52 protein-coding genes (2 of these 52 cut by a window edge) are annotated in these 57,671 nt (G+C 43.6%); 30 read left to right on the top strand and 22 right to left on the bottom strand.

Annotated elements, in window-relative coordinates; all coding sequences use genetic code 11:
* A protein-coding gene (locus tag OCV56_RS19700; RefSeq protein ID WP_086712555.1) for a class I SAM-dependent methyltransferase crosses the window boundary here: on the top strand, window positions 1-308 show its 3' end. Its footprint begins 313 nt before the window's first position; the window shows 308 of its 621 coding nt (coding positions 314-621); its start codon lies off the left edge, out of view; its stop codon occupies window positions 306-308.
* An 80-nt stretch (window positions 309-388) separates the two neighbouring features.
* Here the strand turns inward: OCV56_RS19700 and OCV56_RS19695 are convergent, their stop codons facing one another.
* Window positions 389-1,537, bottom strand: coding sequence for a DUF3541 domain-containing protein (locus tag OCV56_RS19695; RefSeq protein WP_086712556.1), 1,149 nt, complete (start codon window positions 1,535-1,537; stop codon window positions 389-391).
* A gap of 283 nt (window positions 1,538-1,820) precedes the next feature.
* Between OCV56_RS19695 and OCV56_RS19690 the strand changes: the two genes are divergently transcribed.
* Both OCV56_RS19690 and OCV56_RS19685 read left to right on the top strand, forming a co-directional pair.
* Window positions 1,821-3,176: a diguanylate cyclase domain-containing protein gene (locus OCV56_RS19690; protein ID WP_086712557.1), complete on the top strand. Its 1,356-nt coding sequence runs from the start codon at window positions 1,821-1,823 to the stop codon at window positions 3,174-3,176.
* 163 nt (window positions 3,177-3,339) lie between these two features.
* A complete protein-coding gene (locus OCV56_RS19685; RefSeq protein WP_086712558.1) occupies window positions 3,340-4,989 on the top strand; it encodes a DEAD/DEAH box helicase in 1,650 nt (549 codons plus the stop codon).
* 631 nt (window positions 4,990-5,620) lie between these two features.
* On the opposite strand, the gene OCV56_RS19680 is transcribed toward OCV56_RS19685, so the two are convergent.
* Window positions 5,621-7,054: a DUF3612 domain-containing protein gene (locus OCV56_RS19680; RefSeq protein ID WP_228761196.1), complete on the bottom strand. Its 1,434-nt coding sequence runs from the start codon at window positions 7,052-7,054 to the stop codon at window positions 5,621-5,623.
* Between the two features lie 268 nt (window positions 7,055-7,322).
* Here OCV56_RS19680 and OCV56_RS19675 point away from each other — a divergent pair, with 268 nt between their 5' ends.
* Entirely contained in the window at window positions 7,323-7,919 is a 597-nt protein-coding gene (locus tag OCV56_RS19675) for an aldolase/citrate lyase/malate synthase family protein (RefSeq protein WP_086712560.1), read from the top strand.
* Between the two features lie 136 nt (window positions 7,920-8,055).
* Here the strand turns inward: OCV56_RS19675 and OCV56_RS19670 are convergent, their stop codons facing one another.
* The 6 genes from OCV56_RS19670 to OCV56_RS19645 form a co-directional block, all read right to left on the bottom strand.
* The gene (locus OCV56_RS19670; RefSeq protein ID WP_086712561.1) at window positions 8,056-9,072 is read right to left on the bottom strand and encodes a GGDEF domain-containing protein; all 1,017 of its coding nucleotides are present in this window, start codon (window positions 9,070-9,072) and stop codon (window positions 8,056-8,058) included.
* A gap of 423 nt (window positions 9,073-9,495) precedes the next feature.
* The gene (gene cspE / locus OCV56_RS19665) at window positions 9,496-9,708 is read right to left on the bottom strand and encodes a transcription antiterminator/RNA stability regulator CspE (RefSeq protein ID WP_004740083.1); all 213 of its coding nucleotides are present in this window, start codon (window positions 9,706-9,708) and stop codon (window positions 9,496-9,498) included.
* Between the two features lie 358 nt (window positions 9,709-10,066).
* The gene (locus tag OCV56_RS19660; protein WP_086712562.1) at window positions 10,067-11,344 is read right to left on the bottom strand and encodes a cytosine deaminase; all 1,278 of its coding nucleotides are present in this window, start codon (window positions 11,342-11,344) and stop codon (window positions 10,067-10,069) included.
* Window positions 11,345-11,353: 9 nt separating this feature from the next.
* Entirely contained in the window at window positions 11,354-12,592 is a 1,239-nt protein-coding gene (gene codB / locus OCV56_RS19655; RefSeq protein WP_086712563.1) for a cytosine permease, read from the bottom strand.
* Window positions 12,593-13,338: 746 nt separating this feature from the next.
* Entirely contained in the window at window positions 13,339-14,562 is a 1,224-nt protein-coding gene (locus OCV56_RS19650; RefSeq protein WP_086712564.1) for an HlyD family secretion protein, read from the bottom strand.
* Complete coding sequence (locus OCV56_RS19645) at window positions 14,556-14,906, bottom strand: MFS transporter (protein WP_086712565.1); 351 nt, start codon at window positions 14,904-14,906, stop codon at window positions 14,556-14,558. The genes OCV56_RS19650 and OCV56_RS19645 overlap by 7 nt, the downstream gene beginning before the upstream one ends.
* Before the next feature lie 133 nt (window positions 14,907-15,039).
* Here OCV56_RS19645 and OCV56_RS19640 point away from each other — a divergent pair, with 133 nt between their 5' ends.
* The gene (locus OCV56_RS19640) at window positions 15,040-16,047 is read left to right on the top strand and encodes an AraC family transcriptional regulator (RefSeq protein WP_086712566.1); all 1,008 of its coding nucleotides are present in this window, start codon (window positions 15,040-15,042) and stop codon (window positions 16,045-16,047) included.
* A gap of 10 nt (window positions 16,048-16,057) precedes the next feature.
* Here the strand turns inward: OCV56_RS19640 and OCV56_RS19635 are convergent, their stop codons facing one another.
* Window positions 16,058-16,960: an urea transporter gene (locus OCV56_RS19635; RefSeq protein WP_086712567.1), complete on the bottom strand. Its 903-nt coding sequence runs from the start codon at window positions 16,958-16,960 to the stop codon at window positions 16,058-16,060.
* 70 nt (window positions 16,961-17,030) lie between these two features.
* Window positions 17,031-17,690 carry a pyridoxamine 5'-phosphate oxidase family protein gene (locus tag OCV56_RS19630; protein ID WP_086712568.1) on the bottom strand — a complete coding sequence of 220 codons (660 nt, stop codon included), beginning with the start codon at window positions 17,688-17,690 and terminating at the stop codon, window positions 17,031-17,033.
* 90 nt (window positions 17,691-17,780) lie between these two features.
* Between OCV56_RS19630 and pdxR the strand changes: the two genes are divergently transcribed.
* A complete protein-coding gene (gene pdxR, locus OCV56_RS19625; protein WP_086712569.1) occupies window positions 17,781-19,238 on the top strand; it encodes a MocR-like pyridoxine biosynthesis transcription factor PdxR in 1,458 nt (485 codons plus the stop codon).
* Window positions 19,239-19,254: 16 nt separating this feature from the next.
* Here the strand turns inward: pdxR and yjeH are convergent, their stop codons facing one another.
* Window positions 19,255-20,520, bottom strand: coding sequence for an L-methionine/branched-chain amino acid transporter (yjeH, locus tag OCV56_RS19620; RefSeq protein ID WP_086712570.1), 1,266 nt, complete (start codon window positions 20,518-20,520; stop codon window positions 19,255-19,257).
* Between the two features lie 255 nt (window positions 20,521-20,775).
* Here yjeH and OCV56_RS19615 point away from each other — a divergent pair, with 255 nt between their 5' ends.
* The 3 genes from OCV56_RS19615 to OCV56_RS19605 all read left to right on the top strand — a co-directional run bounded on the left by OCV56_RS19615 (window position 20,776) and on the right by OCV56_RS19605 (window position 22,879).
* Complete coding sequence (locus OCV56_RS19615) at window positions 20,776-21,237, top strand: Lrp/AsnC family transcriptional regulator (protein ID WP_086712571.1); 462 nt, start codon at window positions 20,776-20,778, stop codon at window positions 21,235-21,237.
* Entirely contained in the window at window positions 21,231-22,151 is a 921-nt protein-coding gene (locus tag OCV56_RS19610; RefSeq protein ID WP_086712572.1) for a LysR family transcriptional regulator, read from the top strand. Before OCV56_RS19615 ends, OCV56_RS19610 begins: the two co-directional genes overlap by 7 nt.
* 113 nt (window positions 22,152-22,264) lie before the next feature.
* Window positions 22,265-22,879, top strand: a complete 615-nt coding sequence (locus tag OCV56_RS19605; protein ID WP_086712573.1) for a LysE family translocator — start codon at window positions 22,265-22,267, stop codon at window positions 22,877-22,879.
* Between the two features lie 111 nt (window positions 22,880-22,990).
* Here the strand turns inward: OCV56_RS19605 and OCV56_RS19600 are convergent, their stop codons facing one another.
* Together OCV56_RS19600 and OCV56_RS19595 are read right to left on the bottom strand one after the other, a co-directional pair.
* Window positions 22,991-24,154 carry an alpha/beta hydrolase gene (locus tag OCV56_RS19600; RefSeq protein ID WP_086712574.1) on the bottom strand — a complete coding sequence of 388 codons (1,164 nt, stop codon included), beginning with the start codon at window positions 24,152-24,154 and terminating at the stop codon, window positions 22,991-22,993.
* Between the two features lie 53 nt (window positions 24,155-24,207).
* Window positions 24,208-24,438 carry a hypothetical protein gene (locus OCV56_RS19595; protein WP_086712575.1) on the bottom strand — a complete coding sequence of 77 codons (231 nt, stop codon included), beginning with the start codon at window positions 24,436-24,438 and terminating at the stop codon, window positions 24,208-24,210.
* Between the two features lie 272 nt (window positions 24,439-24,710).
* Between OCV56_RS19595 and hcp the strand changes: the two genes are divergently transcribed.
* On the top strand, window positions 24,711-26,372 hold the full coding sequence (hcp, locus tag OCV56_RS19590; protein WP_086712576.1) for a hydroxylamine reductase: 1,662 nt from the start codon (window positions 24,711-24,713) through the stop codon (window positions 26,370-26,372).
* Window positions 26,373-26,473: 101 nt separating this feature from the next.
* Window positions 26,474-27,547 (top strand): hybrid-cluster NAD(P)-dependent oxidoreductase, encoded by a 1,074-nt coding sequence (locus OCV56_RS19585; protein ID WP_086712577.1) that lies wholly within the window; start codon window positions 26,474-26,476, stop codon window positions 27,545-27,547.
* 246 nt (window positions 27,548-27,793) lie between these two features.
* Here the strand turns inward: OCV56_RS19585 and OCV56_RS19580 are convergent, their stop codons facing one another.
* Window positions 27,794-29,230 carry a glyceraldehyde-3-phosphate dehydrogenase gene (locus tag OCV56_RS19580; RefSeq protein ID WP_086712578.1) on the bottom strand — a complete coding sequence of 479 codons (1,437 nt, stop codon included), beginning with the start codon at window positions 29,228-29,230 and terminating at the stop codon, window positions 27,794-27,796.
* 840 nt (window positions 29,231-30,070) lie between these two features.
* On the opposite strand from OCV56_RS19580, the gene OCV56_RS19575 reads away from it, so the two are divergent.
* Window positions 30,071-32,635, top strand: coding sequence for a hybrid sensor histidine kinase/response regulator (locus tag OCV56_RS19575; protein ID WP_086712761.1), 2,565 nt, complete (start codon window positions 30,071-30,073; stop codon window positions 32,633-32,635).
* Between the two features lie 36 nt (window positions 32,636-32,671).
* On the opposite strand, the gene OCV56_RS19570 is transcribed toward OCV56_RS19575, so the two are convergent.
* The 3 genes from OCV56_RS19570 to OCV56_RS19560 form a co-directional block, all read right to left on the bottom strand.
* Window positions 32,672-32,908: an SMP domain-containing protein gene (locus OCV56_RS19570; RefSeq protein WP_086712579.1), complete on the bottom strand. Its 237-nt coding sequence runs from the start codon at window positions 32,906-32,908 to the stop codon at window positions 32,672-32,674.
* 163 nt (window positions 32,909-33,071) lie between these two features.
* Window positions 33,072-33,698 (bottom strand): D-Ala-D-Ala carboxypeptidase family metallohydrolase, encoded by a 627-nt coding sequence (locus OCV56_RS19565; protein WP_086712580.1) that lies wholly within the window; start codon window positions 33,696-33,698, stop codon window positions 33,072-33,074.
* Between the two features lie 152 nt (window positions 33,699-33,850).
* Window positions 33,851-34,165, bottom strand: a complete 315-nt coding sequence (locus OCV56_RS19560) for a DUF496 family protein (RefSeq protein ID WP_086712581.1) — start codon at window positions 34,163-34,165, stop codon at window positions 33,851-33,853.
* 195 nt (window positions 34,166-34,360) lie between these two features.
* Here OCV56_RS19560 and OCV56_RS19555 point away from each other — a divergent pair, with 195 nt between their 5' ends.
* The 5 genes from OCV56_RS19555 to luxQ all read left to right on the top strand — a co-directional run bounded on the left by OCV56_RS19555 (window position 34,361) and on the right by luxQ (window position 39,565).
* Entirely contained in the window at window positions 34,361-34,561 is a 201-nt protein-coding gene (locus tag OCV56_RS19555) for a hypothetical protein (RefSeq protein WP_086712582.1), read from the top strand.
* A gap of 56 nt (window positions 34,562-34,617) precedes the next feature.
* Complete coding sequence (locus OCV56_RS19550) at window positions 34,618-35,274, top strand: YceH family protein (protein WP_086712583.1); 657 nt, start codon at window positions 34,618-34,620, stop codon at window positions 35,272-35,274.
* Entirely contained in the window at window positions 35,275-35,589 is a 315-nt protein-coding gene (locus OCV56_RS19545; protein ID WP_086712584.1) for a GIY-YIG nuclease family protein, read from the top strand.
* A 308-nt stretch (window positions 35,590-35,897) separates the two neighbouring features.
* Window positions 35,898-36,992 (top strand): autoinducer 2-binding periplasmic protein LuxP, encoded by a 1,095-nt coding sequence (locus OCV56_RS19540; protein WP_086712585.1) that lies wholly within the window; start codon window positions 35,898-35,900, stop codon window positions 36,990-36,992.
* On the top strand, window positions 36,992-39,565 hold the full coding sequence (gene luxQ / locus OCV56_RS19535) for a quorum-sensing autoinducer 2 sensor kinase/phosphatase LuxQ (RefSeq protein ID WP_086712586.1): 2,574 nt from the start codon (window positions 36,992-36,994) through the stop codon (window positions 39,563-39,565). Before OCV56_RS19540 ends, luxQ begins: the two co-directional genes overlap by 1 nt.
* A gap of 85 nt (window positions 39,566-39,650) precedes the next feature.
* Here luxQ and OCV56_RS19530 read toward each other — a convergent pair whose 3' ends face one another.
* On the bottom strand, window positions 39,651-40,310 hold the full coding sequence (locus OCV56_RS19530) for a PilZ domain-containing protein (protein WP_086712587.1): 660 nt from the start codon (window positions 40,308-40,310) through the stop codon (window positions 39,651-39,653).
* Between the two features lie 194 nt (window positions 40,311-40,504).
* Here OCV56_RS19530 and OCV56_RS19525 point away from each other — a divergent pair, with 194 nt between their 5' ends.
* Complete coding sequence (locus OCV56_RS19525) at window positions 40,505-40,855, top strand: HopJ type III effector protein (protein ID WP_086712588.1); 351 nt, start codon at window positions 40,505-40,507, stop codon at window positions 40,853-40,855.
* Between the two features lie 116 nt (window positions 40,856-40,971).
* On the opposite strand, the gene OCV56_RS19520 is transcribed toward OCV56_RS19525, so the two are convergent.
* Window positions 40,972-41,280, bottom strand: a complete 309-nt coding sequence (locus tag OCV56_RS19520; RefSeq protein WP_086712589.1) for a DUF1289 domain-containing protein — start codon at window positions 41,278-41,280, stop codon at window positions 40,972-40,974.
* Window positions 41,281-41,439: 159 nt separating this feature from the next.
* Here OCV56_RS19520 and yegD point away from each other — a divergent pair, with 159 nt between their 5' ends.
* From yegD to OCV56_RS19500, 4 genes are all read left to right on the top strand, one after another.
* Window positions 41,440-42,792: a molecular chaperone gene (gene yegD, locus OCV56_RS19515; protein WP_086712590.1), complete on the top strand. Its 1,353-nt coding sequence runs from the start codon at window positions 41,440-41,442 to the stop codon at window positions 42,790-42,792.
* Between the two features lie 490 nt (window positions 42,793-43,282).
* Complete coding sequence (locus OCV56_RS19510; RefSeq protein WP_086712591.1) at window positions 43,283-44,341, top strand: porin; 1,059 nt, start codon at window positions 43,283-43,285, stop codon at window positions 44,339-44,341.
* A 343-nt stretch (window positions 44,342-44,684) separates the two neighbouring features.
* On the top strand, window positions 44,685-45,317 hold the full coding sequence (locus tag OCV56_RS19505) for a fumarylacetoacetate hydrolase family protein (protein ID WP_086712592.1): 633 nt from the start codon (window positions 44,685-44,687) through the stop codon (window positions 45,315-45,317).
* Window positions 45,318-45,467: 150 nt separating this feature from the next.
* Entirely contained in the window at window positions 45,468-46,100 is a 633-nt protein-coding gene (locus tag OCV56_RS19500; protein ID WP_086712762.1) for a LysE family translocator, read from the top strand.
* Window positions 46,101-46,203: 103 nt separating this feature from the next.
* On the opposite strand, the gene OCV56_RS19495 is transcribed toward OCV56_RS19500, so the two are convergent.
* The gene (locus OCV56_RS19495) at window positions 46,204-47,910 is read right to left on the bottom strand and encodes a phospho-sugar mutase (protein ID WP_086712593.1); all 1,707 of its coding nucleotides are present in this window, start codon (window positions 47,908-47,910) and stop codon (window positions 46,204-46,206) included.
* 486 nt (window positions 47,911-48,396) lie between these two features.
* Here OCV56_RS19495 and coxB point away from each other — a divergent pair, with 486 nt between their 5' ends.
* The 4 genes from coxB (at window position 48,397) to OCV56_RS19475 (ending at window position 53,105) form a co-directional block, all read left to right on the top strand.
* Entirely contained in the window at window positions 48,397-49,617 is a 1,221-nt protein-coding gene (gene coxB / locus OCV56_RS19490) for a cytochrome c oxidase subunit II (RefSeq protein ID WP_086712594.1), read from the top strand.
* A complete protein-coding gene (gene ctaD, locus OCV56_RS19485) occupies window positions 49,614-51,275 on the top strand; it encodes a cytochrome c oxidase subunit I (protein WP_086712595.1) in 1,662 nt (553 codons plus the stop codon). The genes coxB and ctaD overlap by 4 nt, the downstream gene beginning before the upstream one ends.
* An 11-nt stretch (window positions 51,276-51,286) precedes the next feature.
* Complete coding sequence (locus tag OCV56_RS19480) at window positions 51,287-51,916, top strand: cytochrome c oxidase assembly protein (protein WP_086712596.1); 630 nt, start codon at window positions 51,287-51,289, stop codon at window positions 51,914-51,916.
* 304 nt (window positions 51,917-52,220) lie between these two features.
* Window positions 52,221-53,105 (top strand): cytochrome c oxidase subunit 3, encoded by an 885-nt coding sequence (locus tag OCV56_RS19475; protein ID WP_086712597.1) that lies wholly within the window; start codon window positions 52,221-52,223, stop codon window positions 53,103-53,105.
* A 19-nt stretch (window positions 53,106-53,124) separates the two neighbouring features.
* Here OCV56_RS19475 and OCV56_RS19470 read toward each other — a convergent pair whose 3' ends face one another.
* Window positions 53,125-53,355, bottom strand: coding sequence for a DUF2909 family protein (locus tag OCV56_RS19470; RefSeq protein ID WP_029203703.1), 231 nt, complete (start codon window positions 53,353-53,355; stop codon window positions 53,125-53,127).
* On the opposite strand from OCV56_RS19470, the gene OCV56_RS19465 reads away from it, so the two are divergent.
* The 4 genes from OCV56_RS19465 to cyoE all read left to right on the top strand — a co-directional run bounded on the left by OCV56_RS19465 (window position 53,267) and on the right by cyoE (window position 56,939).
* Entirely contained in the window at window positions 53,267-54,184 is a 918-nt protein-coding gene (locus OCV56_RS19465) for an SURF1 family protein (RefSeq protein ID WP_086712763.1), read from the top strand. The two genes, OCV56_RS19470 and OCV56_RS19465, sit on opposite strands and share 89 nt — an antisense overlap.
* Window positions 54,185-54,238: 54 nt before the next feature.
* The gene (locus OCV56_RS19460) at window positions 54,239-54,847 is read left to right on the top strand and encodes a hypothetical protein (RefSeq protein ID WP_086712598.1); all 609 of its coding nucleotides are present in this window, start codon (window positions 54,239-54,241) and stop codon (window positions 54,845-54,847) included.
* A 72-nt stretch (window positions 54,848-54,919) separates the two neighbouring features.
* Entirely contained in the window at window positions 54,920-55,975 is a 1,056-nt protein-coding gene (locus tag OCV56_RS19455) for a COX15/CtaA family protein (RefSeq protein ID WP_086712599.1), read from the top strand.
* The gene (gene cyoE / locus OCV56_RS19450; protein WP_086712600.1) at window positions 55,965-56,939 is read left to right on the top strand and encodes a heme o synthase; all 975 of its coding nucleotides are present in this window, start codon (window positions 55,965-55,967) and stop codon (window positions 56,937-56,939) included. The genes OCV56_RS19455 and cyoE overlap by 11 nt, the downstream gene beginning before the upstream one ends.
* A 111-nt stretch (window positions 56,940-57,050) precedes the next feature.
* Here the strand turns inward: cyoE and gbpA are convergent, their stop codons facing one another.
* Window positions 57,051-57,671, bottom strand: the 3' portion of a protein-coding gene (gene gbpA / locus OCV56_RS19445; RefSeq protein ID WP_086712601.1) for an N-acetylglucosamine-binding protein GbpA. The gene runs 846 nt beyond the window's last position; the window shows 621 of its 1,467 coding nt (coding positions 847-1,467); its start codon lies off the right edge, out of view — the gene reads right to left on this strand; its stop codon occupies window positions 57,051-57,053.

Below are 57,671 nucleotides of genomic sequence, written 5' to 3'. Positions count from 1 at the left end.
ATATGAGTAAGATGAATCTCCGAGCACACGATGTGGTTATAGCAAGTGGCTCACTGAATTATATCTCTCGTGATTCAGACTACCTGATCAACATGATCACTCGTATGTTTGAATTGGCGAATCAAACGGTGATTTTTAATCTTCTCAATTCAAGCCAATATCCTTCGCGTAACACCTTAATGAGTTATCACCCTCAGGGCGTGTATCGCTTCTGTAAAACGTTGTGTGACGATGTCTCTCTGATAGAAGGCTACGCTGAAGGGGATTTCACGATAGTGATGAACAAAGTCCCCCCAGAACCTGTGTGATGGTTTGGTAAGAATTTAAAAAGCCGCAGGCCTCGGAAGGCATGCGGCTTTTGGGGTTCTAAACAACCTAGATATTGCTGCTAGTTCTTCAGCGGTTGGTTTTTTATGAGCCCGTAAGGGGTATTAGTAAATACCTTAGGGTTACCTTCGTAAGTCGGTGCTTCATTCACTTGTTGCCAATCGAGTAGCATGATTGCTAGCACATTGCGGTGTTCACCGTACTCAAGGTCAAAATCGCCAGTAATTGAAGGGATCATGCCTTGTTTCTCATCGATTGAAGCTTGAATCGCGAGTCGAGTTTTCTCGACAACGGGATCATCTTCTAAACCTGCCAATAAGAAGGTTAATCCAACCTCAGCGATCACATCTTCTTTCGCACGAAGTAGAATCGTATCGATGTTTTCTCTGAAGTAATCGTAGATCCATTGATGATCTTGTTCGCTTACTTGATGCTGGTAGTACTCGGAGTCGCCAAAGATGACGTGCGTCATGCCATAGATTTTATTGCCAAATTGCTGGCTTGAGAGTTTCTTATCTTTATCGTCTGGGTATGCCTTTTTGAAGGTATCGACGAACTCATCAACGACATCTTGTTCACCCAGTTGGCGCAGCCAGTATACCTGATTAGCTAATTGAGCCGCCCACGTTTTCACCATGTCTTGATTGGTTACATATCGTGAGAAGTCATAGCGACGAATGATTTCGCGCAGCTTGGCGTCGTTCTTGTGCTCTAAACCGTATTCATTAGCACGAGCCATTGAACCAAGAAGGTCGACGCCAAGGTAGAGGTATTCTGGCATGTGCTTGGTGATGTTGTAGCGTCGAACACTGCGCTCATCGTTATCCCCAATATAAGATGCAACACGCTTCTCTGAGTAGAGTACGATTTGTTCCATGGTTTGAACATCATTTGACAGGGTGCTGAGCTTGCTTGCCACTCTTGCCATGTCACTCCACACTGCAGCGGAATATTTGTCGTCTAATGTCTGACGATACATTCGCAGCCCGTAGTGACCCTCTTTGAATGCAGGTAGAGTGTACAGCTGGCTTTCGTAGGTGGTGCGAATAAGGTCAGCAGACTGCTTGAAAGACTGTTCTTGAGAGTTGAGCGAATCTGCTTGGAATTGAACGCTCGCTACGGTTGGCGCTTGAGCGTTTTCTTGTGCGTGAACAGCAACGGCAACAGAGGCTGATAGCAATGTACACAGTGTGATAGTTTTTAACTTCATGTCGTGAGGTACCAAGCTGATTGATAGTTTATGTAAAATAACATTGATGAATCCTTTAATGTAAGCTTTGAGTCAATACAATGTTAGCTTTATAAGGTTCACTAACCCTTTTTGATTAAATCATTCGTTTAGTTAAGAAGTCTGAAGTGATGAATGACTCAATATTTGATAGATAGTCGACGTTAGTATAGATTTTTAATGACTTAGCGGCATACTAGAGTAATAAGCCAGAAATGAGCCGTTATAAGGCAGTATATAGAACAAAAGTGTTAGAGGTTCGTCAATGCCAAGTGGTTCTAGCAAGCAGTGGTCTGCCAAAGTAGTATCTTTTCTTTTCTTCCTTGCGATAGTAAGCGCAATAGAGTTCTTTCACGCCAAGCAATTAACTTTTCTTAAAAACGAATCGTATTCAGAGGCAAAAAAGCAACTATCCATTATTCGTTCTCGGATTGAAGCCGCGATCGTGTCAGATATGTATATCCTCAATAATTTCTCGACTTTAGTGACCATCAACCCCGATGGTGAAGTGAAAAATTGGGACAAGATTGCTGAGAATATCATTCAAGATGGCTTCCATATTCGACTTATCGGGCTCGCCAAAGACGACATTCTAAATTTTGTTTACCCTCTGGAAGGCAATGAGCAGATTCTCGGTATCAATTATCGTGACCATCCAAATCAATGGGAGTCTGTTGAGATAGCTCGTAATCTTGGCAACACTTTTATCGCTGGTCCCTTTGAACTGTTTCAAGGAGGGCAAGCCCTCATTACACGCACTCCGATCTTTAGAGATCCGCCATTCAATCAAGATTACTGGGGTGTCTCTAGTGCTGTAATCGGTTTAGATGAGCTGTTTGAAGATATAGGGATCGGGAACATCGAAAATAAGTATCAACTCGCGATTCGCGGTGTAAACAGTTCAGGTAAAGATGGCGCTGTCTTTTATGGCTCTCAGGATGTGTTTGATAATGCGTTTACCACCGAACAGGTGAGCTTTCCATATGGTGGTTGGTACCTTGCTCTCTCCGGCAACGAGCATGTATTAATGGATGAGCCTTGGTATAGAATTCAAGCGGTAAGACTGGTGGGTTACTCCACAATGTTAGTGCTGGCGTTTGCCTTCTTTACTATATATCGCCTGTACCGCATTGCAGATAGCCGCTCTATGCATGATGCGCTAACGATGTTACCGAATCGCAGATATTTCATGTATAGCCTCAACCAGGCCTTTAACACCACTCTCAAACAGAGAGCAAGAACCTTTGCCGTTGTAAATATAGACCTCGATGGGTTTAAAGCAATCAACGACACTTATGGTCATGCGGCTGGCGATCAGGTATTGATCGAGTGCGCGAACCGCATTAGGAGTGAGTTGCGTGTTTCAGATATCGTCGCAAGGATAGGAGGGGATGAATTTTTACTTTTATTGCCACGCATCATCGATGATCAACACGTATCTTCGATAGTGACTAAACTACGAAAGGCGATATGTTCGGCCCCCGTTGTTTACGAGGCGCATTCTATTTACCTTCGAATTAGCGTCGGTTGGGTTATTCATAGTAACAACTACAATGATGTCGATGCACTCTTGAAAGCCGCTGATGAAAAAATGTACGAACAGAAGCGACAAGTCATCTAAGTTGAATTTAAGCTGCGATTAGAATTTAGTTGCTGAATGTGGTGAAAAGCCTCAGAATACCGCGCTTTGCTCCGTATCAATGTATTTGATGAGTAAAAGCTGAAGCAACGCACTTTTGAACGTGTTGCTCATACTAAATGTTATTCAACTGAGAAAATAATCTATGAGTTTTACCTCCCTTGGCCTTTCTGAACCGATCCTTAAAGCTATTGAAGCACAAGGTTACGATAAGCCATCACCAATACAAGAGAAAGCCGTGCCAGCTGTCCTAACGGGCAAAGATGTGATGGCCGCTGCTCAAACAGGTACAGGTAAAACTGCAGGCTTCACGCTACCTATTCTTGAAATGTTATCGAAAGGCCCTCGCGTACGTCAGAATCAAGTTCGTGCGCTAGTGCTAACGCCAACTCGTGAGCTTGCTGCACAAGTGAATGGAAGCGTAGTGAAGTACGGTATTAACTTACCGCTTACTTCTACGGTAGTGTTTGGTGGCGTGAAGATTAACCCTCAGATGCAAAAACTGCGTAAAGGTAGTGACGTGCTGGTGGCAACACCAGGTCGTCTGCTTGACCTATACAACCAAAATGCAGTGCGTTTTGACCAACTAGAAATCCTAGTGCTAGATGAAGCGGACCGCATGCTAGACATGGGTTTCATCCGCGATATCCGTAAGATCTTGGCTTTCTTGCCTAAGAAGCGTCAGAACCTACTGTTCTCAGCGACGTTCTCTGATGATATCCGCAGCTTAGCGAAAGGCTTGGTGAACAATCCTGTTGAGATTTCAGTCAGTCCTGCAAACTCTACGGCAAAAACGGTTGAGCAAAGCATCTATCCAGTAGATAAAAAGAAAAAGAGTGCAATGCTAGCGAAGCTAATCAAAGATAACGATTGGCGACAAGTTTTGGTGTTCAGCAAAACAAAACACGGTGCAAATAAGCTTGCGCGTTTTCTTGAAGAGCAAGACATCACTGCAGCACCTATTCATGGTAACAAGAGCCAAGGTGCACGTACTAAAGCCTTAGAGAACTTTAAAACAGGTAAGGTACGAGTACTTGTTGCGACTGATATCGCCGCTCGTGGTATTGATATCCCGCAACTGCCTCAAGTGGTTAACTTCGATCTTCCACATGTATCAGAAGACTATGTACACCGTATAGGTCGTACTGGCCGTGCTGGTGAAGTTGGTAAAGCGATTTCATTGGTTTGTGCTGATGAGGTAGGTGAGTTGTTCGGTATTGAACGCCTTATTCAACAAGTGTTAGAGCGCCGTGAACTTGAAGGTTTCTCTCCTGTAAACAAGTTACCTGAATCTCGTTTGGATTCCCGTCCAATTAAGCCTAAGAAGCCGAAGAAAGCAAAACAACCACGTGAGCATGCTGATGGGCAACGCTCTGGAGATAACGCTCGTGGGCATAAGCCAGCAGGCAAGAACAAGCGTCATGTAGCCGGTAATGGATCTGCGCCAAAGCGTAAGCCAACGGCTGGAAAGAAGCCGACTGAAAACAATTCAGCCGCGACAGGTGAAGATAAATCAGTGAGAAACAACGGCAGCAACTTTAAGCGCGGTAATGCAGGCAATAAACCTGCCGCAAATAACACAAGTTCTCAGAACACTTTGAGCAAACCAAGCGGTGCAGGTAAATCTAACGGTACAGGTAAGCCAAACAACGCGGGTAAACCTGCAGGCAAACCTAAGAAGTCGGGTTACGGTGGCAGTTATGGCCCAAGCAAATCATCGAACAAGCCAGCAGGAAGCAAGCCTTCGACAAACAAACCGTCTAGAAGCCGCTCTAAGCCAGCTCCTCAAAAGTAATCTTTGCTGAGATATTGAGAGTAACGAACCGGAGTCGCGTGATAAAAAGGCGTCTCATTGGCTAAGTACTTTCTGTCATAGAAATTGATTAAGCGCGAATATTGAATATCAATGTTCGCGTTTTTTATGCCTGTTATTTTGTCGTTTGAGAAAGTAGTAGGAGAGGATAAAACGGTTGAATCTATTGATAAATTAGACTTTAGGGGAAGGGTAACGAATCGTTAATGATTTTTTAATAACAACATAATCACTAGCGTTTTTGTGGTTTTTTGCAATTTGCAATTTCAGTTTGCAAAACAAACAAGACTTTACGGCGAATACGTGTCCAGATGCGTAGTAAATACGTATTTTAAAAGTTGGCACGTATGCTGCATTAGTAATGGTGACCCTTCTTAAGCCGAGGGTCACCTAGCCAACTGACGTTGTTAGTGAGCCTTTATTGTTCACACAAAATATATGACCAATCACCCTTTTGTGATTGGTTTTTTTTTGCCTGAATTTTAGGCTCTATTTGTTTTATTGCTTTTTACTAATAGTCGTTGCTCCATAAAGCCAAGTAGGCAAAACAAAGCTATCCAGACAAAAGAAGTAGAACACGATAACTGCTTATCATGTCCGTACCTCAATTGCTTTAACACTCACCACACTTTGAGTAACAGCTTGGTTGGCGCGGGCACTCTCCACCTCTGGAGCAGATAAGCCTAGCCTCTGTTTCTATCCCACGTTCAATCCAATTTATATTTAGAATCTTGGCTATTGTCGTGAGATCTTTTTTGATGTTACGCGGTATTGCTACAGAGCCGCCATTGTTGACGCACGAAGCTTTTAGCTGCTCTGCTATTTCTCTCGAATTACCACCTTGAGCATCAATCGCTGGATTGAGGTCTATACCTGCACACAATACGCGATTGTTACCCGCTGGGTCCGTCATATTGATGGATTCACAGCAGTAGATTCTTGGCTCATCACCTACATTCAAAATGGAGATCTGAGCAGAGCTACCCGCTCGAGGTTCAGATAATCGACGGAACACAGCCCAATGTTGACATGGGTCAGCGACCGTTCTCATATTGCCCCAAGGCAGTGGAATCCCGTTCCCGCGGTACACCGCCTTGAGTTTCCCCGGTCCATAAGCATCAAAGTAGTGCCAGTGAGGGTAGGGCGATACTACCGTCATTCGACGCATCGCAACAGAGGGGGAAACCCCTGCTCTTTTGTGAACGTCGATTTCGTAACCAGTACGATCGAGAAGCTGTCTGAACGGGACTTTGGGGCATAGCAGCGCGCCAGCAAAGAAGCTGGATTCAAAATCACGCCATGCTTGAAGAATGTCTTGAGAGTTGAGTTGGGAAGAGCCTGATACTTGGTTGTCGTCCCATGTGTTGTTATTACCGACTGATAACACACTCTTTAGGCCTTCTTTGCTGTGCAGAATGCAATGGCCGATATAAACCGATAGGTCGTATTTCAGACGTGTTGGATACTCTTTAAGAATCTCGTTTAAGAAGATAGTTCCGGGAGGCTCAAAGAAGGAGGTCACTAACTGCTTAGCGTTAATTCCGAGCTCATCGACTACGTCCTGCGGCGTCCGAGTAACCCAACGGATGTTGATTCCTAGGCTTCTAGCGATGTCTATGAGGTCTTCTACGCTGAGGTTGAGGCGTTTCAGGCCAACCTCCTCTGCAGCACGCTCAAGGTCAGGGAAGTGGTTCTGGTTGCTCTCTTGATGCGCTCGAATCAATAGGTGTGCAAACTGTCGACCAGAGATCCCTGTTTGCGATAGCATTTCAGGAATCGCAATTTGTAGGATGTCGTTAGAGAAAAGGAAGCTCGGCTCGAGTGCCATGCCACTTATTCCGCCGCGATTCCCTTTATCTGGAGCTATGGCTTGCTGTTCTGATTCGTCGTCGAGGAACCATGTTGGATTTTTCTGAAAGACCTGTGCAATCACTTCCAGCATATCGATGCTTGGCACCCGCTTTCCACGTTCAATCATTGAAAGGTAAGAAACAGAAGGGGCATATTCTGGGTTGATTCTGATACAACGCGCAGACAGATCTTCCATTGTTAAATGGTTACGTTTTCTTAGGTTACGTATTTTCGTACCTAGGAAATGTGACTGACGAACTAAACTTTTTGACAAGGCCATATTTGTAAAATTCACATTGTAAAATTTTTGTTGTGAAATTGTATGTAAAAAAGCGCTAATCTACAAACTAAGCAATTCACAAAATGACAAATAAATTAAACGTTAGTTTGGAATAATTGCTCTAGGACACATTTTTGCTTTAGAAATCGGTGGTTATCACCGGACTGGTCAAGAGGGAAAGACTATGAATATGCTTACATTCGATAAAACAGAAATCCAAAAACAATCAAAACCATTTATCGCTGAAGCTGTCTTTGCCGTGGAGACGATCAGTGCAAACCAGCAAACTGAAAAGCAAGTTAAAGCAAAGCAGCTACTTGATCGACTATTCCCATTTGAGAATGGCTCACATCAAGACGTAACCAGTTATGTCGTTGATTACCGCCACATCATGGCTTACTTTAAAGATGGTCAGCACAGTGGTCTAAAGTACCCTAAACAGTTTGTAGCGTACATGGGTGAGAAGAATGATCCAGACTCTATCTTGTTCCGAGATGGCAGTGGAAGCCACCTAGAGGTGATGTTTGGCTGCCATAAAGGGACAGGCTGTATTGAACTAGTAGAAATCGATGATATTCAGTTGGAATCATGTACTACGTTTGGCCAATCACCAATGGAAGCAACCACCACAATGCGAGAAGAGACCATTGCAGCAATGCGCCATTGGATCAGTTTGATTCAAGGTGATGCAAAGGGTAAACCAAAGGCATGCAGTGAAGATAAAGAGTTCAGAGCAAAAAGTGGTGAAGATTACTGTCTTAATTACTGCTTTCAGCTCTAGTGGTGAACCCTAGGTAACGAAATCAATTTGTACAGTTAAAGAAAAAGCCCCAGAGATAATGTCTTTGGGGCTTTCTAATTTCAATAAAGGCGAACCACGTGTAATTGGCTTAAATAGCCCGGACTAATGATGGTCCTTATAGAGGCATAACGCGATTACGGCCAAGTGTTTTAGCTTCGTAAAGCAACTTATCTGCGCGTTCAATCAACGAGTGTGGTGACTCTCCAGGCTCGAGTTCAGCAACGCCAAAAGAGGCGGTAATATTCCCGACCTGCTCACCACTGCGGCGATCTTTAATCGACAGCTTTTCGAGAGAGCGACGGTTTGTGTCAGCAAGCTGACGAGCAATTCGCAAAGATTTATTTGGCACAATGAGAGCGAATTCTTCGCCACCGAAGCGATAAGCTGAAATACCTTCACGACAACTTAGCTTGAGTTTGCGAGCAATTCCTTTTAGGACCATATCGCCAAATAGGTGTCCATAGGTGTCGTTGAAATTTTTAAAGTGGTCTATATCGAGAAGAATCAGACAAAGAGATTGTTGCGCTTCACATAAGGTTTCTATATCGCGATCGAAAGAACGACGGTTATAAAGTGTTGTTGTGCTATCAAAAAGCGCATCTTTCTGTACTTCTACTAACTGGTTTTTCAGCTTGGTGATTTCTGATGTTGCAGAGTTCAACTGAGAGTTTAGAAACTGAGTAGAGTGACGAATATGACGAGATTCAGAAACGAGCTGTCGAACCAAAGACATGACTTCATCAATAGATAAGCTTTCATTATCAACACGAGCCAAGTCCTCGAAGCTTTTGTCGATCATGTCAGAAAAAGCAGAGGTGTCAGTCAGGGTGTCATTCATTGAATTGGAAACTTCAGAAACTAACAGTTCTAAATTAGCGCGAAGGTCATTGATATTGGTTTCGGATGTGCTAGCAACATAATTGTTGTATAGCTGTTCACCAACGGCAGGAGGACAAATACCGTAGTGCTCTAAAACACCATCCATGTCTTGAGTCAGCTGGGGAATAGCGTTATCGACATAGGTGTACCAAAGTGCGTAATTTGCAGGTGTCGTTGACACCCTGTTCTTCATCATAAGAGGCACCGCTTTTTTTAGATTTGCGGTGGATTTCTGAAATTCGTCTTTGTTCATTATTTTTACTGCAGATACCAAACCAACTAAGCCACTTGTTGACAAGGTTAGCGGATTTCGAAGGTCTTTGCTTTAAAAATTATATAATTAATGGATGAGGGTTGGATTAATCACTCATTTTTATTATGAATATCGATTGTGAACTTATAACGGTTATCTAATGGGTTGTTCTTTAACCATATTTTGCGTTGTTTACTTTGCAACAGCGATGTCGACATGAGCACTAAAGCAAGGTAATGATTTCAGAAAGTCACGCTATATGTGGACAAGCCAAAGTGAGGTTGTTTGTAGTAGGGGAGCGAGTGATTTAAGAGTGGGTAGAAAAAATGATTAGCAGTAAGGAAGCATAGGGTACTTTTCATTAGATACAAAAAAGCGCCGATAAAAATCAGCGCTTTAAAATTCTTTTTAGCTAAATGCTAATTATTGAGCAACAACGTTTGCTGCTTGTAGGCCTTTTTGACCGTTTTCAACTTCGAAAGAAACCTTTTGGCCTTCTTTCAGAGTTTTGAAGCCTTCAGAAACGATTGCACGGAAGTGTACGAATACGTCAGCGCCGCCGTTGTCTTGAGAAATGAAACCGAAACCTTTCTCTTCGTTAAACCATTTTACAGTGCCAGTATTTGTGTTAGACATAATTTGTCCCTTATTCATAAGTTTTCTAAATTGTTGATTGCATTCGATGCAATGCGCTGATAATTGGATTATTTAAAATTGCTAAGAAATAAGGAAAAACTACTTACAAAAACGGGTAACGATTTTACATGTCAATTTTTTACTATTCATCTAACTTAAATAACTCCGGCTAACAGAGCGAGAGCATGGTAACACAGTCTTTTGAGATGTACACGTATTGCTTAAGAATTTTGTGCTTTTTTTGTCATACCGTGCGAATGTACAAAATTTACACTGATTTAGTGATAGTTTTGTCGCTTCGTCCAATACAACAAAAGGAAGCATCTCAGCTTCCTTTTGATCATTAGTATAGACGATATTAACGCTTAAAGTTGATATCTTCAGTTTGAGCTAAATTTATTTTGGTTTTAGCTGGTTGAGTCTCTGCAATCACCTTACCGTGGCGTATTGAGTACTGCACTGGTACTTGGCGGCGCACGGCATCAAAGCCATTGTCAGCAGGAAGAATCAGTAAGCTGCCTGGCTTACCTTCTTCAATACCGAAGTTGTCTTGGATATTCAATGTGCGAGCCGAATTCTTGCTGATCAAATCAAGTGAAGTGTTGATTTGATCGTAGCCCATAACTTGTGTCACATGCAGCCCCATGTGCAGAACCTGAAGCATGTTCGCTGTGCCCAGTGGGTACCATGGATCAAACACATCATCGTGACCAAAACAAACGTTGATGTTTGCTGCTAGCATCTCTTTCACACGAGTTACGCCACGGCGTTTCGGGTAATCATCAAAACGGCCCTGCAAGTGAATATTCACTAACGGGTTTGCCACGAAGTTGATACCAGACATCTTCAATAGGCGGAACAAGCGAGATGCGTAAGCACCGTTGTAAGAGCCCATCGCAGTCGTGTGGCTTGCTGTTACCTTTTCACCCATTTCAAACTTATGAGCAAGGGCTGCTAGTGTTTCAACAAAACGAGATTGTTCGTCGTCAATCTCGTCACAGTGAACATCGATCAGACAGTCGTATTTACGTGCAAGCTCGAAAACGTAATGCAGAGATTCAACACCGTATTCACGAGTGAATTCGAAGTGAGGGATAGCACCGATAACGTCAGCGCCGATCTTCACTGCTTCTTCAAGCAACTCTTTGCCGTTAGGGTATGAAAGAATGCCTTCTTGAGGGAATGCAACGATCTGGATGTCGACCCATTCTTTCATCTCTTCACGAACTTCAACCATCGCTCTTAACGCAACTAACGTTGGGTCAGATACGTCAACATGAGTACGGACGTGTTGAACACCGTTAGCTATTTGCCATTTCAGTGTTTGCTTGGCACGAGACTTTACGTCTTCGATTGATAACAGTTCTTTGCGCTCAGCCCAACGCTCAATACCTTCAAACAAAGTGCCAGAGATGTTCCAGTTTGGCTCACCAGCAGTTTGAGTGGTATCTAGGTGGATGTGCGGTTCACAGAAAGGAGTAACTGCAATGCCACCTTCAGCATCAAGGATGTCACCTTGATGATTGATTTGTGCGTCATTATCGAGAATGCGAGAAAATTGACCATTTTCAATCAGAATCTGTTTCAAGCCCTCTTGGTCTTGAAGTTTCGCGTTCTTGATTAATAAGGTTGTCATAGTGTGTCCTTAAGCGGCCTGAGATTTCAGAGCTTTTTTGTTCAATAGAGGATTAAGCACGAGGTAACTGATTGCACCGCCTAACACTGCGTTCAAAGGAACAACGCCAGGTAGGAAGTGACCAGCGGCTACGCCTGTTGCTACCGCGATAATGCCAGCCCAGTTAACGGTTTGGAACTCTGCATTTGCAAAATCTTTGTAACGTTTACGGTTCGCGAAGAAGTCGGCGATGATTACGCCACCAATTGGTGGAATCGCTAGCGAAAGGAAGGTTAACCAACCAACGAAGTTATTGTATAACCAAAGCGCGAAAATCGTACCGATAATGCCGTTAATGATAGACATTGTAGTACTTGAGCGGCCAGTGATGTTAGATAAACCAAGCCCCGATGCGTAAAGTGCATTTTCATTGGTTGTCCAGATATTCAAGCCAAGTACGATGATAGCTGGAAGCAGTAGACCTTGCGCGATCATTACATCTGAAATGTCGGCCTGACCGGTTGCTGCTGCGCCTGCTGCGCCGAAGATAAACATCAGTGAGTTACCGATGAAGAACGCAACCATGGTAATTAACACTGCGCTTGCAGGTTTTTTACCAAAACGAACGAAATCGGCAGTCAGAGTACCTGCACTTACAAACGAACCTACAACCATTGCTAGTGCCATTGAGAAGTCCATCGGAGTTTCTGGCTTAATCAGTTGAAGCTGTTCTAGCCCGCCAACACTGTCTACGGCTGTCAGTACTGAGTAACCCCCTAAGATAGCTATCGCAGGTACCGCTATCGCTGAAAGTACCATTAGCGCTTTAATACCGAAGTACACTGTACCTGTCATTAATAAGCCCGATACGATGATTAATGTGTTGGTATCGATGCCTGTCGCTTTTTGTACTGGAATAGCAAACATTGCCACACCCACACCAAACCAACCGACTTGTGTGCCGCCAAGTAGGGCTGAAGGAAGCCATGAGCCTTTGGTACCGAAAGAGAAACGAGCTAGGAGGTGAGTAGAGAGGCCAGTAGATGCGCCGATGTAGCCAAGAAAAGAAGTGTAAATACCGAGGATTAGGTTACCGATGAGAACGGCGAGGAAGAAATCGTTGAATGAAAGACCTGTCCCGAGTGAACCACCGGTCCACATACTTGCAGAGAAGAAAGTGAGTCCAAGCATTACCATGGTGAGTGAAGCAACTCCTTTCCTAGCCGATGTAGGAACCGGCCCTAGACTGTAGTTATTATCAGCAGCCATTTTTTACCTCCGCAAATGATCAAAATTAAAATTAACGGTCGCCGTATTGCAGGCAAACGTGCGCATTATGGTGATATAAATCACATAGTCAATGCTAATTTTGTCAATAAAGGCATTTTAAAATCAGTTATTGTATTAATTTTCTTGTAAAACATGGGGTTATTATCTTTGTTTGTTTCAAAAAAATAAATAGAAAACGTTTTCTATAACGCATTGGCTATCTACTGTTCTTGGTTGGCTATGAATGTTTATTATTATTCGTTTGAATGGGTGTCTGTATCGGGAGGAGGACGCTAGGCCAAACTGCAGGCAAAAAAATAGCCAATCGCAATAATCGCAATTGGCTTATATATTTTGTGAACAAGAATAGGTTCACTAACAACGTCAGTTGGCTAGGTGACCCTCGGCTTAAGAAGGGTCAATATATACTTTGCAGTTAGTGTGCCAACTTTTAAAACCTCGAATATAGGCTGTTTAATAGCAATTTGGTGCGTATTTGGGCGTTTTATTTGCGTTTTTGAATTCCCTTGTTGCATTATGCAATTGCGATTTGCAATTGAATGCTAGTGCAGGGTGATCTAGCTGGTGATGATCTAGTGTCGCGATGAGATGAGCACGTTCCTGAGTTCTTTACCTTCTATGGACTCTTTCTACGCCTAAAAATATGGAATTTTAAGTAAGCAACCAAAAAAGCCCGTGCGACTTGAGATCGCACGGGCTTTGTCTTGTTTTATCTATCAGCCGTGTTAGATAGAGTAGAAGAAGTACAGCTGAGACTTCATTCTAATGATGATCCCGCGTATTACGTCTAGAAACGCCATAAAGCTGATAGGCTTCTCACCACTTACCCATGCTAAACCGACAGAACCAACAGGAATGTCGTAGCCTTCTGCTTCATCGATCTTTAAACGCACAAAGTGGTGCTTGTTCTGAAGGTTTCGACCTGTGGTGACACGCACCTGTTCATCGATACCGAGCAAGCTAGCCTGTGCTTCACCCGTTGCCTCAACAATGCCTTCTACGGTTGCAGAGAATATTTTCCCTGGATATACAGCTGTCGCAAATTCCGCTGGCTGACCAACCTTAATATTACGGATTGCTTGGTGATTGACTCGCATCAACACGTACTTCTCTTCGGTATACATCTGGATACGAGGCATCATAGAAACGCGCTGACCCTCACGTAGAATAAAATTCGTTACAAAGCCGTCAGTTGGTGCAGTGACCTTGGTGCTATTAAGATCCCATTGTGCTTGTGCCAATGTTGCTTTCGCTGAGTCCACCTCTGTCTGTTTTTTGCTTACGTTGGTTTCGGCTTTGTGAATGTCGAGTTTCGCGTTCTCTGCATCGACTTCTTTTTTACTCAGCTGAGATTCCAGCGTAGTGACATTATGAGTAGCTAAGTCAACCTTTGCTGTTTGTTGATCGATGTCGGTTTCAGTAATCGTATGTTCTACGACGCTGTTTTGCCTCTGGTAACGATCAAGCGTTTTAGATTGTAAAACTAAATCTGTTTTTGCTGACTCTATCTGTGCAACTGAAGCCTTAATGTCTTCTAGCGCCGAACGATAGCTCACTTTTGCAATGCTTACTTCTTGGCGAGCCGTATCTAAAGCAACCTCTGCTGACTCGAGCTGAACGCTGGCTTTATCTCTTGCGATGACATATTTGGTGTCATCAATCTCATAAATTAGCTGTCCTTCAGTTACATCTTGATTAGGGTGGATATGGACTTTAGTCGTCTTACCCGACACATTCGTTGAGTCTGGGCGCAACTGAATGTGTGGAGATTGCACAACTGAGCCTCCGGATAAATCCATTGGAGTAAAGTTGAGTAGGCCAACCCATACAAACAACAACCAAGATGTGCCACCGAGGTACGCAAACGCCTTGGTACCTTTATTCCAAGGCATACCGATTAGCCTAAGTAAGTAAATGAACAGTGCCCAAATAGCCAAGCCTTCTAACATGTTTGGCTCTCCTCATCTTGTTTGTCGGAAGTCGTTTGTTCCTTAGATGTTGCCGGTGATTTCCAAGTGTCTCTTAGATTGATGATGGCTTTTTCCATATCGACGAAGGCCAAGATCACAGCTAGTACCCATACCCAGTGCCATACAAAACCAATCCATGTTAATGCGGTGATTAAGCCAAGTTGTTGATGCTCTTTACTATGAGCCTTGTTGATTGGCAATTCATGGACGCGCCAGAACCCGTAACATGCAGCTGCAATGGTTGCGACCAATACCACACCAGCAACTACGTGTAATACGGTATCTGCGCCGGTTCCTACAAATGGGACACTAACTAAACTCATTGATAAACCCTAGGTTAAATTGAGCACCGAGTGTGATTGATATCAGATTTATAGCTTGAAATTTTACCAATTACTTTAATAATGGGTCTTATATGATTGGATCTGTAATTTTGTTGTCGAGGAATTGTGGCGGATGAATAATTGTAACTTCTTAAGAGCATTAGGAATTTTAGGAATATATCAATATGCGGCGGTGAATCGTGAGCTAGATATGGACTCTCTAGGCATTCCGCATTCGGTATTTGCTAACGCCATGAACTTAATTCCGGTTAATGAAGTAGACAAATGGTATGGCTTGCTTGAACAGCAAACTAATGATCCTGATATAATTTTAAAGCTCGCAGATAGGGTAGATATTGAGAAGTTAGGACCACTTGCTAATTGGTTTTTCTCGGGGCACGACCTCGCTTCAACCATTCGGCGTGTCAATATTGGATTGCACTGTTTGCAATCGGGTGCTTTCTTATACGGGGCACAAGTAGGTAGTCTTATTAAGTGGTGTTATGACAACCCTGAATATTCTGACACTGGTAAGGTTCATGACTCAGTCCGTATCGCGATTTTCATGATGAAAATTATCAGGAGATATCTAGGGCCTGATTTCAAACCAGCGTCAGTATCTATTGCTGGGTATCGTGAGAATGTCGACCTTTATCACGAGTACTTTGGCTGCAATATTCAATGGGGCCAGCCACGCACAGAGGTTTGGATTCCTAGTAAGTCGAGGTTATCGATTAATCAATCACCAAGCGTCGGTAAAATGGGTTTGGCGATGAATTTTCATGATCTAGATAATTACCTCAATATGCCCGATGCCGGTGATGAACATAAAGTGACTTACGAGATGATCAACTATAGCCGCCATTTCGGCTTGCCGACACTGCATAAAGTGTCCAGTCTACTGGGACTATCTGAGCAGCAGTTTCAGCGAAGATTGCACAAACTGGGTGTTAACTTTTCCACCATTATGGGGTACGCGTTAAGTAATGTTGCAGTGGAATTATTGAGTTATAAATTGTCTATCGACGAGGTTGCGAAACGCTTAGGCTATACCAATACTGCCAGTTTTAATCGAATGTTTAAGAAACATCGAGGCTTAACACCTAAGCAATATGTTGAGCGCTTAAAAACCGGCCTATAAACGTGCAGAGTTAACTTATGGTTCGCTTTTGGATTAGTCTGGACAAATAAACCATGCTCCACGTACTAAGGATGAAAGGGGCGGTGAGTGGCAGCAATGACAACTCATGAAAGCCAAGTGTAACAAGACAAGTTGCAACAATGCCTAACACAATCAATGGCCAAGTAATCCCTTGGTAGAGAACCAATGCTAGGGTAACAAGCACAGCATTATAGCCATAGAGACCTTGCTCTAGCAGTGCGTCAGAGACGCCAATCGAATAGCTAAATAGGGTGCTAATTAACACTGCAGAGACAACCCAAATCGCATGTCTCATATTGTTAAGTGCGATGGCGACCAAGATGATTAATCCTGATAGTGCATTATCGATAAAGCTGACTTGGCTGATCCCTTTTAATAACGGAATCAGCACCGCTGGTACGTTAGCCCATGAGTCTAATTCAATACTGATTATTGGCATCAGTGTTGAGTCAGGTGCAGAAAATGCCGTAAGCTCAAAGGCTGATTGGATAGCATAAATCAACCAAGAAGTGAGGATAAAGGCGCTGGTGTAGCCGCGATATTTCTTAAATCTGAATACGATGCTGGCTATCGGTACTGTCAGCGACGAGCCTAACATTGTCACTAAAACTAAAAATGGGGTGACGCCAAAGAAGTTACCGATAAACAGAGCAATCAGCGCACCATTTAATGCATACATACCACTACTAATATCGTCGGCTGATTTATTCGTATATTTAGCCAACACAAAGCTACAACTGGCACCAAATAAAGCAAGCATCGCCAGTGAAAGTGACTCTATAGAGATGGCAACCAGTAACAGAAATGACGCCATAACAGACGGTGTGAAATAGACTTGCCCAACACCGCTGAGCAAGCCTTGAAGTGGTCGAATATCCTTATTCTTCTGCATTTTCTGGTTATGTTAAATTTTTGATAACTCAGATTGTATACAATTTTCTCTAGTTGACCATTATAGAATGTTAATTCTGATACCAACGTTCACCATAAGCTGCTTGATAATCAGGTGTTTCAATAATGCCTTCTTGCTCTGGAACGGTCTCCAATGGCCCTACAACCGTTCGATAAGGTAATACGCCAGCCCAGACTGGTATATCCATATCAGCTTTATCATCATTCACGCCATGTTTACCAATTTTGACAGATGCTTCTGTTAAAGGTATCGCCAATAACTCGGTCGCGGTGAGCTCTTTCTCATTACTGAGCCTGACTTCATCGGTTCTTCCCGGGGCGATTTGCTCAATAAAGATATTCAACAAGCGATCCTTTTCTTGATTGTCATCTACGACTGAAAATGAACCCAGTACCACAGCAGAACGATAATGCGCACTGTGATGAAATGCAGAACGAGCTAAAACCCAACCATCAAACAAAGTGAACGTTAAGCAGGTCGGTACTCCCTTTTTGAGACCTTTTAGTAAGCGACTGTTTTTAGCGCCATGAATATAGACCATATCATCCACTCGCCATGCGAGCATGGGGATAATCATTGGGCCTTGTTCGCCCTCTAATGCAATGTGTGCGATTAAGCTCTCATCTATGATTTGATGCAGCTTTTCTTGTTCAAATACGGCCTTATGAGCCCCTTTTTTAATCGTGGTTCTTTTCGTGTTAGATAACATAATCGCTCCTTAATCATTGCCTTTTGATTAATGTAGCGATTAACTGGTCTATTAAATAGAGCCACTTTCAAACACTATTTGGATCCAGTTATGCAGCCTATCGATGTCGGTGATCTACAGTTAGACGAGCAACACGACACTCGCCAAACCGCTTTGTTTCATGCGATCAGAGAGAAGATCGTTCAAGATTTATGGAGCAAAGGGAGCAAGTTACCTTCAACACGTAAGTTAGCCGTCGAGTTATCGGTGAGTCGAAATACGGTGATCTACGCGTACGAACAATTGGTCACCGAAGGCTATATAGAGAGCAAGCGAGGTTCGGGTTTTTTTGTTTCGGTTGAACAGCCAGAGCGCTTTCTAAGCTTGTCTCAGCCAAAAAGTGTTCAGGATGCACGGAGTAAACACGTAACAACTAAACCGAGTGCAAATATAGCCACACCTAACGATATTAACTGCAGCTTCGCTCCTGGAGTTCCAGACTTAAACGCCTTCCCTTTTGCTAAATGGCAGAGGCTGCTGCAACGCCACTCTACACGTCAGAACATTGCGGGCAATCAAGAGGTTCAGGGAAGCTTGGCCTTGAGAGAAGCGCTGAGCGGGTATCTTGCAAGCAGTCGCTCGGTTCACTGTAGTGCAGGCCGAATCATTATCACAGCAGGTGCACAGCAAGCCATCTCCATCGGATTGATGGCGACGTTAGCGGTGGGCGACAAAATTCTTGTGGAAGAACCCGGTTATCGGCAAGTGCATAAAATTATCGATCTGTTGAGACTAGACCTAGACGGCGTGAGTGTCCGTGAAAAAGAGGGGCTCGATATTGAAAAAGTGTTGTCCAGTAATGCTAAGGCTCTGTATGTCACCCCGAGTAACCAGTACCCAATGGGCACAACCTTAAATACTGAGCAACGTCTTAAGCTGATAGATTGGGCTAACAAACATCAATCATGGATTATTGAAGACGACTACGACAGCGAGTTTCAGTTTGCTCATCGCCCTTATACCAGCATGCAAGGGCTGGCCGGAAAGTTAGGATTCGATGATCGCATCATCTATGTCGGCTCCCTGAGTAAGGTGATGTTCAATGGACTTCGATTAGGATACTTAGTGGTGCCAGAAAGTCTGGTGGCAAAGTGCCTTGAGATTAAAGATGCGCTCACTGGAGACACGGCGTCCCATACACAAGAAGCTTTGGCTGATTTTGTTCGTGAAGGCGATTTATTACGTCATATTAGAAAGATGCGTCGTTCATACAAACTCAAGCACGAAGCGATGATTGAGGCCATTCAAAGTGAGTTTGACGGTGATGTTGAAGTGATTAGCCAAGCGGCGGGCCTACATGTGACTGTTAAATGGTGCAACGGAATATCTGAGACGGAATGGAGTCGACGGGCCGAGCTTCAAAACATCATCATTCGTCCTTTTGATTTTTATGAATACGGTTCGAGTTATGCTCGTGATTGGAGTGGGGCGGTGCTGGGTTTTGGAAATATCCGTTTGGCAGAGATAAAGCCGAAGATCAAACAGATCGCTCGGCTTTTTTATCAGTGATATTGGTAGGATTCGTTTACAATTTGTCGATAGAAACCGTGGTTTTACCCAGCCACTTTCGCCAAGGGAGTGACAATGTCACAAAAATAGTCACGGCATAGAGCATCGACCAGCTTAAACAGATAAATACTAGAGTACAGATGACGAGTGAAACCATCGCAGTATATCTTGATGTGCCAGTCAGCAATCGGCAAGCCGCTAACATAGCGAGCAAGTAAACTAGAACAAAAATGCCGTTGGCGAGCTTGAGAAAGAACTCAAGGTCCAAATTAGATAGCTCACCAATTACACATGAGATCAGAGCGACGAAGCCAATCACTAAGGTCGGGTAAAGTGGTACCCCACGGCTATTGAGTTGAGCCATTCTACTTTCAGGACTGTGTTGGCGAGCTTGTGCCCAGATCATGCGAGACAAGCTTTGTGTGTAAAGGTTTAGGCTCGCAAAACAGGCAAAGAAACCAAGTACACTGATGACAGCTTTAAACCCATTACCAAACAGTTGTTCTGTTACCCATGGGATGGATGCGGCATCGAATTCAGGTGAACCGTAAGCCCCCAGTTTAATAATGACCACTGAACAAGCCCAGTACACTAACCCCGCAACAAAACAACCTGCAATGATGGCGATAGGGAAGTCACGTTGTGGATTTTTGAACTCCTCTCCCATGTGAGCAAAAGCTTCTATTCCGACAAAGCACCAAAACATGACGGCCAAAGCCGCACCGATAGACCACATTGAATCGGATGAGATGGCTGGAAGAGCAATATCGGTTAACGTTATGTTAGCTTTCCAGACAAAAGCACTAACCAAGGCGAAAATCGACAATGCAATTACGGTTTGTAGGCGACCAGAGGACTTGCTGCCCATCAAGTTGACGGCAATAAGCAGGGCTACGGTAAAGGACTGAGCACCAAGCGGTGTGTCGAAAGGTGCGGGTAACAATTGTTGAGCGAAGCCACCTGCCAAGGCAATGGCCGCTGGAATACCGACAGGGATAACACTAACAAACAGCCAAGCAACGCTTGTTTCCAATCGTTCACTGAACGCTTGACGTACAAAGTAGGCCGTGCCACCTGCATTTGGGTAGCGTTTTCCCAACGCAGCAAAGGTTAGAGCGATCGGACAAATAGCGATAAACAGGATTAACCAAGCCAGTAGCGACAGCTGTCCAGCAATGCCTGCCGCGATAGCAGGAATCATAAAGAGCCCAGTACCCAATAAGGTCGTAGAGAGCTGCCCGATTCCGGACACTAGCGTGATTTCTTGTTTAAGTTGTGTCATTCGCTCTCCTAGCTATTGGCTTATGTGTTGACCTTCAGGTGTCTGTCTTCTGATGTTTGGGTGATGTTATGAATGAGAGCATACATTGTCGCCATCAATAATACAGCTAGCGAAACGTCGTAAGACACCGTCATTTTAACGGTATTAATCAGATTAAGCGTGAAAGTGTCGGCTGTCATAATGGCTGTTATAAGTAGGAAAGTTGTGTCAAATTAGGCGTTATAAATAGTACAATAAGTGGAAAGAATCAGAAGCATGGATAAATTTGATCGCCAGATTTTGGATATTCTCAAAATCAATGCACGATGCTCAGTGAGCGATATCGCCCGAGATGTCAGCCTCTCGCGCTCGGCTGTGAACGCTAGAATCAAAAAGCTCGAAAGTGATAAAGTGATTACGGGTTATTGCGCTCAAGTGGCAGAGCCTAACCAAACGAAGAATGTGTGCGCTTATATTTTATTGAAGTTCGACATGTCAAGTAGTGACCATAGTTGTGAGTCGTACGCGAAACGAATCCAAAGTATTGATGAGGTGCAATGGTGCCACTCTATTAGCGGTGAGACCGATATGATGCTGTACGTAGAAGTGGAGAGCATGGAGAGCTTAAACCGAGTTCGCGATCAACTGCAAAGCTATCCAGATCTGCGCCATCTAATGACTCATACTGTGCTGACCGAGTTTTTTAACAAGCTGAATCCGACGGTACATTCATGTTAGGCAATATCAATTTAAACCTATTGCGTTCTCTGCATGTGCTTCTTGAAGAGTGTCATGTAAGCCGTGCCGCTCAACGTCTACATATCACGCAGTCGGCGGTGAGTCGTCAGCTTAGCCAGTTAAGAGATTTGTGTGGTGACCCTTTGTTGGTTCGTGATGGCAACAAACTGGTGCCGACCAACCGTGCATTGTTGCTTAAAGGCAAGCTCGATGATCTGCTTGGCGAGTTTGATCACCTGTTAGATGATAAACCCTTCGAGCCGCAAGACTGGCAAGGTGAATTAGTATTGTCTTCGAGTGATTATGTGGCTCAGTATATTCTTCCAGTGATTGTTGCAGAGGTGTCCGCTGAAGCACCGAATATCAATTTGGCTTATCGCCTGTGGCAGCCAAACTACCTTGAAGCACTGAACGAGTCAGGTATTCACTTAGCTTCCAGTATGTTTCCCACAAAGCCAAAACATGTATCAAGCATCAAGCTTGGTGAAGATAAGTCAGTGTGTTTGATGCGAAAATCGCATCCATTGGCTCACCAAGTGGCTTTGAGTGCAAAAGATATCGTCCACTACTCTCACATCAAAGTGACGGGTGGGGGAGACAAAGACAGCTACGCAGATATTGCTTTAAAGAAACAAGGCCTTAAGCGTAGAGTCGCACTGCAGGTTCCGTTCTTTTCATCTGCTGGAACAGTGTTGATGCAAGACGATTATCTGATGATAGTGCCGGAACATATCGCTTATAACCTAGGTCGACACCTCGATACCACCTACTTTTCGTTGCCGTTTGAAACGGAAATGCACACCTATTGGTTAATGTGGCACCCTAAATATGATAACGACTCTGCTCATAAATGGGCGCGAGAAAAGGCATTCCAAGCCATGCAAAAGTCGAGTTACAATATTAGTATGACTTGAAATCATAGGTATGATGATATTCTTTGATTTCAAATAATACCCTCGTACAAGTTAAGGTAAGTATCAAGTGTAGAGCGTTCAGTCGAGCGCATTGTTTTACTAGGAATGGAATGATGACAGTAACAATTTGGTTTTCCTTATTAGCGATTTGCTTGTTGGGTGCAATGTCTCCGGGCCCAAGCTTGGCGATGATAGCTAAACATAGCTTGGCTGGTGGCCGTATGAACGGGCTTATTGCGGCTTGGTCACACGCCGCAGGCATTGGTATTTATGCGTTCGCAACCATTGTTGGTTTAGCTGTTGTGCTTGAGCAATCACCAATGTTGTTCAAAGGTATCAGTTTAGCGGGTTCTGCTTATCTGCTTTATTTAGGCGTAAATGCGTTGCGTTCAAAAGGTGGTGTTGCCGCGAAATTAGAAGCGGGTGAAAAGATGAGTTACATGCAGTCTGCTCGCGAGGCTTTCTTGATCTCTATTTTGAGCCCTAAGATTGCCCTATTCTTTATTGCTCTATTTAGTCAATTTGTTGCGTTGGGAAATGAGTTGACCGATCAAGTGATTATTGTCTCAACGCCGTTGATTGTCGATGGCCTTTGGTACACATTCATCACTCTAGTACTATCGAGCCCTCTGATCGTTGAGCGAATCCGCTCAAAAGCGCAACTGATTGATCGATTATCAGGTGCTGTTTTGATTCTGCTTGCTGCTCGTGTGGTGTGGACGATCTAGCGGTAGCCCATACCTCGACAAGATAGATACCTAATAAAAAGGCTCACTAGACGTTATATCTAGTGAGCCTTTTTTGATTTCTATGGATTGACTTCGACAGGTTTGAGTTTGTTAGCCTTCAGAATTCAGCACGGCATCTAACTTCGCCATAGAATCTGAGAAGTAGGGGTTGTAAGTCAAACGCGCATGATTCTTCCCTTCTTCACGATAGCCCCACGCAGAGTACCAAACTTCATTGGTTGCATTACATTGTTCTTCAAAGCCTTCTGCTTGACCATTGGAGCAAATCTTCTCGCTGCCGTTGATTCCGTAGTAAGGGTTGTTTGGTGAGAACAATAAGCCCATGTGAGAACCGTTCGAGATGCGTTGTTCAGGTAGCTTCATGCTGTACTGAACAGCGCGAGGATCCTCGAGTTTCGTTTCTCCTTGCCAAACTAACACATTGTTTGGATTCGGCATTGATTCAGTAAACGCTTGCTGAACGTAGTTGGTGTCAATCACGCTGTCGCCTTCACTCATCATAATGAACACTGGCTTATCGAAGTGCTTATCTTCCAAGTCATCACGAACGACTTCTGATGTTTCGTAGTAAACCGATGCACCGTTCATTGGTAATGAGTTATAACGTAAAATATTATCTTCAGGATCTTGATCAGCCCATGTGACAAAGTAACTTGCTAGCTCTGCGTATTGAACGGCTGACGAGCTCGGTTGAAATGCAGGAGAGAACAGCAGTAACCCAGAGATCTTTGGGTCATGCATCGCTTGTGAAGTCACGAGATTCGCGCCAGTGGAATAGCCGCCTAGCCAAACAGAATCGTACTCTTGCTCAAGTAATTTTGTATGATGAGCTACCACACCTTGCCAGTCTTCTAGGCTTGGCTGCATTAAGTCACCCACGCGACTACCGTGACCCGGAAGCAATACGGTTCTCACTAAGTAACCCTGCTCAGCTAAATGGGTTGCAATGTCTTTAAACGAATAGGGTGAGTCGCCTAATCCATGAACCAGTAACACCGCCTTGCCATTTGGTGAGGTTGGTTGATACTCGGTTGGTGAATTAAGTTGGATCTCTAGTTGCTTGTCTTCCGTCATGAACACACGGTTTTTCAATAACCAATCTTGGGTGTCATTGACGTAGGCATCAAAGCTGTCTTGCTTATAGCTAGGCAACTCTGGAGAAGTTTCGTAAGCGGGTATAGATGTCTCGTTGGAACAACCAACGAGACTTAAAGTCGTTATGGTCAGCAGTGCTAGGAGGGGCTTTCTTTGCATTATGTAATGTTGTCTCTGTTGTACTTTTACTATGTCTGAAACTAAAGTTTAGGTTATTTTTTACTTGAAAGGTCTTCGTACTCACCTTCAATAACACCTGCGTCATTGGTTGATGAGTGATGAGTATTCATATGAGCGGTGAAACCTTGTTTTTTCATTTGATTCTGAATGCGCTTGCCAGTAATTAAAGCTGCAATAGCCAAAGGAATAGCAAGGATCAAGCTTGTGAATAACGCCAAAAGGCCAGTAAACAACGCAACAATCGTAACTAATATATTTTTCATATTCATTCCTCTTTTTCTATGTTGTTACTTTATCGCTTCTATTCTGAACGAAACATGAACGTCGTTAATTAATCTTCGAGAGTCACTATGACACGCATGTGTGCCCTTAAGGAGTTTATATGTAGTCATAATCACGCACTAAAAATATGGAATAAAGTTAAATTCAATAAAATCAGTTAGTTAAAAGTTGGCACGGTTGATGCTCTATAGGGTTTGGAATAAGTCACTGTAAGCAAAGTACTTACAGTTAATAAAATTATTGGAGCCCTTATATGTTCTGTATTCAATGTGAACAAACAATTCAAACCCCAACCGTAAAAGGCTGTTCTTTCGCACAAGGTATGTGTGGTAAAACTTCGGAAGTATCCGACCTACAAGACGTGTTGGTGCATTCTCTTCAAGGTGTTTCTTTTTGGGCCAATTTGGGCCGTGCTTGTGATGTTATTGATACTGAAATTGATGAGTGGGCGCCAAAAGCATTTTTTGCAACATTAACCAACGTTAACTTCGACCCTGCTCGTATCATCGAATTTGCACAGCAATCTCACGAGTTTAAGCAACGTTTAGAGCTGCAGGTTCGAGCGGCAGCAACGCTGATCGGTTTTGAGATCCCTGCGCTTTCTGCTGCTGCGCAGTTCGATCTTCCAACAGATTCTTCAGAGCTATTAGCACTTGCACCTCAAGCTGCGGTGAACCGTGGTCATGACTCTCAACACGAAGACGTGATTGGTCTTCGCCTTCTTTGTCTATATGGGCTAAAAGGTGCGGCAGCTTATATGGAGCACGCTCGTGTTCTTGGTCAAACGGACAATGCCATTTTTGCTGAATACCATGAAATCATGGCGTTCTTAGGCACTGATCCAACAGACCTAAAACAGTTACTTGATACATCAATGCAGATTGGCTTGATGAACTACAAAGTAATGGAAATGTTGGATAAAGGCGAGACCGATACATTTGGTCACCCTCAACCAACAACCGTGAATGTGAAGACTAAGGCAGGCCACTGTATTCTTGTTTCTGGCCATGACCTGCATGATCTCGAGAAGATCCTTCAACAAACGGAAGGCAAGGGCATCAACGTTTACACCAACGGTGAGATGCTACCTGCGCACGGTTACCCAGAATTGAACAAGTACCCACACCTTGCGGGTAACTACGGCAGTGCTTGGCAGAATCAGCAAAAAGAATTTGCAAACTTCCCAGGTGCGATCGTAATGACGTCTAACTGTCTGCTTAACCCAGATGTTGGCGCGTATGCTGACCGTCTATTTACGCGTAGCATCGTAGGCTGGCCGGGTGTTGCTCATCTTGAAGGTGATGATTTTAGCGCAGTTATCGATTGTGCTCTTGCGCAAGAAGGTTTCAAGCACGACGAGATCGAGCAAATGATCACGGTCGGATTTGGTCGTAATGCCCTGATGGAAGCAGCACCAGCGGTAGTTGAACAAGTGAAAGAAGGCAACATCAAGCACTTCTTCCTAGTCGGTGGCTGTGACGGTGATAAATCTGAGCGTAGTTACTACACAGACTTCACAGCTCAAGCGCCAGAAGATTCAGTAATCCTAACGCTGGCATGTGGTAAATTCCGTTTCAATAAGAACCAATTCGGCGACATTAACGGTATTCCACGTCTGCTCGATGTTGGTCAATGTAACGATGCGTACTCTGCGATTCAGCTTGCTATTGCTCTGTCTCAAGAGTTTGATTGTGGCATCAACGAACTACCGCTAACACTTGTTCTTTCTTGGTTTGAGCAAAAAGCGATTGTTATCCTACTGACTCTGTTCGCTCTTGGCGTGAAAGGCATCTACACAGGCCCAACAGCACCAGCTTTCCTAACAGAGAACCTACTAAAGATAATTCAAGACGAGTTCGACATGCGTTCTATCTCAACGCCAGAACAAGATCTTAAAACAATCTTAGCGGCTTAATCTAAGCCAACTCCCAAGCCCCGTTGTTGCTGTTCTCTTCGAACGTGCAGCGGCGGGGCTTTTTAGATTTCATTCTTTAGTATCAGTAAGGTGCGTGAACTATGTATGCATGGTCGGATAGCGATTCAATTAATTTAGTGTGTTTAAAGAAATGGCACGAAACCCCAGATACGGTCAGTTTCGAACTCGGCAATATTCCACAAGATTTACATTTCAATTTTAAGCCTGGGCAGTTTATTACTCTGGGTTTGGATATGCCGACGAAAACGGACTACCGTGCGTATTCTGTGGCTTCTTGCCCGGAAGATAATCGCCTGAAGCTGACGGTAAAGCGCGTGGAAGGTGGTTTGGTGTCGAACTTTATTGTTGATGAGCTTGATGAAGGCGATGAGGTTTCTGTATTGAAGCCAGCCGGTGCGTTTAACTGTATTGATTGCATGCCAACGGCAACTAAAAAAGTAACGCTAGTGAGTGCGGGTTGTGGCATCACTCCTGTGATGGCGATGGCAAAGTATTGGCTCGCCCAAGGCAGCGATATTGAGATAGATTTCGTCCACATGGCACGTAACAAACTTGAGACAATCTACTTTCAAGAGCTTCATCAGCTCGATGAAACACATGCTAATTTCAACTTAAAACTGCTTCTGAAAGACAACGAAGGAACAACCAGCCCTCAAGGACGTTTAGATAAAAACTGGTTGGTGAAATTGAGCCCAGATATCTTAGACAGAACGGTTTATCTTTGCGGCCCGGTGGGTTTCATGCAAGACATAGAAAGTTACTTGAAAGAACTAGAGTTCAACATGGACAATTTCTATCAGGAAAGCTTTACGCCTGCTACTCAGAGCAATAATTCATTAGCCAATAGCACCTCAGAAGAATCACAGCCAGAAGCGTCTGCGGATTCAAATGGCGCGGTTAAGGTTTTTGTTCCTGCATTTGGTGCAGAAGTTGAAGCAGAAGCGGGCACACCGCTAGCTGATTCATTAGAAAAAGCAGGTGTTCCAATCATTATTGCGTGTCGTAGCGGAATCTGCGGTTCATGTAAGTGTAAAGTGACCAAAGGTTCAGTGGAATCAAGCAGCCAAGACACATTGACGCCAGAACAGATTGAGCAGGGTTATGTACTCGCATGTTCGAGCTCGATTCAGTCAGATGTGGAGGTTGAGTTATAACAGGCGTGAAGAGAAGTTTTATAAGAGTGATTAAGACAAGGCTCTTGTCATCGAGATAAAAGTTAGAGTACTAGATGTAAAAAGGCCACCTAGATCAGTTAGAGAGAGCAGATCTAAGTGGCAACCCTTTTGTTTATACGGGGGAGTAAAACAAAAGGTGTTGCGAAGCCCATAACAGACTTCGCAGATATAGTTATTATGTTGTGGAGCTTTTTGCGTTGGACGTATCTACAAGAGCGAAGTTGATTAAACTTCAGGGTATGTCTTGTAGCGTACACCCATCATCTGTTCCATACAGTGAACAACTTGGCAGCTGTAGCCAAACTCGTTATCGTACCAAATGTACAACACGGCGCGGTTGTCTTGTGCGATAGTCGCAACACCGTCAACCACACCAGGGTGACGAGAACCAACCAAGTCAGTCGATACAATCTCAGTCGAGTCTGTGTAATCGATTTGCGCAGACAAAGCAGAAGACAGCGCCATTTCACGTAGGTACTCGTTCAACTCTTCTTTGTTTGTGCCTTTTTCAAGGTTTAGGTTGGCCACTGCCATTGAAACGTTTGGTGTTGGTACACGAATCGCATTACCTGTTAGCTTACCTTCCATTTCTGGCATCGCTTTTGATACCGCTTTTGCAGCACCAGTTGATGTTAGTACCATGTTCAATGAAGCCGCACGACCACGGCGGTCACCTGAGTGGAAGTTATCGATTAGGTTTTGATCATTCGTAAATGAGTGAACCGTTTCGATGTGACCAGACAGTACGCCAAATTTGTCGTGAACCGCTTTCAACACTGGTGTGATTGCGTTGGTGGTACAGCTTGCTGCTGAGATGATTGTGTCTTCTGGTTGAATAACATTTTCATTCACACCAAATACCACGTTCTTGATGTCGCCCTTACCTGGCGCAGTCAGTAGAACTTTCTTCGCACCGTTACACGCGACGTGTTGGCTTAGGCCTTCCGCGTCACGCCATACGCCTGTGTTATCAACCACAAGTGCGTTTTCAATACCGTAAGCTGTGTAATCCACTTCTTCAGGTTTGTTGGCGTAGATAACTTGAATAAAGTTGCCGTTTACGATGATTGCTTTACGTTCTTGATCAACGACGATGCTGCCGTTGAACTGGCCGTGTACAGAGTCACGACGAAGTAGGCTAGCACGTTTTTCTAAGTCGCCATCTTTACCACCACGTACAACGATTGCACGTAAACGAAGTGGGTAGCCTGGGCCGCTTTTCTCGATCAACAGACGAGTTAGCAGACGGCCGATACGGCCAAAGCCGTACAATACAACGTCACGAGGTTCTGTCATCGCATCGCCTTCAAGCGATTCGATAAGTGCAGTTTTTAGGAAATCATCCAACCCGTGTGTGTCTTCGCGATCTTGCCAGAATGAATGAGCAAGGCGGCCAACATCGATACGACATGGAGACAAGTCCATAGAAAGAAGGTGTTGAATGATGGGTTGAGTCTGTTCTGCTGTAAGAGGAGAACCAGTGTAACGTTTTGCGATGCGGTGAGCTTTGATGATGTCGATAGTTGTCGCGTTAACTAAGGTCTTACCGAAGAGGATAACTTCTACGCCTTTTTGACGGTATAACTGACCTAAAGTTGGAGCGATGGATTCAGCAATGGTTTGACTAGTTTGCCAATCTAGGAGGTGCTTTTCGGGACTCATCTTTACTCGGGACCTTTCACGTTAAGTTTCTGCATTCATGGCGGTTGTAGGGAAGCCAATCAGCATAGGGGATTTGAGGCATCAGGCTGTGGTCTTTATTGCCACTTAAATTTGCTTGATATGCCTTGTGTGTAACTTGTAATTTTTATGTGGCAGGATTGTAAGGTACGACTGGTTATTCTGCTAGGAAAAATAAATGTAGATAAATTATCTGCAAGTTGGCGTGATAATAGCCATAAATCAAGATTTCAGTATCGAGAAAGACTATTGACTTTAACAATCTGTAGCACTTAATTTTCGCCAAAAAATACTCAAATCAAAATATGATATGTAATGAAAGTCATACCGATCGTTCAAGGTGTGATCGTTAACTCAAGTTACACGGAATCGGTAAACAATAGATGAGCTGTTCAATGGGTTTTGCTGTTCGACTTTCGAATAGGCCTAGGTTGAGTGGAAAAACAGCAAGACGCAAACGATTGGATCTCACAAATTTAACCTTAATTTGTGAATTTGTTAGTACCTATCGCTGTAACTCGCTGCCTTTCTGTACTGGCAGATTACTCTCTTTACTTGTTATACGAGCGATAATAACTCGTGCTTCAACATGAAACTCTTCATTTACTTTCTATCTTGTTACTTTATACGTTGCACATTATTTGCCTTTCTGGACTCAGAGTATCGTTTGTTCATATCCAATTTGATCAATAACCTCTGTTAATGTCCTATTCTTTAGTTGGACTAGGTTAAATTACTTTCGGGAAGGGAGTAGTTATAAAAATGATAAACATGTCAATTAGATGGCGTCTAATTTTTCTTACCACAGTGTCTGTAATCATCATGTTTGGGTTTACAGTCAACCAAGTGTTCAAGAATCATACGAAGATAAAGAATCTTGAAACCACACGAATTAAGGTTGAGGCTCTTCAATCTTTTAATACGGTTTCAAGCTATGCGCATCGATGGTTAGTTCTGTCTAATGACTCTTCTGAGAAAGGTCAGTTGCTTTTAACGCTGCAATCAGAGTTGGATAGGCTTACTCAGTATGGGGCTCGATTGAAACAGTCTGACGCAAATCTGAATATTGAGCCTCTATTAGCCGAATTTAAAAGCGTGTTAATGAGCCTGACTAGTTTGACGCAAGGCTCGGGCAATCAGGAGTTGATAGAGAGGGGGCTTGGATTATTAAAAGGCGTATTACTTCAGTTATCTGAGTATCGTGTGACTTTATTGGACGAGGATATCAGTCGAGCTGACTCGATGTTCGTCCACCTTACTAATTACGTGTTTTGGAGCCAGAGAGAAGCGTGGTTGAGTTACAGTTTATATCGTTCGCCTGAGCGTAAAAATCAATATCTACTTAGCTATATTAGTGCCTTAGATAGACAGCAGCAGTTACTAGAGACTTTTTTCCAATCGGATACGAGCTCTCCGAGTATTAGACAACTGCTGAATACTGTCTCCCAAGACGAGTTTCAAGATAAGTTTGCATCGCGAATCCTCGAGGGAGAGCTCTCGTCACCTGAAATATATGAACACTTAAAAAGTCTAGAGGTTAAAAAGCGGGCTATTTCCCAAGCAATCAGTGCTTACACCAAGCAATTGCAGTTTGATTTAACAAACAATATTGCGTTGCAAAAAAGGCAAACCTTGGTGATCTCGTTCTTGATTCTTGCTGTTTCTGGTGTGTTATTGTGGTTGGGATCCATGATCTCTATACGCTTGAATAGAAATTTATCACTGATCTTGAAAGGGGTCTCTGAGTGCGCTGATAACGATGGCAAGCCCAATACCATAAAAATTTCGGGTAATGATGAGGTGGTTGAGTTTACTGAAACCTTAAATAGGGTAATGGAGCGTAACTACCAACGTAATCAAGAACTTATTGAAGCGAAAGAAGATGCGGTATCAGCTAATAAGGCGAAAAGCGCATTCTTAGCCAATATGTCACATGAAATACGCACCCCGCTCAATGGGATTATCGGTATGGCGGAGATCTTGTCTCAAAGCCAACTGAGTCCAAATCAGCAAGAAATACTTGGAGATATCGAATCGTCTTCTCATTCGTTATTGGTTCTACTGAATGACATTCTTGACTTGTCTAAAATAGAGTCGGGTAACTTAATGCTGTCGCCTCACAATGCCGATCTACGAGAAGCGGTTTATGACTCAGTGAGTGTGATTTTATCGAAAGCGATAAGTAAAGATATCGAACTCGACATTAATATCGACTATCAAACGCCGTCACAACTGTTTTTCGATGAGTACCGCGTGAGACAGGTGCTGACCAATCTGCTTTCTAATGCCATCAAGTTTACGTCTAAGGGCACGATTACAACGGACATTGCTTATACACCGATGTCTATGGGCAGAGGCAAGCTTGAATTCAGTGTATCTGATACCGGGATTGGTATTGAACCCGAGAAGCTAGAGTCCATATTTGAACCTTTCACTCAAGAAGATGGGAGTATTACCCGCCAATTTGGTGGTACAGGGCTAGGGCTTGCGATTTCACGACAGCTTGTTGATTTAATGGGGGGTTACATTACCGCTCGTTCAGTGAAAGGAGAGGGTTCTGAATTCACTTTTTGTTTATATGTCGATGTTGTAGAAGCTCCTGTTCAAACGTTCGATAATCTGAGCAGAGCGACCATCATCTCGAACTCTTTCAATTACCTCGACCAGCTTGTTAAAGAGTGTGAGCGTTTGAACGTGAGTCCTAATGTTGTTTCATCTGTTTCTACTCTTGATGACAGTTTAGAAGAGAGCGATTTCATACTTTATTGCCATACCTTGCATCATTCTATGGAGAAAGATCTTGCGACGTTGAAGACGCTATACCCTCTTGCCCGCGTCATCGTGTGTCAGCATCACCTATTTAAAACCAACCTAATCACAGAAACGGTTCACTCTACTCATACCTTGCCTTTCTTGGGCCGACGTTTCTTGACCAGCTTACAATCTCTCGATATAGGCGAAGAGCAAGCGCCTCAAGTGGAAGAAAAAGGTGAAGAGGTTCGCTCTCTGAATCGACGAATTTTGATTGTTGAAGATAACCTGATGAATCAGAAAATAGCGAGTTTCTTTTTAGAGCAAGCGGGATATGAATATTTGATTGCTAGCAATGGTCAAGAAGCGGTTGATGTGATCACTCAGGGCGCTCAATTTGATGCCGTGTTGATGGATTGCATGATGCCAGTAATGGATGGGATAACAGCGACCAGAGCAATCCGGCAGTGGGAGTTTGACCAACAAGCTACACCACTGCCTATTATTGCCTTAACCGCGAGTGTGTTAGAAGAAGACATCAAAGATTGCTTTGATGCAGGCATGAATGCGTATTTACCCAAACCTTATAAATCTCACCAACTCTACGATCTATTCAGCAGTCTTGATATTGTCTGATGGATAGCTTTTTTATTTCCATCGTTGGAACAAAGTTTAACGCACTTCCATGCCTAAACTGTATTGAGCAAGGCAGCGCCCGACATAACTGATTTTGACGAAAGCCGCCACAATGATAGTGCTGATGTGTGCAACGATCTGAACCGGTAATGAGAAATGATCAGCCATTGGGTAAGCGATGATAATACTGAGTAGCATAAGCAAGGTGGTAATCGCTAGGCTGAAGTTAGATACAGAAAGTAGAGTTTGAAAGCGTTGAGTCATCGTCTTCATATTGAATTCCTAGTTACTAATAGTTCTTTTGATACTTAACTAATAGCAATTAGCGATCCAACTTTAAAGTTGTTATTTATCAGTGGTTTGGTTTTGTGTGTTTCTCATTGAAGTCAAAAAGACATGTTGTTTTGTCGTGTCTTTTTGACTTTTATGTGTGTTTTTACCATTGCCTAAAGCCACAGGTATCAATATGGAACCGAACACCAGAATACAAACCTAGACCAACGTTATTTTTCTGACCAAACTCAGCATGAATCTTTTTGAGCTTTACATGCAGTTGTTCGCGAGTAATGTCATTTGCGGGTACTAAATCCAAAGCGCAAAACTCCAAGTGCTTGCTTTGCAGTGCACCGCCAGCTTGTTGGTTATAAATCTGAGTTCTTTCACCTGATACAGGAATCACGACTCCGATTTCAGGCTCAATGTATTGTTGAATGTATTTCAAGGTGTTGATCATATTCGATACATTCTTTTTGTCCGGAAGGGTAAATAAAGTTGTGTTACTCATTGCCCAGTCCGTTCCTTGCAACAGCACCAGATGTAAGGGCATGCTCTGGGTTATGCCCGCATCTTTTAGTTGCTGTCCTATCTCTCTTACTCTCTCTTCTGCGCGGTTGAGCAGCATCCAGCCACGAAATGCTGAACGAGTCGGAACCTTGTAACCATGAACGTCGACCACGAGATCGTCATAAGTGATTTCGTTCTCTTCGATATACAGTCTCTCAAACTCTTGTGGATAGGGTTGAGTCGATGACAGTGCTAAGGTAATCAGAATGGTTGAGTACATAAGATGACTCCATTGCTTACGTTGACTTGGCTAATGACATTTGAATCAGTCAATGAGTAAACCTAAGTATAGACACTGAAATTTATGTACAAAAAAACCCACTACAAAGAGTGGGTTAGTAACATTATTGCAAGTAAATTCGCTAGGTTAGATTACTTTTTACCTTGGATTTGCTTGTCTTCTTCTGTTAGTTCACGAATGCGACGGCTGATGTCACGGCGAGCTTTAGAAATCTCAGCGCTCTTGATGATGTGATCATCAACACGATCTTCGTAGTCAGCTTTCATGTTTTTGATAATGCTCAGAATCTCGTCGTGAGTCATCTCTGGCTTGATGTAATCAAGTAGGTTATCAAGAAGGTCGACACGCTTACGGTTGTCACGAACTTTCTTTTCGTTGTCTAAAAGTTCACGCTTAAGTTTGTTCTTACGTCGTGCTTGGTTAACAATTTCAAATACGCTGCTCATAGATTCCTTTTCCTATTCGTCAAATACGTTATCTGGTTCTGATTAAAGCACATCAATTGATGATGTAACAGTCTTTAGATCAAAGCAAAAGTAAGGTTGTTTAATTATTCGTCACTCTCGCTGATGTGTGATTGTTTTTATCTCACCGTTCAAGTTAGTATCCTATGTAGATACTGCATTGATACGAAATGTGAAATGAATCAACAACAATTAGAAACCGAAGATTTGGACGATAACGTCACTGAATCTTCAGCAGAACAAAGTAAGCTTCGTGATGCATATGTACAAGAGCGTACTTATTTGGAAGTCGTGGAAATAGAGCTAAACCGTTCTAAGATCATAATGATTGATGAACAGGGCAGAAAGAAACGAGTACCAATTTTGTCTGAGCACTAGTCACTGCATTGTTAGGCGCTGAGACGGAATTATTAAAATAATAAAAAGGAAAAACGATGAACACAGTACTTTCCCCAATTGAAGCGAGAATTATCGGTTGCTTGATCGAGAAAGAAGTCACTACTCCTGATCATTACCCACTGACACTGAATAGCTTAACAACGGCATGTAATCAAAAGAGCAACCGTGAACCTGTTCTCTCTCTTTCTGAATCAGACGTTTTAGATGCGGTTGATGGTTTAATCGGACGTCGCATGGTGAGCGATGAAAGTAGCTTCAATAGCCGTGTTAATAAGTATCAGCATCGTTTCTGCAACACTGAATTCGGTGATCTGCAATTTACAGAGCAAGAGCGTGCAATCATCTGTTGCATGCTGCTTCGCGGCGCGCAAACACCCGGTGAACTTCGAACTCGAACGGGTCGCCTTGCAAACTTTAGTGATGTGAAAGAAGTTGAAGCAACACTAGATAAGCTTGCTGCACGAGAAGCCGGTGCGTTAGTGGTAAAGCTACCACGTGAAGCGGGTAAACGTGAATCACGCTATCAGCACTTATTGAGTGGTGAAGTGGATGTTGAAGCGTTTGCGACGGCATCAGTAAGTGCGGCTGTACCCTCTGCAACGAGTGAAAAGTTTGAAGAACTCGAGTCTGAAGTAGCAAGCCTACGAGCAGAAGTGGCAGAACTTAAAGCTTTGGTTGAATCACTGCTTTAGATGTCTGAGTCTGATAAAAATGCGGATTGGGTCGTGTACTTGATCCGTAATCGTCACAACGCCCTTTATTGTGGTGTGACGAATAACTTAGAACGTCGATTTGAACAGCATCAAACCGGTAAAGGCGCTAAGGCTTTAAAAGGTAAAGGTCCACTTAAACTGGTTTGGAGTTTTGGTGTGGGCTCCAAAAGTGAGGCATTGAAAACCGAATACGCGATTAAACAATTACCCAAATACCGTAAAGAAAAACTGGTATCACTCAAATTGATTGTTCGGTGGGAAAAGGACAAAATTCAATATATCGAAGTCTCATAATACATAGCCAAAATATTTGTTATTGATTAAACCTTAATAACATAAGAGCCTACAATAAAATTATTTAAGTATATGAACTTAAAGGATAATTGTTATTGTTGTGATTCGCCTAAAATCCCCATTGAACTCCTTGTGCTTAATCTCTATTCCAAATTAACATATTGCTCATTTGGAATGTCGTTCTAATTATTGTTAGGCGCTATCATTTATCATCGTTGTCCTACATAATATCCATCAGCCATACAAAGAGATGGTGTCATGCTAGGTTAAAAAATGAGCCAAAGTAGCTCATATAAAACGAGAAAAATATGAAACGCTTACTGATGTTGTTTGGACTTGCCGTATTTTCTGCGTCCGCTCTCTCCCATGGAACCCATGTCCTTAACGGGTATTGGGAGTACCAAGATTACCTTTCTAACTTTCCTGAACAAAAAGCCTTAACCGATAAAATGGTTCAGGCCGTGCAAAGTCACCCAGTTCCATTGAAACAAGTTCAAGATGAACCGATCACGATTTCAGTTGTGTATCCGGGTCAACAGATTTCCGACTATTGGGTTCGTAATATTCAGGCCTTTGAAAAGCGACTTGATAAACTCAGAATTAACTATCAGATCAATCAAGTGTTTACGCGAGTGAATGCGGATCTCGCTCAACAAAGTATCTCGTTACAAGAAGCCATTGAAAACAAAACGGATTACTTGATCTTTACGTTAGACACCACGCGCCATCGCAAGTTTATTGAGCATGTGTTGATCTCGACAGATACGAAGTTGATTCTTCAAAACATCACAACTCCAGTTCGTGCCTGGGCAGATAGACAGCCGTTTATGTATGTGGGGTTTGACCATGCCACCGGCAGCTTGAAACTGGCAGACTACTTTAAAGAGGTCAGCCAGCCAGACAGTAAATATTCTGTGTTATATCGTTCAGAAGGTTATATCAGTGACGCTCGTGGTGATACGTTCATTCATGAAGTAAATAGTGATAGTAATTTTGCCTTAAGATCTTCTTTTTACACAAAATCAGATAAAGAGAGTAGTTATCAGGCTGCTAAAATCAGCATAGAGAAAGATAAAGACCTAGACTTTATTTACGCATGTGCAACTGATGTCGCTTTGGGCGCTGCGGAAGCCATTCGTGAATCGGGAAGAGATATCTTAGTCAATGGTTGGGGCGGCGGTTCTGCTGAGCTTGAAGCTATTGCAAGAGGAGACTTAGATGTGACGGTTATGCGTATGAATGACGACACGGGTATCGCGATGGCAGAAGCAATTAAGTGGGATCTGGCCGGGGAGCAAGTTCCGACTGTTTACTCAGGCGAATTTGAAATTGTGACCAAAGATGATTCCCCAGAACGCATTTCAGAACTTAAGCAGAGAGCATTTAGGTACTCAGGTCAATAATGAAGAAAAGCTACGCCAGTACACCAAGGAACACCTTAGCCAAATTACTTACGCGTATCATTATTTTAGTGATAGGCGTGATGGCACTTGGCGTGCTTATTCATAACTACGAAACCAGCAGTAACATTGTCAAACAAGAGACGAATCGAACTGTCCAGCAGACCTCTAGTTTAATCCAGAATATGTTTGATTATCGTTTGTCGGTATTACAAATCCATCAAGACAGCAGTTCGCACAGTGAAACACTGAGAGAGTATTTTGACACTAGCAATGAAGAGGCTCTGAGCTACTTTTTCTTTGGTGTTGATCAACGTGAGCCAGATCATGCCCCAGACTTACGTTTCGTTTCTACTCATGACGGCTTGGTTTGGGAGGATGGAAATAGCCAATTTTATGGGTTGGATGAGGCTAACTTAAAACGCATTTCTGATGAGGTATCGTTCAGTAGTAATTGGCACTTTTTGAAGATCTCCACCAATATTGGTGACCGACATTTATTGGCTCGTCGAACTCCTGTTGTTGATCATAAAACAGGTGAAGTTCTTGGCCAGCTCTATATCGCTATCGTACTCGACAATAATTTCTCTCTTGCAGAATCTATTCAGCAGGGCAGTAACTGTGAGAATATTGTTATTGAAGCTCATGGTACACCGGTTACGTCGACATTCAGTGGTGATGAAACCTATACAATAAAAGAAGTCCTCAATTATCAAATGTACGAGCAATTACCTCGTCATTTTGTCACTATCGCAACGATTAAGATTAATTCCGTAGAGACGCCCCTAATCATTCGTGCTGTCCAGAAGAACACCAATTTTATTGCATTAGAAGAGAATTATGAGCGAGCGATCATCGTAGTAGTTGTGGTGATCATATTGATGTCATTCTTTGCGCGAACTTGGATTCAAAGAAGGGTTGCCGCTGAGCTAGATAAGCTGATGGATTTCACTCGTTCAGCAAGTGATGGTGAGGAGTACAACAAGTTCGATGGTTCTAATATTTTCGAATTTCATCATATTGGTTGTACCCTTGAAGACACCTTTGAGCGCTTATCAGAACAGAATCAAAAATTTCAAGACCTCTTTAACTTTGCTCATTCTCCTATCTTGGTTTGGTCTGATAAAGGTGATTTGATTCAGATGAACCCCGCGGCTCGTATGGCGCTATTTGACGCCGATGATAACTATGGCCCAATCGCTCAAGAATTTGAGCATCGTATGTTGCCTAACATTCAAATGGTGGTTCAAGGTTCTAAGCTAACGGGTATTAATGTCCCCATTGGTGAAAAGGTGTTTCGCTGGAATATGTCTGCTATTCGCGTAGAACACGGCATCACAGGTGTGGTAGTGCAAGGACAAGATATTACTAAGCTTATCGAGGCTGAACGACAGGCAGATAGAGCAAGAGAGGAAGCAGAGCACCTTGCGAATGTACGTGCAGACTTCTTAGCTAAGATGAGTCATGAAATTCGCACACCGCTCAACGGTATTCTCGGTGTGTCTCAGTTGCTGAAGCGCTCTATACACAGTGAAGACAACCGGGAACAGGTAGATGTACTTTGTAATAGTGCAGAACATTTACTGGCGGTACTTAACGATATCTTGGACTTCTCAAAGATTGAGCAAGGGCAATTCAATATTCAAAAGAAAGACTTCCGCTTGGAGGAGTTGGTTAATACCTTAGACAGCATCTATCGTCCTTTGTGTGAAGATAAATCCGTCGAATTTACCATTGTGAATCACTTGGTTGATGACATCGAAATCAACACCGACCAAGTACGTCTCAACCAGATCATGTTTAACCTGTTGAGCAACGCCCTTAAATTCACTCATCAAGGCGGTATATCTGTCAACTTTGAGCTTGAGAGTATCTTTAACTCTGATCACGCCAGCTTAATCGTTCGAGTGAAAGATTCAGGTATTGGTATTGATGAAAGCAAAATTGATGCTGTTTTTGAAGCCTTTGTTCAAGCAGAAGAGACCACTACTCGTGAGTATGGCGGTACCGGATTAGGACTTACGATTGTAAAAAATCTGGTCGACATGCTAGAAGGGGACATTCAAGTCCGCAGCGTGATAGGTCAAGGCTCAGAATTCATGATAGAAATTCCAGTGATTGTGCGCGCCAAACCGCTATTAGTTGATGCTAAGCAACAAGCTGAAGTTGAACCAGAAGCGTTGTTTAGTGGGCCTTTGAATGTGTTGCTGGTGGAAGATAATCACACCAACGCCTTTATTGCACAGGCTTTCTGTAAGAAATATGGCATGGTTGTCACTTGGGCTAAAGATGGCTTAGAAGCGATAGAGATGGCTAAGACGATAACCTATGACCTGATCTTGATGGATAACCAGCTTCCAAATCTTGGTGGTGTTGAGACCACTCAGCAACTAAGAGATGAGATTGATGTGTCAGCCCCAATTTATGCTTGTACCGCTGATGCTCAAGAGTCAACAAGAGACAGTTTTTTGGCCGCTGGGGCGAATTATGTAATTGTAAAACCGATTAAAGAAGAGTCGCTACACCAAGCGTTTGTTCATTTTAAAAACTCATACTGGAATGACACAGAGCACTAAGGTTAAGCTTAGTGCTCTTTAATTCATTTGGTTGAAGAGGCGCGACTAATTTGGTGTCGCGGTACAAATCCTGTTGAGCTTGTCTTTATATTGAACCTGCGACAAAGGCTTGTTCCAACAGCAGTGTTTTTAATTCATCACTCATATCTAGGTGTTCAGGAAATTGGATACCTAACAACCAGCCTTGTCTTTGCCTTTTCTTACTCACCACTTTGTAAACCAGATCGTCATCTAAGTACTCATTCAAGTCGGAGTTAACTTGTATCTTCCAACCCACGTCGATATCTGACTGCTGCGTAAGATAGATACCGCATCCTGACGCTGAAAAATCGACCAGAGTGGCATCTAGTGACAAAGTATCGAAAATGACTTCACAATTAAGGCGTACCTTATACCTTTCGTGTTCACGGATAGGCTTGGTGGCAAAGTTTGAAGGTGGGCGAAGGAAGATAAGATGTGCCGGTGAGCTAATATGAGCAAGTACATTGGTTTTGAACGCGATAATATGCCCAAGTTCGGTGTCGGTAATCGCACGAACAATAATATCAACGTTTGTTAGCTTTCTCAGTGTCAGTGCTTCTGTCGCTTTTTGTGAAAGTTCAAGGATAAGGTACTGATCTTCTTTGTGTCCGATATAAAGTGTATTGATTTGGATTGAGTCGTCTGGACCAAATTCCAATACACCTGCTGTTTTTGTACCCGGCTTTAGGTATCTGAACAGTTCTAAGTTTTTATCTTTATGCATATTCGTTACTGAACAATGTTAATCGCTTGATAAAATAATATAACGTCCTGATAAAACTATGTCATTAGTTTCATTAAAGTAATTAGCAGTCTACGACAAAAAAGTGAATCGCTGATCAAAGTAAACAACGGCTTACTCTTACTGTAAAACAAGATACACTGCTGACAGATATATACTTGATGGAGAAATAGTAAATGGAACTGAACACCTTATTGAATACTCTGGCTGAAACCCCAGAAACCGTGCAATTTGAAGATACAATGCAAGTGATTGAAGCTCATTATGATTTTTCTGAGAGCGAATTTCGCAATGGTGAGGTAGTGAATGCTGCAGGGCAGAATAATGGCTCGTGTAAGATTTTTGCTTTTGGTTTAGAGCAAGGCCTATCAGCAGAGCAAACACTTGCTTGTTTTGGTCAATTTTATCGTAACGACGTGCTGGGTTTTCCTGAGAACACCGACCATCAGAATATTCGCAACTTCATGGTTCATGGCTGGAACGGTATACAGTTTTCTCAGCCTGCGCTGATTGCAAAAGCGAAGTAGATGCGCACTAGGTAACTATTAGGTCGAAGCGTAGTGCCGTATTTTGAAGCGAGAAAATAACCTCTCGCTTTTTGTCTATATTGAACCGGCTCGTAACTTGCTGAATAGGTTTCAAACTACTGAATAGGCAAAGCAGACAAGCATTTACGGCACATACAAACTCCAGCCTTTGGAATATTGCTAGTATCTCGTTTTTCTAGCTCAAAACACCAACACGTCTCTTTGCCCGCACTGATATCACATTGAGCTGGCTCACTACACTGCGGGCATTGGTGGGTCGAACTCGCACCACTAAGGTTATCCATTACCGATACTCGTTCATCTTCAGATAAGCCTTTCCAGCCTATAATTTCATTCATTGTTCGAAAGCAACCGCTACACATTCCGCCATTATTTTTGCAAGCCGCTCGGCAAGGTGTTTTCATTTATCTAACCTGTGATCCATTTGGGCTGAAATGTAGCATATTTGTTTGCCTATTAAGAGTCGGCAAGCTAAAAAATGACTAAGTAAAAGAAGTAAATGACCTCGTAATTTCAAGGCTTTTCATGTAGCATCTCGCCCCTTTTGTTGAGTGGGGGATATTATGTTTATTGGATTTGATTATGGAACTGCAAACTGTTCTGTCGCGGCTATGGTTAATGGAGAGCCAAGCCTGTTACCTCTAGAAGGTAACAACCACTATATTCCCTCAACCGTGTTTGCTCCTACTCGTGAGAGTGTCTCTGAACACCTATTCCGTCACTTGAATATCAAACCGAGTGATGCGATTGGTGAGCAAGTGCTCCGACGTGCTATTACACTGAACAGAGAAGAGAGTATCGACCTAGTGCCTGAAGACATGGCATTTGGTCAGGCTGCGTTGGATCTCTATTTAGAAGACCCTCGCGACGTTTATTATGTTAAGTCTCCTAAGTCTTTCCTTGGCGCGAGTGGACTGCATGATGTACAGGTGAGTTTCTTTGAAGATTTAGTGTGCGCCATGATGGCAAATATTAAACACCAAGCTGAGCGTACGACTCAACAGCAGATCAAACAAGCCGTCATCGGCCGACCAATTAACTTTCATGGTCGAGGTGGTGAAGAAGCAAACAGACAAGCTGAAGACATACTGTCTCGCGCAGCTAAGCGTGCAGGCTTCCTTGATATCGCTTTTCAATTTGAGCCAGTAGCCGCAGGTCTTGATTACGAAAGCACTTTAACTGAAAACCAAACAGTATTGGTCGTGGATATTGGTGGTGGTACCACCGATTGCTCATTATTAGAAATGGGCCCCACTTGGTCTGGTAAAGCGGATCGTACACAGAGTTTGCTAGCACACAGTGGACAGAGGGTTGGGGGTAACGACCTCGATATCTATCTTGCGTTCAAACAACTGATGTCACCTTTTGGTATGGGCAGTAAAGGTATTTCGGGTATTGATATGCCACTGACTCAATTTTGGAATCCGATTGCGATCAACAATGTAGAAGCTCAGAAGAATTTCTATTCAAGAGAAAACCTAGCAGCATTGAAATTACTTCGTAAAGAAGCGTCAGAACCTCAAAAGCTAGAACGTTTGATGAAGGTTTATCATGATACTTTAGGTTACGGCATTGTGCGCAGAGCTGAAGAAGCTAAGATCGCGCTGGCAGAATCTTCTCAATATCGTGCTGCGATTAATGTTGCCTCTGAACTGGTCGAGGTTGACATCTCAATAGAACAGATGGTTGAAGCGATTGAAACGCCAAAGTCTAAGATGATTGAGTTGGTTAAAGAAGCGATTCAACAAGGTCAGAAAAAGCCAGACGTAATCTACATGACGGGTGGTTCAGCTCGCTCACCTATACTTCGTGAAGCCGTACAAAAAGCTGTCCCGAATGTGCCTATCGTGAGTGGTAATTACTTCGGTTCAGTAACTGCAGGTTTAGCTCGTTGGGCTGAGGTTTACTTCAAATAATAGTGCAATGATGAGTTATTAAGGGCAACCAATCGCTGATTGGTTGCCCTTTTTTTGTATTTTCTCTAGTGAACTTTCAATTGAGTGATTTTTCCTAGATCAAATTGGGAATTGTTTTACAGAGTTAAATATTTCAGTAGGGTTCACTGTGTTACAAAATGTTTCAAAATCAGAAGTGTGCCACTCAATGGTCTAATGAGTAATGTATCACTTTGAATTTCAATGCTACTTTCACGACTGAAAAATCAAAACTCGATGAGGTGTCGTTCTCAAAATATAAAAAATCTCGAGTATTTTTCTTTTGCATTGCTTTGATTTATAATGGTTTTTTGTTTTTTATAGTGCAATTTTTTTTATTTTATATATTTTAATGCAACTTTTTTGTCATTCGTATATTAGTGTTTTCCTACTTGTTAAATGCAGGTAACAACTTCTCCGTAAGCACGAGGTTGTTAGTGAATAACTCACCCAGTTACAAATGGATATGACAATGAATAAGAAACTTTTAGCGCTAGCAATTTCTGGTGCAGTATTTGGTACACAGGCAGTTGCAGTAGAACTTTATAACGAAGACGGCACAACATTCTCAGTTGGCGGCCATGTTTCAGTTGCAGTTGGTGACGTAAACAGCGATGACCGCCTTAACAGCGATGACATCGGTGTAGAGACTGTTTCTCCACGTATTAATTTCGGTGCAACTCACGAACTAGGTAACGGCTTTACTGCTGATGCTAAAGGTGAATGGGCGCTAAACATGCTTGACGGTGGTGATGAGTCATTCACAACTCGTCTTGGCTACGTAGGTCTTTCTCATGATGACTTAGGCCGCGCAGCAGTTGGTACTCAATGGGCACCTTACTACAACGTTGCTGGTGTTGCAGATATGCCAATCGCATTCGCGAATGACTTCATCTACGACGACCACGGTAACCTAGGTACTGGTCGTGGTGAAGAGATGGTGAGCTACTCAAACGCTCTAGATTTCGGTAATGCGGGTTCTCTAAGTGCAGCTGTTGCATGGCAAGGTCGTAAAGCTGATAAAGTTACTGCAAATACTCAAAACGAATACGGTAACCGTGGTCAAATCGCTTTAAACTACGCTATTGCTGATGTCACTGCGAACTACGCATACAATACAGGTGATGTTGATTACGTTGGTGTTTCTGGTTCAAAAACTGCCGATTCACACGTATTAAGTGCAACTTACGGTTCATACGGTGCTGAAGGTCTTTACCTTGCAGGTGTGTACGCAATGAACAACTACATGAACTCACACAAAGGTGATGTTCTTGAAGAGACAGTTGCGATTGAATTACTAGCGTCTTACGCTCTTTCTAACAGCCTGAACCTAAGCGTGAACTACGAAGCAGTAGAAGACGAAAAGATGAGCGAAACAGTATTTAGCACTACAGCAGTACAAGCTGAATACAACTTCACGTCTCAGTTTGTAGGCTTTGCTGGTTACCAGTTCGATCTACAAGGTTCTGGTGCTACTTACAAAGAAAAAGCAGACGACCAATGGCTACTTGGTGCTCGTTACTACCTGTAAGCCGCTAACTAATTTAGCATAGTGTTTACTCCTTAGGTTTACCTTTTTGGATACTGTCCTAGACACCATGCTAAGCCCTCTCTGACTTTTTGTTAGAGAGGGCATCTTTCGTTCTAGACTGAGCAATTCTGGCTTTTCCTTCATGTCCCCGGCTATTCATTTTATCTACGTAGTTATAGGTCTTGTTATCAGTTCCTGTACGCAGAGATCTTCATCTAAAAGCTTTCAAATCATCGAATTGAGCTAAAGATCAGAATTTAGATATTGGTTACCATCTTGTCGAAGACTCTCTTTTGATGATGCGTTAAACTCTGCACTTCAAAAAATAGTTCAGGGATAAACTATGAGCAGTGTTGTCGATCAGGAACAGCTGATGAATTCGAAACGAACAGCAACTCCAACCAAGGTGCTGTGTGTTGGGCGTAACTATGTCGATCACATCGAAGAACTAAACAATGCAATCCCAGACTCTATGGTGGTTTTCAATAAACCGAACACCAGTGTTACGTCATCTCTGTCTTCTTTTCACCAAGAAGCACTACACTATGAAGCTGAAATCTGCTTTATCGTTGAAAATGGTCAGTACTCGGCTGTAGGTTTAGGGTTAGATCTTACCAAACGTAAATTACAAAGTAGCTTAAAAGCGAAAGGCTTACCTTGGGAGCGGGCCAAAGCGTTTGATGGTTCAGCGGTATTTAGTCGCTTTGTTCCAACTGATAACTTAGACCTTGCAGACTTGAATCTAGAGCTGTTTATTAACTGTGTTCGCGTTCAAAAAGGGCACGTAGAACAGATGCTATATTCTCCACAAACTATCCTCGAAGAGTTAACCTCTTACACGACTTTGCTTGATGGCGATGTTGTAATGACAGGAACCCCCAAAGGCGTTGGTGAGGTGCATCGAGGTGATATATTCCTTGGTCGTCTAAAGTGTGGTGAAACGACACTGATTGAGATCGAGTGGGTAGCAAGTTAATCAGTTCTTTCTATTTAGTTAATAAATTGGAATTATCGCTTAATTCTGGTTTTTAATTCGAATAAATAAACGTCGAACAACTGATTGCATCTGGAAGGGTGTTGGTAATTGATATAAAATCCGCCTCCGTTTTTATCAATGCTGAAACCCATGATCGACTTAACCATTTTACCTGTTTACCTGACTGCTGTTGTTGCACTTCTCCTTTTACCTGGCCCTGATATGTTACTGATCGCGAGCTCAAGTATGAGCTATGGCCGCAAGGTTGGTGTGTTCGCAAGTTTAGGCAACGCGACTTCTGGAATCATTCTGACAGTGTTAGCGGCTATGGGTGTATCAGCGTTGATCGCAATGAGCCCAATAGCGCTTAAAGCTCTCCACTTGTTAGGCGGTGCGTACTTGTTGAAGATGGGGGGGGATTGCCTTCGAACAGAACAGGGTAACGCGCCTGAGTTAAGTGATAACTTTGCAGCAAAAGCTTATTACCAAAGAGCGCTCATTAGTAACCTGCTTAATCCTAAAGCGTTGGTTTTCTTTGTGATGTTTTTGCCTCAGTTCGTGTCGACGAATATTGAAGCGACTTCGGGCGAGCAAATGCTCGTTTTGGGTTTATTACTGAATGTTCTCGGCCTAACGTTCAATTTTTTGCTAGTCGCTTTAGTGGGTACGATAGGCAAGTCTTTGGTAGAAAATGCTAAGTTTCGCACCTACCAACAGAAAGTTATGGGTGGAGTTTTCATCGTCTTGGCGGTGTGGATGCTGTCTTCTTTCTTTACGTCGTAAGCTCACAACCAAAATATACTTCCGGGGTTAGCCGCCGAAAAAAAATGGACGCTCTAAGCGTCCATTTTTGTTTTTAACTGTTATACGTTGAACATATCAATCGTTAAGAATTCAGTTCCTGCTGGTGTTGCTCAATTAGGTTCTCCATGTACTGCTCACCGCGCAGGCGAGTGTCTTCGTACGTTTCTGTCCCTTCAAATCTTGTTACCGTCTCATAATAGACTTTCACTTTTGGCTCTGTGCCCGAAGGTCTTACGATAATGCGTGAACCATCTTCGAGATGATAGATGAGTACATCACTCGCGGGCAGGTTAATGGCTTCAGTATTCCCGCCAATAACAAAGCGCAGAGAAGACTGTAGGTCTTCTATCACAGAGATAGCGACACCGTTTATGGCTTTAGGCTGAGCCGAGCGGAGTTTAGAACCAATCGACGGTGAATCTGGGTCAAGGGCAATACTTCGCTGGGCATTGGTGTGAACCCCATGCTCAAAGGAAATTTGAGCCAGAAGATCCCAAACCGTTCGACCTTGAGCTTTCAACTCTTCAACCAATTGGGCAAACACGACAATCGCAGACAGTCCATCCTTGTCCCTTACCTGAGTACCAATCGTGTATCCTAACGCTTCTTCATAAGCGAACAAGAACTCGTTCTGATCATCTTCCAACTGCATGCCAATATTAGCCAACCATTTAAACCCGGTCAGCGTTTGGAAATAAGTCGCACCATGAGATTGAGCTACTTTTTCAAGCAAGGTTGAAGATACGATACTGTTACCTACCAATTGATTTTTGGTGTGTGGTTTTGATAACAAGTAATGCGCGAATAGCACACCCACTTGGTCACCTGTTAGCATTTTGTATGAGCCATCATCTGTCCTCACAGCAACCGCAAATCGGTCCGCATCAGGGTCATTGGCACAAGCAATATCGGCATCGACACTTTTCGCTAGGTTGACCACCAGATCCATCGCGCCTTTTTCTTCCGGGTTAGGGAAGTTGACTGTTGGGAAGTTACCATCTGGCTCTCTTTGCTCGGCCACACTGAATACTTTGTGGAAACCAGAATCATGAAGAAGATCCTCAGCCATTTGTGCGCCGACACCATGCATTGCGGTGTAGGTGATTGTAGTGTTCGCCGACTCAATATCTTTACTCACATATGGGCTCTGGTTGATCGCAGCGCGATACGTTTGGTAATAGCCTCCAGTCAACCACACTAATTTGCCTTGTGCTTCAGCATCACTCAGGCTCATTAAAGGAATAGGTTTGGTTGATGCGATATCGATTTCAGCGGCAATGCCAGCATCGTGAGGAGGAATGATCTGAGCGCCATTCTCCCAGTACACTTTGAAACCATTGTATTCCGGTGGGTTGTGGCTGGCTGTCACCACAACAGCCGCAGCTGCATTGAAGTGCTCAATACCAAAGGCCACAATAGGGGTTGCTGCGACATTCGACGTTAAATAAACCTTAATGCCTAAAGCAGTGAGCACGGAAGCAGTATCAATAGCGAACTGCTTTGAATCTAAACGGCCGTCATAACCCACGACCACACCGCGAATGGTGGCATTAGCAACATGTTCGATTAAATAGTGGCCGAGTCCGGTTGCTGTTTCCTGTATGACTAAACGGTTCATTCGATTTGGGCCGCATCCCACTTTGCCTCGAAGTCCTGCCGTTCCGAACTCTAATCGTTGAATAAATCGGTCTTCTAATTCGTCGTGCATTCCCTCATCGATGAGGTGTTGAAGTTCTTCACGAGTTCTTGGGTCTGGGTCTCTCGCTAACCAATTCATTGCGTCTTGCATAATCACTAAACCTTTTAATGTCTGTATGACTTACTGTTGATTTAATTTAAGTGATATTGATTATCATTTCCATGAAAGCAATCGTAAAACTCGATATAAAATAAATTCCAACGGCAAGAGGGCATGTAGCTTAGTCACTTCAAATAATTGACTGTTTAGTAAGTAAACTTACCTTGAACAATTGGATATCACTAACTAGCCTTTTACATAAATATAACAAAACTTAACAGATTCGCCGTTTTTGAATCTTTCATGGAAACCTTCAACGCTTGTGAACCGTATCGGTTCATGGGGAGATATGGGCACTGATAGTACTTTAAGGCTATCTCCATGTGAGTTGTAGATTGAGATTCAGCCTTTTCATGTGTAGCCGGAATAACAATGAATGTTGTCCAGCTTTTAATGACATGTAGTTCGTAATGAAACATAGCTCGTAACGACATTTAGGTCGCAAGTATCCAATTTGGAAGGATAAGGAGAGATCTTTTGAAAAGATTACCGGTTAGGCTAGCGTGGCTTTTGAAGAGTTTTGTTGTGCTTTTAGTTTCGCCTTTAGTGCACGCAGCAAGTAGTGATTACAACATGACTCAAGGCGTCACTGAGATCAGTGGTAAGGTGTATGAACTTCATATGCTGATCTTCTACATTTGCTGTGCGATTGCTTTTGTTGTTTTTGGTGTGATGTTTTATTCGATTTTGAGGCACAGGAAATCGAAGGGGGCAGTTGCTGCTCATTTTCACGAAAGCACGAAAGTCGAAATTCTTTGGACCATTATCCCTATTATCATCCTCATCGCTATGGCGATCCCAGCCACCAAAACCTTGATAGCGATGGAAGATACCTCCCAATCAGACCTGACTGTTAAAATCACTGGCTCACAATGGAAATGGCATTACAGCTATTTTGGAGAAGACGTCGAGTTTTTCAGCCTCTTAGCGACCAGCGACAAAGAGATTGAAGGCGTCGAAGTGAAAGGCGCGCATTACCTACTAGAAGTTGATAAGCCGCTTGTTTTGCCTGTTGATCGTAAAGTCCGTTTCTTGATGACTTCGGACGATGTGATTCATTCATGGTGGGTGCCAGCATTTGCTGTTAAGAAAGATACCATTCCGGGTTTTATCAATGAGGCTTGGACAAAGATAGATGAACCCGGTGTTTACCGCGGGCAGTGTGCAGAGTTGTGTGGTCGTGCTCATGGTTTCATGCCAATAGTGGTGCATGCCATGGAAGAAGCTGACTTTGACACATGGTTAGCGGAGCAGAAAGAGTTAGCGATAGCCGAGCAACAAGCAGCGAAAGATGCATTAGATGCGTCACTTTCTTTGGAAGAGTTGAATATGATCGGTGAAGAGGTTTACAAAACTCGATGTGCAGTTTGTCATCAAGCAAACGGTGAGGGTATTCCTGGGGCGTTCCCAGCCATTAAAGGGAGCCCTATCGCTCTTGGTGATGTTGATGTTCATATCGACACCATTGTTTATGGTCGTGGCGGCACGGCGATGCAGGCATTCGATAATCAGCTAACCGAGAAAGAGATCGCAGCGGTAGTGACTTATCAACGAAACGCTTGGGGCAATGATACAGGTGATATTGTTCAGGCTTCAGATATTAACGCTTACAAAGTTAAACAAGAAGGCGGAGCCCAAGCACCTGACGAACAGGGCTCATCGGACGAAGCACAAAGTGATGCTAAGGAGCAGCTATGAGTTCACCAATCAATAAGCCGGTGAAATCGGCTCCAGCAGAAGACCAAGCGCTAAGCCATTCTGTGGAAGGTACACTGGGCAATAGTGATTTGCCTGCTGATGATCACGACTCACATGCGGCACCTAAAGGCTGGGCTCGTTGGCTATATTCAACCAATCATAAAGACATTGGGACACTTTATTTGTGGTTCAGCTTTGCGATGTTCTTAACGGGTGGAGCCATGGCAATGGTGATCCGCGCGGAGCTATTCCAACCGGGGTTACAACTCGTTGAGCCAGATTTCTTCAACCAGATGACCACAGTCCACGGCTTGATTATGGTGTTTGGTGCGGTGATGCCAGCATTTACGGGGTTAGCTAACTGGATGATCCCAATGATGATCGGTGCTCCAGATATGGCTTTGCCGAGAATGAATAACCTCAGCTTCTGGATCTTACCGTTTGCTTTTCTAATCTTAATAGGGTCTTTGTTTACAGAGGGTGGTGGCCCTAGCTTTGGGTGGACTTTTTATGCGCCACTCTCGACAACTTATGGCCCAGACAGCACAGCACTATTCGTATTCTCAGTACATATTATGGGGATCAGTTCGATAATGGGGGCGATTAACGTGATCGTAACCATTGTCAATATGAGAGCGCCGGGCATGACTTGGTTCAAGTTACCGATGTTCGTATGGACTTGGTTAATTACCGCTTTCCTACTGATAGCCGTTATGCCGGTACTGGCCGGTGCGGTCACCATGGTACTGACCGACAAATACTTTGGGACAAGCTTCTTTGATGCCGCTGGTGGTGGTGATCCGGTGATGTTCCAGCACATATTCTGGTTCTTTGGTCACCCCGAAGTGTACATCATGATCTTGCCGTCTTTTGGTATTGTCTCAGCCATCATCCCTGCATTCAGTGGTAAGCGTTTGTTTGGCTACCACTCGATGGTGTACGCGACTTGCAGTATCGCATTGCTGTCATTCTTGGTTTGGGCGCACCACATGTTCACCACGGGTATGCCAGTATTTGCTGAATTGTTCTTCATGTATTGCACTATGCTGATTGCGGTGCCGACCGGTGTGAAAGTGTTCAACTGGGTGGCGACCATGTGGCGAGGGGCTTTGACCTTTGAAACACCAATGCTGTTCGCTATCGCGTTTATTGTCCTATTTACGATTGGTGGGTTATCTGGATTGATGCTCGCTATCGTACCTGCTGATTTTCAATATCATGACACCTATTTTGTAGTGGCTCACTTCCACTATGTTCTGGTAACAGGTGCCGTGTTCTCGATTATGGCTGCCGCCTATTATTGGCTGCCGAAGTGGACAGGGCATATGTACGATCACAAGCTCAGCCTTTGGCATTTCTGGACGTCGGTGATTTCAGTCAATGTACTGTTCTTTCCAATGCACTTTTTAGGGTTAGCAGGCATGCCGCGTCGTATTCCTGATTACGCTATTCAGTTTGCTGATGTTAACCAAGTCGTGTCGATCGGTGGTTTTGCCTTTGGATTATCCCAGCTGATCTTCTTGTGGTTGGCTATTAAGTGCGTAAGAGGCGGAGAGCCTGCACCAAGCAAGCCTTGGGATAGGGCTGAAGGTCTTGAGTGGACTGTACCAAGCCCGGCGCCTCACCATACCTTTACTCACCCACCTAAAATCGATTAGAGGGATGAGCTATGAGCGATAAGCAAAGCGATTCAAATCATGATGATAAACAACCCAAGCGGTCAACCAAGAAGCGATCAACTAAAAAGCTGACGGGCTACCTGGTGTTGAGCGTCGTTGCGATGTTTGGCTTCGGGTTTGCTTTGGTGCCGCTCTACGATGTGATGTGTGAGGCTTTAGGCATTAATGGCAAAACTAACACTGTTTCTGCCGTTCAGCCTCAGGGAATGCAACCCGATTACTCTCGTACGGTCCGCGTTGAATTCATGTCACACATCAAGCCAGATATGCCATGGCAGTTTTCGCCTGAAGTTCGAGTGCTAGAGGTTCATCCTGGTGAGGTCGTTCAAACTAACTACATTGCCAAAAACCTATCTGGAGCCTCGTTAGTTGGTCAAGCCGTGCCGTCGGTTTCTCCAGGTATGGGGGCCACCTATTTTAATAAGATGGAGTGCTTTTGTTTTAATCAGCAGCCATTGGACGGGCACAAAAGCGCAGAAATGGGTTTGATATTTTACATTGAGCCAGATATTCCAGAATCGATACATACGCTTACGCTCTCTTATACATTATTCAATATCACGAATGAGGTGGGTGCTGCAGCCAATAAATCTGAGCCTAACGTACTCGCAAGTAACTAGGGCGTGTTGATCTTTCGAGCTGATTTTTGCGGCGAGTTGCTGGGTATTTGTACAAGACAGAGGCATCGATGTGTAGCTAGCCTACATGAGAAGCCGATAACGTAGTAGAAATGACCAGCAAACGCTGCCCGAAGGGTTCGGCTAAAAGTATTTTACTCTTTGTTGAGGAAGATTTGCTTAGAAAGACTAGGCTACTTCTCCCTCGCCGCGATTAAAATGCTTTTATCTCGAACAAAATTTAACCGCGAAAGGCCAATACGCCCTAGGGATTTACAGAACCAGTATCAACATAAGGAGTTGAGCGATGAGTTCTAAAAAGGAAGTTTATTTCGTTCCACATCAAAGCCACTGGCCATTGGTGGGTGCTGTAGCACTGTTTTTGGTCGCGGTTGGCGCTGGCTTGACGGTACAAAACATGGGTACTGATGCCGCTGGTGGTGTGTTTGGAAAAGCAGTGCTGTTAGTCGGATTTTGTGTGTTGCTTTACATGCTTGCAGGTTGGTTTAGCAATGTGATCACGGAATCATTAAGTGGTCTCTACTCTGAGCAGATATCTCGTTCGTTTCGACAAGGCATGAGTTGGTTTATCTTTTCCGAAATCATGTTCTTCGGTGCTTTCTTTGGTGCGCTTTTCTATGCTCGAATGATTTCTGTGCCTTGGATTGGTGGGGCGGGCAATAATGAAATGACTCACGAAGTGTTGTGGCCGATGTTCCAATCGATGTGGCCGCTAACAACCACACCTGATGGCGTGACGACACAAGCTATGCCTTGGCAGGGTATCCCTCTTAAGAACACCATTATTCTACTGCTTTCATCCGTGACGTTGCACATGGCGCACCTAAGCCTCGAACAAAATAAGCGCATGGCGTTAATCGTCTGGTTGGAGATCACGATTGTTCTAGCTGGCTTCTTCCTATTTTTCCAAGTTGAAGAGTATCTTCACGCTTATCAAGAGATGGGGCTGACACTTCAATCTGGCATCTATGGCAACACATTCTTCTTACTGACTGGATTCCATGGCTTGCATGTCTGTTTAGGAACCCTCTTTTTGATTGTGTTGCTAGCAAGGGTTGCGAAAGACCACTTCACTCCGAAAGACCATTTTGCGTTCCAAGCGGGCAGTTGGTATTGGCACTTTGTCGATGTGGTTTGGTTAGGTCTGTTTGTGTTTGTGTATGTGCTCTAACTGCTGAGCCTATTGGGAATTAATAGGGGCGAGGGTTGGGAGTTATCACTCCTGAACCTAAAGCCAGTAATAACAGTAACACGACAACAGCTGACCACATCACACGACGACCCAAGAAGTGGCTCAGTCTTTTGCCATTGTGTTTGCCCGAGGCGATTTGGATGAGACCTTTCATCAAATTGAAAGCGATAAAAAACAGCAAAGCGACCAATACAATTTTAAATAACAACACAAAGGTAGATGACGCCATAGTGATAACTCCAAACCGATTGATTGATGATGAACACAAGTTCCGCAGTAAAGGTTTTTGGATAGCGGTTATTTTAACTGTGGTTTCAGTCAGCGCTTTAATCAAGTTGGGCTTATGGCAACTGGATCGAGGTAACGAGAAACTGCGTTATGAACAGCAATTAACAGAGAGAGCACAACTATTGCCACAACGTTTGGGTGTCGTTATTTCTGAGTTGCGAGACATGAGTTTATCTGGGCAAGAGTCATTACCCCCTAAAACCCTAAACGGATTAAAAGTTGATGTTGAATTAGTCGATACGAGTGGCTTGATACTCTTGTTAGATAACCAGATTAACCAAGGAACGGTAGGGTATGTGATTTACATGTTGGGTGAGGTTCAATTTGAGGATGAAAACAAGCTCTTAGTGACTGAAAAACAATTATTGATCGATCTTGGGTTTGTTGCGGCAAGTAATGACAGAAGAGAGCTTCCTCAATTAGCAAGTATCAATGTACCGGCCACAATGTCAGGGCGCTTGTATACACGTTCAGTTAATCCTTTAAGTCATGAGTTGGGTTTAGAAAATACGACACCGAATAGAATCCAAAACCTAAACATAGCTGCGTTATCAGAGTACACCGGGCAGGAGGTGCTGCCCTTTGTATTCCAACCTCAGAGCTTAGATTCCTGGCCTTATGAGTTGTTATGGCGACCGACGGCTATGAAATCTGAGAAGCACTTTGGTTACTCGTTTCAATGGTTTGTAATGGCTGCCGTACTTTTGTTTTTGATGTTGTTGATAGGGTTCCGACATTTTAAGAAAAATAGCCCCATAAATAAGGACTAGGCACTCGAGATTGAAACAGTGTCTTAAAGGCAGTGCCTACCACAAGGAAGAAAGATGGATAAATCTCAAGCACAAATGAACCGGGAAAGTACTGATGCAAATATGGCTGAGCTTAAAAGCCGGCGTACTAAGGGACGTCTAGTATTAATCGGATTAGTTTTGATTTTCGCTTTACCTGCGATTATTGCCAAAACCGTGTTGGACCAGAATTGGTATACCTCAGGAGTCACTAACTCGGGTGAATTGATAGAACCTAGAACCACACTATCGGATTTCGGCGTAACGGTACCAATCGCAGGAGAGGGGTGGTTAGTCGGTTATATTGCTCCCATAGAATGTGAAAGCTTGTGTGAGCAACAGCTCCATTATTTGAATCAAAGCTATTTGGCGTTAGGTAAAAACAAAGAGCGGGTGACCCCCGTTGTTTTTGTATCGGAGGGTAACTTGTTATCGGGTTCGCTCGATAAGCCTGCTCTATCTCTGTTAGCTGGTGGCGATCAGTTAAGTACCGAGTTTTCACCGGCTTCCATTGTCATTATTGACCCACTAGGGCAGTTGGTTATGGAATACAAAAGTGTTTCAGAACCGTCGCAGTTAGTCGGGCAGTCTAAAGGCATGATTCATGATTTAAGAAAGTTACTTAAGTTGTCACGTGTTGGGTAGTTGAAAGTACAGGTAGATGACGTTAATGCTTGAGTGTTGTTAGCGAAGGGAATAAGTATAGGGAGATAAGTGATGCAGAATAAAGCCCCCGATTTACTGATGCTTGTGATGAGATTAACCATCTTGTTAACCCTTACCGTGATCGTTCTTGGAGCTTATACACGTTTGTCTGATGCTGGTCTTGGTTGTCCTGATTGGCCGGGGTGCTACGGTAAGATCACCGTGCCCTCTGATGCCCAAGCGGTGAATCAAGCCAATCTGCAATTTCCCGAGCGAGCACTCGAAGCAGAGAAAGCGTGGATTGAGATGATACATCGCTACTTTGCAGGAACATTAGGGCTGCTTATCTTTGTCGTTGTAGCTTGGTGTATTAAAAAGAATATTACTTCGATTGGGCTTCCTTTGCTTATTTCAGCCACTGTGATTTTTCAGGCTTTGCTTGGAATGTGGACGGTGACTCTCAAGTTGATGCCCGTTGTGGTTATGGCGCATTTGATGGGGGGCTTCACACTGTTGTCACTGTTGTGTCTGCTCTACTGTCGTTTGTCTCAATTCCAAAGCCGTTTTGGCGAGGCTTTTTATTCTCCATCACTTAAAGTTTGGGCGCTCTTTGGATTACTCATTGTGATTGGGCAGATACTACTTGGTGGCTGGACATCGTCAAACTATGCCGCTTTGGTGTGTACCCAACTGCCTATTTGTGAAGGTAACTGGATGAGCTACCTCGATTTCAAAAATGCGTTCGATTTTGCTCAACGCGGACATGATAATTATGAGTTTGGTGTGTTGGAGTATCCTGCAAGGCTCACCATCCATGTCATGCACAGGTTTGGGGCTATTGTGGCGACGTTAACGGTGCTGATGGTCGTGTACCAGTTATGGAAGTTTGGCCAAGCGCCCCATCAAAAGCTAAGCGTGATTGTCGCAATCGTGTTGTTCACTCAAATCAGTCTTGGGGTCAGCAATGTATGGTTTCACCTGCCAATCTCAGTTGCGGTTTTGCATAACCTAGTCGCAGCGATGTTGCTCATCAGCATGGTTGTAACCAATTTTGTGGTGTGGCAACGCAAACCGAGTGAGAGCTTGGTGAAGAACAGTGTATTACAAGGAGGTAATCATGGTAAGTAGAACGTCAACACAACATGAAGTAGTGGTTCAAGACGCAACCTTAAGTCATAAGATAACAGCCAACAACGACATAGCTTTAAGTAACGAAATGGCTGCAAAGAACAAAGCCACTTGGAAAGTTTACTTAACGCTGACCAAGCCTAAAGTGGTTGCTTTGATGTTGCTGACGACATTGGTCGGGATGTGTCTGGCTGTGCCTAATGGCTTACCTTTACAGCAAGCACTGTGCGGAATGATTGGGATAGGACTAATGGCGGGTTCAGCAGCTGCATTTAACCACTTGATCGATAAAAAGATCGACGGTCAGATGACTCGAACAAACCGACGACCTTTACCGTCAGGTGAGCTGAGTAGTGTGCGTGTATTCAGCTTTGCAGCGGGTATCGGCTTACTTGGATTCGTCACGCTTGTCGTGTGGGTCAATCAACTCACCGCTTGGCTAACTTTTGCAAGCTTGTTGGGTTATGCAGTGATTTATACCATGTACTTAAAGCGAGCGACGCCACAAAACATCGTGATTGCTGGGATCGCAGGTGCAATGCCTCCGCTATTGGGTTGGACGGCGGTTACCAATGAGTTGCACTCAAATGCTTGGTTGTTGGTGATGATCATCTTTATTTGGACGCCTCCGCACTTCTGGGCGTTGGCAATTCATCGTCGTGATGAGTATGCCAAAGTGAATATCCCCATGCTGCCTGTGACCCACGGAATCGAATACACTAAGACTTCTATTTTGCTCTATACCTTGTTGTTGAGCATCGTGTGTATATTGCCGGTGTTAGTCGGCATGAGCAGCTGGATATATTTGAGCGCTTCATTGGTGCTCAACGGTGGGTTTGTTTACCACGCTTGGGTACTTAAGTATCGTGATGAGCCTAATATGGCGATGAAGACCTTTAAGTTCTCCATCTATCATCTCATGATCTTGTTTGTTGCTCTGTTGGCAGACCACTATCTACTTTAACAACTGGCGTTTTTACTTTTACTGAACAAGAAAACGGATGCTTTGGGCATCCGTTTTTGTTTGGTTGATGACTAAAACGCACTTAATACAAAGTAAGTATCTAGCGAGTACTTAGTCCACTTTGTTCCAAGCACTTTGCCAGTGTGAACCGACACCTGGTTCGTACTGAGTTGCTGTTGGAGCCCATTGAACACAGTAACCAGAGTATGGGAACTCTTTACACTGATAAACGCCGCCGTCGCTGCTCAGAACCTTTGTTCCTGCTGTGTAAGACTCAATGCTTTCTGGGAACACGAAGTCGTAGTCGCCTGCTGGTGGCGGTGTTTGCTCGTCCATTAGGTGGAAATCAAGCGTGTTCTGATCCACTAAGTTACCTTGGTCATCTTTCGTCACAACCACAAGCATGTGGTGGCCAGCTTCAGACTTAGAAAGAGTCAGCTGAACACCTTCAACTTGTCCGTCTGTTAGGTCCGATTTCTGAGATGCAAGCGCTTCACGGTGATGGTTGTACACGGTAAGCTCAGCTTGGATATCGCCTGTTGCCGCTAACGTAAGATCTAGCTGGGTAGGTTGGCTCTCATCGATAATGTACTCTGACTCTAGACCTGTTACTTCTAGCTCATGCTCTGGCTCTGGAGTATCAATCTTGTAGCCGATTTCTACACTGTTAAAGCCAGAGCCTGCTTTTAGATAAACAGGGTTAGTGCCGTAAACGGGGGCGAAATCACCTTG

It is taken from the genome of Vibrio gigantis, assembly GCF_024347515.1.
In the GTDB taxonomy this organism is placed as follows: Bacteria; Pseudomonadota; Gammaproteobacteria; order Enterobacterales; family Vibrionaceae; genus Vibrio; species Vibrio gigantis.
Note: the sequence above shows the minus strand (reverse complement) of the source record. Positions and strands in the feature narration are given on the sequence as shown.

What these genes read in the sequence shown, in the direction of transcription:
- OCV56_RS19695 (WP_086712556.1), bottom strand. Translation starts at nt 1,537, where the DNA reads ATGAAGTTAAAAACTATCACACTGTGTACATTGCTATCAGCCTCTGTT.
- OCV56_RS19690 (WP_086712557.1), top strand. Translation starts at nt 1,821, where the DNA reads ATGCCAAGTGGTTCTAGCAAGCAGTGGTCTGCCAAAGTAGTATCTTTT.
- OCV56_RS19685 (WP_086712558.1), top strand. Translation starts at nt 3,340, where the DNA reads ATGAGTTTTACCTCCCTTGGCCTTTCTGAACCGATCCTTAAAGCTATT.
- OCV56_RS19680 (WP_228761196.1), bottom strand. Translation starts at nt 7,054, where the DNA reads ATGGAAGATCTGTCTGCGCGTTGTATCAGAATCAACCCAGAATATGCC.
- OCV56_RS19675 (WP_086712560.1), top strand. Translation starts at nt 7,323, where the DNA reads ATGAATATGCTTACATTCGATAAAACAGAAATCCAAAAACAATCAAAA.
- OCV56_RS19670 (WP_086712561.1), bottom strand. Translation starts at nt 9,072, where the DNA reads ATGAACAAAGACGAATTTCAGAAATCCACCGCAAATCTAAAAAAAGCG.
- cspE (WP_004740083.1), bottom strand. Translation starts at nt 9,708, where the DNA reads ATGTCTAACACAAATACTGGCACTGTAAAATGGTTTAACGAAGAGAAA.
- OCV56_RS19660 (WP_086712562.1), bottom strand. Translation starts at nt 11,344, where the DNA reads ATGACAACCTTATTAATCAAGAACGCGAAACTTCAAGACCAAGAGGGC.
- codB (WP_086712563.1), bottom strand. Translation starts at nt 12,592, where the DNA reads ATGGCTGCTGATAATAACTACAGTCTAGGGCCGGTTCCTACATCGGCT.
- OCV56_RS19650 (WP_086712564.1), bottom strand. Translation starts at nt 14,562, where the DNA reads ATGTTAGAAGGCTTGGCTATTTGGGCACTGTTCATTTACTTACTTAGG.
- OCV56_RS19645 (WP_086712565.1), bottom strand. Translation starts at nt 14,906, where the DNA reads ATGAGTTTAGTTAGTGTCCCATTTGTAGGAACCGGCGCAGATACCGTA.
- OCV56_RS19640 (WP_086712566.1), top strand. Translation starts at nt 15,040, where the DNA reads ATGAATAATTGTAACTTCTTAAGAGCATTAGGAATTTTAGGAATATAT.
- OCV56_RS19635 (WP_086712567.1), bottom strand. Translation starts at nt 16,960, where the DNA reads ATGCAGAAGAATAAGGATATTCGACCACTTCAAGGCTTGCTCAGCGGT.
- OCV56_RS19630 (WP_086712568.1), bottom strand. Translation starts at nt 17,690, where the DNA reads ATGTTATCTAACACGAAAAGAACCACGATTAAAAAAGGGGCTCATAAG.
- pdxR (WP_086712569.1), top strand. Translation starts at nt 17,781, where the DNA reads ATGCAGCCTATCGATGTCGGTGATCTACAGTTAGACGAGCAACACGAC.
- yjeH (WP_086712570.1), bottom strand. Translation starts at nt 20,520, where the DNA reads ATGACACAACTTAAACAAGAAATCACGCTAGTGTCCGGAATCGGGCAG.
- OCV56_RS19615 (WP_086712571.1), top strand. Translation starts at nt 20,776, where the DNA reads ATGGATAAATTTGATCGCCAGATTTTGGATATTCTCAAAATCAATGCA.
- OCV56_RS19610 (WP_086712572.1), top strand. Translation starts at nt 21,231, where the DNA reads ATGTTAGGCAATATCAATTTAAACCTATTGCGTTCTCTGCATGTGCTT.
- OCV56_RS19605 (WP_086712573.1), top strand. Translation starts at nt 22,265, where the DNA reads ATGACAGTAACAATTTGGTTTTCCTTATTAGCGATTTGCTTGTTGGGT.
- OCV56_RS19600 (WP_086712574.1), bottom strand. Translation starts at nt 24,154, where the DNA reads ATGCAAAGAAAGCCCCTCCTAGCACTGCTGACCATAACGACTTTAAGT.
- OCV56_RS19595 (WP_086712575.1), bottom strand. Translation starts at nt 24,438, where the DNA reads ATGAAAAATATATTAGTTACGATTGTTGCGTTGTTTACTGGCCTTTTG.
- hcp (WP_086712576.1), top strand. Translation starts at nt 24,711, where the DNA reads ATGTTCTGTATTCAATGTGAACAAACAATTCAAACCCCAACCGTAAAA.
- OCV56_RS19585 (WP_086712577.1), top strand. Translation starts at nt 26,474, where the DNA reads ATGTATGCATGGTCGGATAGCGATTCAATTAATTTAGTGTGTTTAAAG.
- OCV56_RS19580 (WP_086712578.1), bottom strand. Translation starts at nt 29,230, where the DNA reads ATGAGTCCCGAAAAGCACCTCCTAGATTGGCAAACTAGTCAAACCATT.
- OCV56_RS19575 (WP_086712761.1), top strand. Translation starts at nt 30,071, where the DNA reads ATGTTTGGGTTTACAGTCAACCAAGTGTTCAAGAATCATACGAAGATA.
- OCV56_RS19570 (WP_086712579.1), bottom strand. Translation starts at nt 32,908, where the DNA reads ATGAAGACGATGACTCAACGCTTTCAAACTCTACTTTCTGTATCTAAC.
- OCV56_RS19565 (WP_086712580.1), bottom strand. Translation starts at nt 33,698, where the DNA reads ATGTACTCAACCATTCTGATTACCTTAGCACTGTCATCGACTCAACCC.
- OCV56_RS19560 (WP_086712581.1), bottom strand. Translation starts at nt 34,165, where the DNA reads ATGAGCAGCGTATTTGAAATTGTTAACCAAGCACGACGTAAGAACAAA.
- OCV56_RS19555 (WP_086712582.1), top strand. Translation starts at nt 34,361, where the DNA reads ATGAATCAACAACAATTAGAAACCGAAGATTTGGACGATAACGTCACT.
- OCV56_RS19550 (WP_086712583.1), top strand. Translation starts at nt 34,618, where the DNA reads ATGAACACAGTACTTTCCCCAATTGAAGCGAGAATTATCGGTTGCTTG.
- OCV56_RS19545 (WP_086712584.1), top strand. Translation starts at nt 35,275, where the DNA reads ATGTCTGAGTCTGATAAAAATGCGGATTGGGTCGTGTACTTGATCCGT.
- OCV56_RS19540 (WP_086712585.1), top strand. Translation starts at nt 35,898, where the DNA reads ATGAAACGCTTACTGATGTTGTTTGGACTTGCCGTATTTTCTGCGTCC.
- luxQ (WP_086712586.1), top strand. Translation starts at nt 36,992, where the DNA reads ATGAAGAAAAGCTACGCCAGTACACCAAGGAACACCTTAGCCAAATTA.
- OCV56_RS19530 (WP_086712587.1), bottom strand. Translation starts at nt 40,310, where the DNA reads ATGCATAAAGATAAAAACTTAGAACTGTTCAGATACCTAAAGCCGGGT.
- OCV56_RS19525 (WP_086712588.1), top strand. Translation starts at nt 40,505, where the DNA reads ATGGAACTGAACACCTTATTGAATACTCTGGCTGAAACCCCAGAAACC.
- OCV56_RS19520 (WP_086712589.1), bottom strand. Translation starts at nt 41,280, where the DNA reads ATGAAAACACCTTGCCGAGCGGCTTGCAAAAATAATGGCGGAATGTGT.
- yegD (WP_086712590.1), top strand. Translation starts at nt 41,440, where the DNA reads ATGTTTATTGGATTTGATTATGGAACTGCAAACTGTTCTGTCGCGGCT.
- OCV56_RS19510 (WP_086712591.1), top strand. Translation starts at nt 43,283, where the DNA reads ATGAATAAGAAACTTTTAGCGCTAGCAATTTCTGGTGCAGTATTTGGT.
- OCV56_RS19505 (WP_086712592.1), top strand. Translation starts at nt 44,685, where the DNA reads ATGAGCAGTGTTGTCGATCAGGAACAGCTGATGAATTCGAAACGAACA.
- OCV56_RS19500 (WP_086712762.1), top strand. Translation starts at nt 45,468, where the DNA reads ATGATCGACTTAACCATTTTACCTGTTTACCTGACTGCTGTTGTTGCA.
- OCV56_RS19495 (WP_086712593.1), bottom strand. Translation starts at nt 47,910, where the DNA reads ATGCAAGACGCAATGAATTGGTTAGCGAGAGACCCAGACCCAAGAACT.
- ctaD (WP_086712595.1), top strand. Translation starts at nt 49,614, where the DNA reads ATGAGTTCACCAATCAATAAGCCGGTGAAATCGGCTCCAGCAGAAGAC.
- OCV56_RS19480 (WP_086712596.1), top strand. Translation starts at nt 51,287, where the DNA reads ATGAGCGATAAGCAAAGCGATTCAAATCATGATGATAAACAACCCAAG.
- OCV56_RS19475 (WP_086712597.1), top strand. Translation starts at nt 52,221, where the DNA reads ATGAGTTCTAAAAAGGAAGTTTATTTCGTTCCACATCAAAGCCACTGG.
- OCV56_RS19465 (WP_086712763.1), top strand. Translation starts at nt 53,267, where the DNA reads ATGAGACCTTTCATCAAATTGAAAGCGATAAAAAACAGCAAAGCGACC.
- OCV56_RS19470 (WP_029203703.1), bottom strand. Translation starts at nt 53,355, where the DNA reads ATGGCGTCATCTACCTTTGTGTTGTTATTTAAAATTGTATTGGTCGCT.
- OCV56_RS19460 (WP_086712598.1), top strand. Translation starts at nt 54,239, where the DNA reads ATGGATAAATCTCAAGCACAAATGAACCGGGAAAGTACTGATGCAAAT.
- OCV56_RS19455 (WP_086712599.1), top strand. Translation starts at nt 54,920, where the DNA reads ATGCAGAATAAAGCCCCCGATTTACTGATGCTTGTGATGAGATTAACC.
- cyoE (WP_086712600.1), top strand. Translation starts at nt 55,965, where the DNA reads ATGGTAAGTAGAACGTCAACACAACATGAAGTAGTGGTTCAAGACGCA.